The organism is Bacillus silvicola, from assembly GCF_050524305.1.
Taxonomy (GTDB): Bacteria; Bacillota; Bacilli; order Bacillales; family Bacillaceae_G; genus Bacillus_A; species Bacillus_A cereus_AT.
Genome location: NZ_JBNGVC010000012.1, coordinates 1,853,702 through 1,896,347 on the forward strand (window position 1 = coordinate 1,853,702; position 42,646 = coordinate 1,896,347).

The window sequence follows — 42,646 nt, forward strand, 5'->3', positions numbered from 1 at the left end:
AAATATTGTAAAAATTGCAGGCGTACTACCCTTTTTACCGACACGAACATTCGCAGGCATAACGCAAACGGAAAGAACATATATCGATTTGCAATTTATAAATGTCCGAAAGATCATACGTGGAATCAAAAACTTCATATTTATAAATCATTTACTGATCACGTCGAAACTGTCGATATGACTCAGCAAGAACAAACGGAAACAAGTACTACCATTTCCATTACACAATACAAAGAAAGTGGTATAGCCGAAATAACGATCGTATTAGACATAGTTTTCGGTTCCCACCGGGTTGATAAAGTGTTATCCACATATATTTCAGATTGGAGCCGTGCACTCATTGTGGAGAAAATTAAAAATGGGTACATCCAACTAAATGGACAACAAATGAAACCAAACAAAACGCTTTCTGAAGGTGATCACATTTCAATTTGTTTGTAAGGAGGACTCACATGTTAACGGTGAGAAAAGGTACGATTGATTTATTGAATGACTTAGATGTAATGTATACAGCATGCAAAGAAGCACTCTTACAGAACAAAATTTATCAATGGGATGATTCTTACCCGTCGCGGGACCATATTTCCTATCATTTAAAACAAGGTGAACTGTATTGCCTATTTGAGGATGATTCACTCGTTGGTGCTGTCGTGCTAAACGAGTGGCAATCTCCCGAATATGAACGAATTGATTGGTCAGAAACAGACGGACGCTTTCTTATCGTCCATTCTTTCGTCATCCATCCTTTCGCGCAAGGAAAGGGATATAGCAAAGTACTTTTATCCTTTTGGGAAAGCGAAGCAAGACGGATAGGCTACAAAGGAATACGCCTAGATTGCTTTACAGGTAATCCGGTTTCATTAAGCCTTTATGAAAAAAATAATTATATTTGCCGAGGTGCTGTTTATTTCAAAAGTAAACAGCCTCCTCATAATTGGTATAATTGCTATGAAAAAAACCTCTTACAATCGTAAGAGGTTTTTTTATTTCTTCACTTTTCGTAATACGAAGTGTGCACAACCGAAGTTACAGTACTCGTATAAATACTCTGATAAAGTACTAATTTTCGTATCATATGTCGAACGTTGATTACTATCATCAAAGAATCCACGCAATCTAAGTTGCTCATAACCCCAGTCTCCAACGATATAATCATATTTATTTAAAATTTCTGCATAACGCTCTTTAAATGCTTCTTCACTAAAACCGTCACGAAAGTTTTTAATTACTTCGTACTGAACATTATTAACGCTCACCGTAGTATGAATCTCTTGCTTTTGCTCCATTATGAACTTCCTCTCTAAGCATTCTTCTTTTTATCGTATCACAAAGCATAACAACCAACAATTTCAAATACAAAAAATTGAAAATTAGTGCATGCTATGGAGAAGGAGGTGATACATCGTGAAAAAGCAAATTATACTCTCTCTCCTCACTCTTTCCTTATTTACAGGCTGTCAGTCAACTAATAAAGCCGAAATGGAACGTGAAGAAGGAAGTCGTGTTCTTGTTTCCAATAAAAACGACATGTATCATACGGAAAATACAAATACACGGCTCACAAGGGTTGGCTATTCATCTAAACAAAAACATGAAGTATCTAACAAACAAGTAGGAGCCATTAACCGTGAGAAAGTCGCTGAAATGATTACAAGCATGACAGTTAAACTTCCTGACGTTGCAAATGCTGCCACGCTCGTTACTGACGACGAAGTATTCGTTGTATACCGTGCCAACACAACCGATCCGAAACTAGTAGCGGATCAAGTATATAAAACTGCTTTGTCCATCGTTCCTCGCTATTATAAAGCATATGTGTCAACAAACCAAAAGTTGATTTCTCAAATTCAAGGCCTTCAATCCGGTAGCTTAAACGATACAGAATATGAACAAAGTCTTGATATGCTAAAACGTGAAATGAGCAACAATCCTCATTTGAACAATACCGGGGAGCAAACTTTAAATGATATGATTAAAAAATAAAAAGGTGGAAAAAACCTCCACCTTTTTTTACTATTTCTTCCGATCTGCATAAACCTCCATCGCATCACACATAAACTGCGCTAAACCTTCACCAAACTTATCAATATTTTTCGTAAAACGCTCATCAGCAACATACATTTGACCGAGCCCCTTAAAGGCTTCTAATGAATATTCACCAAAGTTTTGCAAGTAATCGTACCAGACTCCAATTGCTTCTTGCGCCTCTTTAGAATCAGGGGCTCCATTTCGAAGTGTTGCTAGCTTTCTGTAAATATTATTAAACTCCTCCTGTTTCTCTGTAGACATACCCTTCGCTGTTTTATTCGCTTTAACTACAGCCTCATCTCCCCATCGTTCACGTGCTTCTTCTTCGTACGGGTTATGACTAAAATCAAATCCTTCAAATTTCTCTTTGTTCGTCATTTCAATCTCTCCTTTTGTATGCTGAATTGTTTTATTAATCGTCGCTATCACCTTATCCAATCTAGCCCGCTTTTCAAGAAGCATTTTCTTATGAAGCTGTAATGCTTCTTCACGGTCGAATGAAGGACTCATGATAATTTCCTTAATCTTCTTTAAAGGGAAGCCAAGCTCTTTAAAAAATAAAATTTGCTGCAATGTTTCTAAATTTTCATTGGAATACAGACGATATCCAGACTCTGTCGTCTCATCTGGGGTTAACAACCCAATTTCATCGTAATGATGCAGTGTGCGCACACTAACTCCAACTAAATTAGCTACTTCTTTTACCCTCATTGTCATGCGTATCTCCCCCTTAGTACATACGATAAAGTATGACGCAACGTTAGAGTCAACAAAAAATTCATTCGTTTTTCGAAAGATTCATCTCTCCACATTCTCCTACATTTCATGCATAATATATATGTACATACATTAGAAAGCGGTGAAAGTATGGTTTCAAATACTGTAATTGCCAGCATCATATTTCAACTCGTTGTTTCGATTCTGGTCCCAATTATTGTACTCGTTTATTTCCGTAAGAAATATAATATTAATTTGAAAATAGTTGGCGTTGGTGTCCTTATCTTTATCGGGTTTACCCAAATTCTCGAAACACCATTCCAATTATTCATGCGTGGTAATCCCACAACAGCTGAGTTTTTAAAGAACCCATTTATCTTTTCGATTTCCGGCGGACTAACTGCTGGTATTTTTGAAGAACTAGGTCGTTTCGTTGCCTTTTACTACTTACTGAAAAAATATCGAGATTATAAAGACGGTCTTGCGTACGGAATTGGGCACGGCGGTATTGAATCGATTTTAGTCGGCGGATTCGCTGGGCTTCAAACTCTTACCTTTGCAACATCTATTAACAATGGTAGCTTCGCTCAAATGGTTGAACAATACCCACAGTTGAGCCATATCAAGGACTTGTTAATAGAGCAACCTGCCTATTTATACTTACTTGGTAGCCTAGAAAGAATTATGGCATTAGTACTGCAAATTGCCTTCACAATGCTTGTCGTATACGCGGTAAAACAAAAGAAATACATTTTCCTCGTATACGCTATACTATTCCATACACTTGTAGACTTTTTCGCAGCACTTTACCAAACAAAAATGATTAACATCTTTGTTGCAGAAGGAATCACTCTTCTCTTCGCGATTGGTGGTTTCATTCTTATTCGTAAAATGAAAGAGAAATTAGTGAGTGTACCAGAGTAAAAAATAACCCACCAGTTGGTGGGTTATTTTTTATAAGGATTGTCGTAATGATGATAACTTTTTCCTCCTTGCAGCTCCCTCTTTGTTTCTGCATCTATAACGATGTACTTATGAAACTCTTCTACCTCATCTTGAGTAAAAGAAGCAAAAAAGTACACTTGGCGATCAGGGTGAACAAACGAATCTTGAATCACCACGCTACTACGACAGCCGACAGCTGTTTTTTGTCGGAAGGTAAATTCTGCATCTTGTACTTCTTTCCATAAAATTTTCTTTCGAACACTATACGCCGCATTTTTGTATTCCTTATAGACCTTCTTATCTAACTGTTCATAAAATAGATTTTCATTCACAAACGATTTGTTTTGATTGCTCGGGTATTCTAATTCTTGATTTGATTGTGCATATGTTGTGGACAGTTGTACGAGAAAACAAATACTGAATACAATGCATATCATTTTTTTCATAATTGTACCTCAATTTTTTATTATCCACATTACTTTTCCACATACTTAGATCACTATGCCCTTTCCAAGAAAAAGGAATTTTTTCCATACTTGTCGAAGTATATATCGTCAACTTGAAAGATGGGGATGAAATATGAAGAAAATTATTATAATACGACATTGTTCAGCAACTGGACAAGAGCGTAATGCCGAATTAACAAACGTAGGAAGAGACCAAGCAAACAACCTTGCTACATTCCTCATAGAAAATAATCTACAAATAGGTCATATTATTTCAAGCCCTTTTGTCCGCGCTATCGATTCTATTCGGCCCTATGCACGCCAAGCTAATTTACCTATTCAAGAAGATGAACGGTTAGCAGAGCGCATATTAAGCAACGTTCCAATGGATGATTGGATGCAAAAACTAGAATCCACTTTTACAAACATAGATATTGCCTTTTCGGGCGGAGAGTCAACAAAACAAGCAACAGACCGTGCCATCTCACTTATTCAGGAAGTTTTAAAACTAGAGCATGACACAACATTACTCGTTACACACGGCAACTTACTCACATTAATTTTAAAGCACTTTGATCATACTATTGGCTTTGATGAATGGAAAACTTTAACTAATCCTGATATTTATGAAATTAAACTTGATGAACAATCTATCATAAAACGATTATGGAAAGCGCCATCCAAGTAATATCCCTTTCCAATACATTCAGTTGACACTGCGAGAAGATATGGTAGGGCTGCAGTAAAACATAGAGAGGGGTATCATGCAATATGTACGAAGACGTACTTTCTTTACTACATAAAACAAATGCTTCTTATGAAAAATTTGAACACGAACCAGTACTCGATTATGAGACAGATCGCATCGTTCGTGAAAGGCTCGGCTTACAAGGTACTCCAAGTAAAAGCCTATTTTTAAAATCAAAATCCGGGGAGTACTACGTATTCTTTACGTTAGAGGGAACTCGTCTCAACCGAGGAGAGATGAAAGAAATAACAGGAGAGAGCTTATCTCTCTGTTCTCCTGACGAGCTAAGAGAAGAGACTGGCTGTACTCCAGGATGTGTAGCTCCTTTCGGTTATTCACAAGATGTAACGATTATTGTGGACAGTTCAATTTATACTTACAATAAAATTTTAATTACACCTGGTGTACCTGAATTTACAATTGAATTATCCACAGAGGAATTAAAAAGAATTTTATCAACGTGTCAAAATACAGTTTTAGAGTATAAGAAAAAAGAGAGCTAATCATTAGCTCTCTTTTTTCACTATTTCGCTTCTGCTGTTTTTTCTTTTGCAGAACGTACTTGCTCGTCCGCATGATAAGAAGAACGTACAAGTGGACCAGCTTCACAGTGGCTAAATCCTTTGCTAAGTGCAATTTCTTTAAGCTCTGCAAATTCTGCTGGTGGATAATATTTAAGAACTGGTAAATGCTTCTTAGATGGTTGTAGATATTGTCCAAGAGTTAAAATATCCACATTGTTTGCACGTAAGTCATCCATTGCTTCAATTAAATCTTCTCTTGTTTCTCCTAAGCCCACCATAATGCTCGATTTAGTTGGAATATCAGGCTGCATTTCTTTTGCTCGACGTAAAAACTCTAATGAACGGTCATATTTTGCTCTAGCGCGAACTCGGTTAGATAATCGACGTACTGTTTCAATGTTATGGTTCAAAATATCTGGTTTTGCATCCATTAACATTTTTAAGTTTTCTTCTACCCCACCCATATCAGATGGTAATACTTCGATAGACGTGAATGGATTTTTACGACGTACAGCGCGTACTGTTTCAGCGAAAACAGCTGCTCCGCCGTCCTTTAAATCATCACGTGCAACCGCTGTTATAACAACGTGTTTTAAGCCCATTTGTACTACAGAATCTGCTACGCGTTCTGGCTCTTGTAAATCAAGCTCAGTTGGCAAGCCTGTTTTAACCGCACAAAAACGACAAGCACGTGTACAAACCGCACCTAAAATCATAAATGTTGCTGTTTTCCTTACAGCCCAGCATTCATGAATATTCGGACATTTCGCTTCTTCACAAACGGTATGAAGATTTTTAGAACGCATCATTTTCTTTAAGCCTGTATAGTTTTCATTCGTGTTTAACTTAATTTTCAACCATTCGGGCTTGCGCTTATACTCTGTTTGTTTTGTCATGGTTATCAACTCCGCACAATATGAAATAGTTTACCGTGTTCGCTTCTTTCAATGTAACATATCTATTCTAACGTATGAAAGCGATTTGCTCAAATGAAGATTCTAAGATTTTTTCCAATCGTTCCCTATAATGAAATACTCCGTATATCCCACACTAAAAAGAGTGATGTTGTGAAAGGAGTCTATTTCATGCTTCGAAAAATTTCTCTTTTGCTTTCGATTTGCTTTCTTCTCCACCAAAACATCGCTTACGGTGAAGATAATCAGCAAAGCATATATGAAAAGCGCATGGCACTATATAAAGAAACTGAGCAATCTTCAGGCATTCCGTGGTATTACTTAGCTGCAATGGATCAATACGAAAGAAACATACGGAGCGTAAGAAAGGATATTCCGAAAAAACCAGATGCCATCATTTCCCTTTATTTTAAACCTGAAATATGGGCTGGACCTGTTAATAGTAACGATACTCTCCCCCATACGATTTCTCTATTTGGCGGAATGGGTTTAGATGGTGACAAAGATGGATTTGCAAATGCAAATAACGACCGTGATCTTCTGCATACCGCAGCAACTATTTTAAAGAAACAGGGAACGTCAGAAGACCATATTAACATTATGCTTTGGGAATATTATAGACGTGCAAAAACAGTTGAATTAATTACAGAATACGCCCGAATTTATAAACATTATGGACGTATTAATTTAGAAGGAAATGCTTTCCCTCTCCCAATCCACAGTGACAATAGCTACCGTAGTACTTTTGGAGCTGGAAGAAGTTTTGGTGGAAGACGAATTCATGAAGGAACCGATATCTTTGCCAGATATGGCGTACCCGTAAGATCCACTTGCTATGGCGTCATTGAAACAAAAGGATGGAATCGTCTTGGCGGATGGCGCATTGGTATTCGTGACCTTCATAATAATTATCACTATTACGCTCATTTAGGCGGGTTCTCTAAAGAAATACAGCTCGGACAAATTGTCGAGCCAGGAAAAGTAATCGGATTTGTCGGTAGCACTGGTTACGGTCCTCCTGGCACAGCTGGAAAATTCCCGCCCCACCTACATTTCGGCATGTATAAAGACAACGGTTATACAGAATGGGCTTTCGATCCATACATGCATTTAAGTCTTTGGGAGCGAAAAGAACGCGCGAATACAAAACGATAACCGTAGCACATTGCTACGGTTATTTTTTATCCCGCTATTTGTGGGCAGTAAGACCCCTACCTCAAAATCCAGCGAAAGCAAAGAAGTTCGCTAGGGCTCGGGCTGCCCGTAAAAGCCCGATTGGTGAGGGCTAATAATCAGTGGGGGACGAAGCCCCCCACTGATTAAAATTTCACTTTATATTCGCTAACTATCCGTTTTCTTTTTATCTGGTACAACAACACTTCCGCTTCCGTAATAAGTAGGCACCTCACCTTGAACAATGCGCGTCGCAATCGGAATGTTTTGCTTCACCGTAATTTCCTTCGTGCGTAACGGAATCATAACTTGTAACGTCACTTCCACCTCCATAATAATTTTGATCGCTGTGTTATTAATTCCTTGCGGCTCAACTAACTGTTTAATATCCGTATTCACATGGCCAATTGGCGTAAAATTAATCGGAATATTTGGTCCTATATTACCAAGAAGCGCATTATCGGTTATGCGTCCAAAAGGAACTGACATAGATACCCCATTCTCTTCAAAAACACCAAGTGCTTTCGTATCCCCTTTTTCTACTTGTTGTAAATATTTCTCTATGTATTCAGTCGTCGATGTTAATATTTCATTTACTTGTTTTGTATTTAAATCAATTGTAGATACTTTCCCGTTCCTATCCGTTTGTACTTTCATTAATGAATCTACATCAAACCCTTCATTAATTCGGTCTTTTACCGCTTTCGTCATAACTGCTGTCGCCATTTTATGCGTCTCTGTTTCCCCATACTTAATTAACGTTGGTTGAATACTTTTATTTACAATCCATAATCCTTGAACTACCATTACGATAAAAATGATAAACGAAATAAGCAGTATATACCGAAAGGAAATCGGTCCCCTTCGAAACCGCGAATTTTTCGAACGAAATATGCTCATAAGAAAACCCTCCTTCTTATATTATTTCTATGCAAGAAAGAGGGACGATATATGCTTATCTCATTTTTAATAGTGCATCTTTTCCGATTGTGCCGGCCGTAATGCCTAAAGCTTCGGCTTCAATCGTTACTGATTCCAGCGGTGCTTCAAGAAGTTGTTCAATCGTTCTTACACCAACCGCACGGCCAGCAATAATTCCTCGATCTCCTAACTTCTCATTTAAAAGACCTACATCTAATGCACCGCACATAATATATCCTTTATCGCTCATTACAGCTAGCAAATTTGTCTTTGGAAGTTTGACGCTAACGGCAATAAACGTATAGTTATCGATTATAATAGGCTCTACATTAACCATAGTTCACACTCCTCTCTTTCTTATCTGTATGACAAGAGAAAAATGAGTGTTACACGTTAACTAGCCTATAGTTTGACGGAAAATGTATGAGTTATCAACATGTCTGTTAACACATCTCTAAGTAGTTCTGGCATATAATATTGCTTATGAGAAAGTGTGGATAGCTCTGGGTATAAGTATCCAAACGTAAACATATCAATCGTTCCTACCGTATATATACGATCTAACTCCAGTGATTTCCCGTTAATCAATACATCTTCCAGTAAAATTTTATTCCCAGGAATCGTATCTGGAATCACTTCTAAACCATCGTAAATCATTTTCCCCATTACTTTTCCGCGAAATCCGAATCCTTTCACCTCAAGATTCTCCATATTCGGACGGCGTGCTTTCAAAATAACTTCTCTTAACGTCTTCCCTGGCACTTTTAATAAACATGGATTAATTGGATGTGGACAAATTCGATGAATATCTCCGCGCGTCACAACGCCTTCATTTAATCCCTCAAGTAGTACACCAGCGTTCACCATTCCAATATCTGCATTACACCACTCTTTAAGCGCACTTGCCAACATATGAGAAAACGTCGTCTCCTTAAACCAATCAACCGGCAATGATTCTTTTAAATGAACGACAGGCTCAGCCATTATCTGTTTACTTTCTTCCTGCAGCATTTCAATTGTGGATAACGGCTCGCTATAAGCACCTAACCGTTCTGTCTTAATCGCTCTACCGTCTTTTTTCAACAGTCTCTTCGTCTCTTTATCCACAGTAAGCTGAACGTGACCAACGTAATGTCCCCACTTTTCACAACAGCAAAGCAAGGTATCATTTACAAGAACGCCACGCTCAAATAAATGATGCGTATGTGCACCTAAAATAACATCTATATCATAATGCTCCGCCATATACTCATCCATACTTTTTCCAAGATGAGAAAGCACAACCGTAATATGAGCTGTATCCTTAACTTCTTCTAAAATAGACTCTAAATGGATGATTGGATCTTCAATATGCCAATCTAACATATGATAAAACTCTGGATAAGCTACCGTTAACCCAATAAAGGCAACCGTAATCCCATCTGTCGTTGTATGTAATTTATAAGGCTGCGCCCACGCCGGACGTACACCTTCTTTTTCAAATAAATTCGCTACAAGCACCTCAAACCCAGCATCATCATATAGACGATTCAAATGCTCTTTCGCTAACGTAATTCCTTCATTATTTCCGATCGTTACATAATCATATAACGCCTCATTTAATAACCTCGTATTCCCAAGTCCATTTGTCGCTTCCGAAATACTATGAAAACGATCCACATGATCGCCAATATCTACAGTTAAAACAGCCTCTCCCGCTGCCTGTCTTCGCTTTTTCTCTCCTTGTACAAACCGAGAAATTTGTGGCCAATTTTCAAAATGACTATGTATATCGTTTGTATGATAAAGGTGGATGATTGTTTCTTTATTTATATTCAGAGAAAAAACCTCCTCTCAGTTCCTTACTGCCATTTACGCTATACGTACGCAATAATCCTGTAAATACTTTTCGTCTTTTCTTGCTATTTTACATTGTACTCGCATTGTGAGAAAAAGCAAAAGATTGTCCTTTTCATATGAGAAACTTTATTTTTTCTAGCTTGTGGATTCTTTGCTGGGTTTGTCAGTATCTTAGCCTCAATTACTTTTTGTTGGTCGCCTTATATATAAGTGCTTCTCTCCCATTTGAATGTTGAGGGGTATATTCCCCTCTCCGCGATGTCGTAATTTGTTGATAAGTCGATATTCCTTGTCGACACGTCGATATATTGGAATAATCGCTGATATATTCCAAGTTGTGGTCGATATATTTGAAAAATCGCCGATATATTTAACTGAACACCCACCTAGGTATCCTTTACCAAGCCAAAACAAATCCGCAAAACAAAAAAGCGCCCTGCTATGGAGTGACCCCTGTCAAGTAGACAGTATTCAAAAAACACAATTAAGCAACCTGAGTTCTATATTTATATGGACTCAGGTTATTTAGTTTCTTTTGGAACCTGTGGTGATTATAAAAGTATATATATTTGCGCACAGCAAACTTAACCTCATCAGCTGTGCGGAAAGAGTATAGGTGAAAACACTCTGACTTAAAGTGACTGAAGAAGCTTTCTATACAAGCATTGTCCCAACAGTTCCCCTTTCTGGACATACTAGCCTTCATCTGATATTTTTTGAGTAGTTGAGTATATTGACGAGATGTGTACTGGAACCCCTGATCACTATGCAGGAGAATCCCTTTCACGTTTCGTTTTTTTCTTGCCTTTTTAAGTGTGTCTAGTACTAGTTTCAGGTCATTTCTACGGCTAATTTCATAGGCAACAATTTCATTGTTGTATAAGTCTTTAATAGCGGATAAGTACAATCTCTGTCCATTGAAAATCAAATAGGTAATATCTGTTACCCATTTTTCGTTTGGTTTGGAAGCTTGAAAATCCCTGTTCAGATGGTTATCTGAAATCACGTAAGCCTCTTTCTTCCCGTAATAAGGTCGTTTTCTCCTAATAATGGCTTTGATACCTAGTTCACCCATCAACCTTTGTATACGTTTGTGATTAAAATGAAGGTTATAAGTAGCTTTCAGCCAAACTTGTACTCTCCTGTATCCATAAATCCCTTTAAGTTTTTTATGACACTCCAATACCTTCTTTTTTATTTCGGTATCCTCCAATTGTTTTTCAGAAGGCATCAACTGTCGCTTTATCCATTTGTAGTACCCACCTCTAGTTACTCCAGCGATATCACATAGAATGGTAACTGCATAACCTTTTTCTGATAGCCCTTTGATGGCTTCAAACTTCTTCGTTTTTGGTACAGATTCCACTCCTCCTTTTACATCCCTAAGAGCTTTTTTAACATTTCATTCTCCGCTTCTAATCGTTTCATTTTAGCTTCTGGATCTTCTGGATTGGTTTTTGGTCTACCTATACCTGGACCTTTCGTTTTACCACGTTTTTCTTCTAGTCCTTTGATACCTTCAGCTTCAAAGTGTTTCACCCAACGTCTTACTACCGAGTGATCAATTCCTAATTCTTTAGCAACCGTTTTGTATCCCATTCCTTCTTTCAAGTATAAATCTACTGCTTTTTTCTTAAATTCTATATCATAAGTTACTCTAATTTTGCCCATAGAAAAATCCCCTCCATAGTAAACAGATTAATGTGCTTTCTTTTTACTGTCTACTATAAGGGGATCATATCACTATGCAGGGCGCTTCCACTTTATCTATTATCCAGTTCCAGCGGCTAGAATGTTCGGTGGCTTCACTTCTTCCTATGAGGCAAAAAGCGCCTCTACGTCAGAAGCTCCATCCCCCTCACATTCTGGACGAGCCGCTTCCACTTTAAATATTGTCCAGCTTCGCCTCCTAGACCCTCATGTCTAAGAACCTTCCATCTCGACTATATATAAAAGAATGAAACGTAGAAAACCGCACCAAATCAACGTTTTAGAAGTTTAATGAAATCTGTTTTTTGATATTTTTTCTTTATTTATTTTACAAAACGGTATCACAAATGGTATCACGAAAAAAAAATAAAAACAAAAGAGCACAGCGTGTATAAGTGGTGCGTCAACACCCTTATACCGTCCGCCTACCATGACTAGGCAAACACCTGCTGTACTCTTACGGACTATTTTACAGTACGTAAGAGCTCCTAGCAACAGTTTGCTTACATTTGGCATTCTGTTGCTTTTTTGTTTCTCAAAAGGAGACAAACCATTATGAAAAAAATGACAGCATACAATAAAGATGTTCAAAAATATATGCAACTAAACAAATTATGTTCTCAAAAGAAAAATGAAATCATTGACGCTATTAGAAACAATGTTAATGATAATAATCAAAGCTTCGAGAGTTTATTTCCTACACATTCTAAACGAAAAGATGTGATGGATCATATTATTTATTTACTTTCAGGAAATGGTATATGCAAAATTTCTGCTGAAACATTAGCAAGTAAAGCTGACTGTTCTGTAAGAACTGTGACTGATACTGTTCGTGCATTAAAACAAACAGGTGAAATCTTGGTCGCTGGATTAGCTGACGGTAAGAATAAATATGTATTTGTATTAAAAACGCATCCTAATTTCACAACAATTATGAAAGAGGTATTTTATGTAGATGCCGACCAAATTGCCGAACTAAATACCAAACAGGTTGCCGAACAGAAAAACGCTGAAGCCGTTGAGGCTGTAAGTCTAGAGAGTGAAAAAACGAGTTCTAACTATAATAACTCTATTAACTCTTTTCATTCTTTAAAACAAGAAAAAAATAATGATAGAGTATCCCTAACGGAATCAATTGAAAATGAATTAGAAGAAGCGCAAAATGATATACAAAAAGAATTTGAAAGAATCCACACTTACTATGTGAATGAATTCCAAGAAATGATGTATTACACAATTAAATCTAGTACTTATCACCATACTTTAAAAACAAATGCATCTATTATCGGTCTACGTGTGGGTAGCAATTGTGATAAAGGTTTGTTTTGCCTTGCATTAAACGCAATAGGGAAAATTGATAGATTCTTAAAAAGCAACGGGACTCTCACAGACACTGTACAAGCTTTATTTACGAAGGTTTATAATGATAATATCAAAGCAACTAAAGCATCTAAAACAGCTATCACAAGCAATTCTGAGGCATCAAAACCACACACTAAAGTGCTTTTTTATAATTGGTTAGAAGAGGACAAGTCAAAAGAACCGTCCACCAATACATATACAAATGCAACAAAATATTCTTTCATTCCTGAAAGTGAACTTAAAATCTCTAAAGAAGAAGCTGACGAAATGGGATTATATTAAATGTGGAAGATTTATAGTTTGCGTATTTCAACGGGATTGTAAATAACTTGATAGACAAGTACTTCTTTGATCGTGAGTTTATGCATGAGGAACAATCGCTTCACATGTAACCAAGGACACTACTGCATGATACTGTGCAATAAGATTATTATCCTATATTTTCAAAAAAGAAACTACCGTATGGCCAATAGCTCTCATTCATTTATCAAGCAAAATACTAGCTCGATAACCACTATATATAGTATAATTTAATTGAGCAAAAATCTATATGTATTATTTAACACTAAAAAAACATAATATCCGAGGAGGTTACACATGAATCAAAACAGTAATAACAATGGCATGGATTCCCAACCGAAGCATCCCTTCACAAACGCACCAGGTTCTGAAGTCCAACAAATGAATTACAAAGATTGGATGCATATGGATACAGCCGGAGCACCAATGGCATTATCTACCGACCCTGTAAATACTGTTAGAGATGGGGTAATTATAACTACAGGTATTTTATGGGCAATCCTTAGCGTCCCATTTCCTGTGGCTTCTTCAGTCGCGGGGATTTTCAACGTACTAGTTCCATACTTGTGGCCAGAGGGCGAAACTCCTGGGACTCCCCAAGCACAATTCACATTGGAACAATTGATGAGTGCTGTAGAAGGGCTCGTAGACGAAAGAATTCTGGCGAGTAAACGATCGGATGCCGTTGCAAGATGGCAAGGTATACAAGTATTAAATGCAGACTATACACAAACAATCGCGGACTTAAAAGCCGATCCAAACAATAAAATAAAGAAAGACAGGGTGAGAGATGCATTCGATGATCTTGAAGATGCTTTAAAGCTCGCGATGCCATTCTTTAAAGCGCAAGGTTTTGAAGTCCCTATGTTAGCCATGTATGCACAAGCTGCTAATATGCATCTACTCTTGTTACGAGATGTTGTCCAGCATGGAGCAAGCTGGGGATTTCAGCAATACGAAATTGAACGATATTATTCCAATACAAGCACTTTAGGAAATCCAGGATTAATACAACTATTATCCCTATACACAGAGCATTGTGTAAGTTGGTACAATACTGGTTTAGAAAATAATAAGGCAACTAACCAATGGCATAAATTTAATGATTTCCGAAGAGACATGACCATTATGGTGCTAGACTTTGTATCTTTATGGCCAACTTATAATCCAAGATTGTATGCAAAACCTACAAAATCACAACTTACACGAACTGTGTATCAAGATCGGATTGGAGCTTCTGATCCAGAATATCCGAAGACCCCTATTGTAGACATAGAAACGAATGGCACTGTCCCTCCACGTCTATTTACATGGTTGCGACAAATAAACGCCTATGTTTGTAAGGTTACTGCATATACTGGGGCGGTAACTGATATGCTTGATGGTTATAAACTAATCCTCCAGACCACTTTAGACAACCAATTATGGGAAACGACACTTAAGGGACCGGGGTGTGGCCGAATCGAAAGTATTACAATTCCACCAGCAACATCTAACGATGATATCTGTAGAATTAACACTAGCCTATTTTATGTTGAGCACCCCTTTTGGGGGCGCATGCTTAACGAGTTGAAATTTTCTTTTACTAAATCCGAAGACCAACAGATAGGAAATCGTCTTTCTGGTGGAATACGAACATTGAACGAGTTGCCACGTCATCGATTTTCATATCTGGGATTGGGAGCTTCTAATGGCATCACCATTGCACTATTAGGAGGGGTTGTCTACGGTTGGACCCACGTAAGCGCAGATCCAGACAATCTGATAGACCCTGAAAAGATTACTCAAATCCCAGCGGTGAAAGCATCTTCACTTTCCGAAAATGCTAGAGTGGTGAAGGGGCCTGGCAGTACAGGCGGAGATCTAGTAGAAATAGATCGTACAGGAAAAATAAATTTAAATCTTACCTTCTCGGATACTACGAAGTCTTATCAAGTTAGATTTCGTTGGGCGACTATCAGTGGATCCCAATCGGCAGATACATTAAGATATAATGATTTTTCTTACGCTGATTTCACTATCCTATCTCCAAGGTCTAATCGAGTTAATTTCCCTATAGAATTAGAGGATTTTGATGGAAAGATAGTTTTTGACAAAATTGAATTCATTCCGATGTAATGATTTTCAGACAAAACCACTAATCTTGTCGAGTCTATATCTGAAAAGATTGGTTCGATAAACATATATAACACCCATGGAAAAAAAACAAATTCCTTACCTTACAGGATTTTGGCTTTATGTAAAGACTTGCTAAACATATGGAGTTTTCAAATGGCACTATCTCTTATTCATATGTTTAGTAATCAGTTGGAAATAAAAACTAAATAATAACCTATTTTTCATGTATCTCGGATGAGTCGAAATTTGCCGATTTTTTCACTTCAAGTTCATATGAACTTCACATAAGAACTTTATTATTGAACTCGTACAGATAATTCTTTATCTTGTATATGAATTACTCATTAATAGTTTTTCTACAACCATTAAGAGGGAGAACGAGGTCCAAACATTATAAAAAAATGATTATGGAGGTATTAACCCGCAATGAAAATTACAAATTATCAAAAAGATGCAACTCATTGTACAACACTACTTAATAAACAGGTTGCTAAATATTTAGATATGGATAGTGAAACCGAACATGCATTAGCCACTAAAAATTTAGTGGCACCATGGGAAGAACGAGTTATTGAAAAGGATGGAAAAGTAATTTGGAGTCAAGAGGATTACCGATTTTTAGAAAAGGATAACTGTCCTCCTACAGTAAACCCAAGTCTATGGTGTAATGGAAAGAACAATCATGTGAGTGGTTTATTTAAAGTAACTGAAGAAATATATCAGGTTAGAGGATTCGATATGGCCAATTTGACAATGGTTTTAACGCCTCAAAAAACATGGATTATGTTAGATACTTTGACAACGACAGAGTCTGCAATAGCTGCTATAGATTTTGCAAATAATTATTTTGAAAAGAATGATTTACCAAAGTTGATAGGTAATATTAGTGCGATAATTTTGAGTCATTCCCACGCGGACCATTTCGGAGGGATTAATGGGATATTTACATACGAAGAACAAAAACCTGATATTCCTATTTATGCCCCTAAAGGCTTTACTGAACACGCTGTTAGTGAAAATATTTATGCAGGAAACGCAATGGTGCGTAGAGCAGCTTATCAATACGGTCCATTTTTAGATGCTAGTGAAAAAGGATCAATTTCTGTGGGGATTGGGCAAACACAATCAAGGGGAACAGTTAGCTTTAGATTACCCACTCATGAAGTTGCAAAGAATGAATCAATTGTTATTGATGATTTAGAACTTACGTTCCAGTTAACCCTTGGAACTGAAGCACCAGCAGAAATGAATACTCATTTTCCACGCTATCGCGCATTATGGTTAGCAGAAAATTGTTCCGGAACCTTGCATAATTTATATACATTACGTGGAGCTCAAGTGCGAGACGGCAATGCATGGGCAAAATATTTACTTGAAGCGATATCGTTATTTGCTGATAAAACGGATGTAACTTTTCAAGCACACAACTGGCCACATTGGAATACAGTCGACTCGCCTAACACAGTGCGTGAATATATAACAGTAACAGCGGCAGCATATAAGTTTATTAATGATCAATCATTACTATATATTAATCAGGGCTATACTAGTACAGAAATTGCAAACAAAATTCAATTACCTAGGGATTTAGCTAAACATTGGTATATTCGCCCATATTATGGGACACCAAAACATAACGCGAAAGCTGTATACCAACGGTATATGGGATGGTATGATGCAAATCCAGCGAATTTGGATCCTTTGCCCACTGTTGAGCGAGCTAAAAAATTAGTGGACTATATGGGCGGAAGTGATGCAGTAATTCAAAAAGCCCTAATTGATTTTAAAAATTGTAATTATCAGTTTGTTGCAGATATTATGAGTACACTAGTATTTGCTGAGCCTAAAAATAAAAAAGCTCGTAGTCTAGCTGCAGATGCTTTAGAACAGTTGGGATATCAATCCGAATCGGGAGCTTGGAGAAATGCCTATTTATCCGGTGCGTATGAGCTAAGGAATGGAACAGTTACTGATCCCGCAAAGTATGCTGCAGAATTTGACATAGCTGAATACATGACAGGAGAAATGATTTTAGATTATTTAGGTATTTTAATTGACGGGGATAAATTTTCACATGTTTCTCTTGAATTTAATCTTATTATTCCTGATGATATTGATTTAACTGAGGAGTCATATGAGCATCGCAAGAAAGAATATATTTTAAAACTTTATCAGGGGACCGTGCTATATTTTAAAGATTCATCATCGTTAGAATTACCTACAATAACTATGACTCGTCAACAATTAGGATCTCTTATAGCAGGTAGTACACCAGAAAAGGCAAAAGAAATTGCTAAAAGTATTTCAGATGATCCAAAAGTGGTAGATGCACTGATAAAATTCATGTCCTATATTATTCAATTATCAGAGTATCGCTATTTTAATATTATTGAACCCTAAGAAAAAAAGGCTATGGTAAAAATATAATTGAATTTGAAGAACGACAGATTTCTAACGGCATTCGGTGTTATGTAGTAAGACTGAAGAGATTATGGATAAGTTATACCTTATTTTGGAGGGGATTCACTCTTGGAAAGTTGGTCCTTTCTTGATAATATATGTATGATTTATATTCCAGAAATTAATTCTTGTATGACATCTTAGAGGCTATATGATTTGTTTTTTCACATATATATCTAACATGTTTAAGAGAAACCAATGAAGAAGAGTACGCCCTGGTCAGGAGGCCACTGAAAAAGTCCCCCTAGTAAGACAAAGGAGTTCATCACCTACTATATACAGATGATGGACTCCTTTGTGTTTTCTATATATTGAAAAAATACACGTTATTTTTTCAAAGCAATCACTTTTTCAGTGCCTTCCCTGGTCAGGCATACTCTTTTTCTGTAACTATTTAGTTTACTAAAAAACGCAAGACAAAGAAAGGAATTTTTTCGTTATGAAATTCCTCTCTAATTAGTTGATACATGTAAAATCCATGCTTCCTTCACGAATGAATTGTTCTAGTGTGTGGAATACAGGTTTTCCTTGTTTTTGTGCGGTTTGAATGAAACTTCTTGTTAAACAAAAGATACGCGCACCTTCTTCGGTACGAAACGTACCAGATACTTTTTGTTTTACTTTTGCCATCCGAATATCTCGCTCCGCTTCATTATTATCAAATGGAATATCAGCATGCGTGAGAAAGCCTAAAATTGCATCTTTATCACGCGCAAAGCGATCCAATAGGTTTTTGGAAGGAGATTGCTTTGAACGCTTTTTGGATGTGCTTTTTTCTATCGAGTGAGGATGACACTGGGCCCCATCCTGCAGGATGGCTTCATACCGGTACTCAATTTCGAGAAGGTCCCACAATGAAAGCTTTCCCTCTTTCTGTTCTTTGACTTGTTTCGCATCAACCAATAGCTCTTTCATGTCTTTTGCCCATTTTTCAGCAGTTTGCTCATAAATACCTTGTAAATCCCGCAAAAGATGAGCGTTACATAAAACATGTTGGCACTGTTCATATCCAGAATAGGCCGCAAGACCATCATGAACCGCGATTCCTGAAAATGTGGGTAGGACACCAATCTCATTCATGGCCTCTCTTCCACGTTTTGCATGTGTTACTTGAAGGTTTATCTCTTTTGTACTCATGGTATGTATCCACTGTAATTTTCGGTTCACACGAACTCCCGTTTCATCAAAATGAACAATGCGGGATTGTAACAAATGCGTTTTCGCTTTTTCTTCAAAAATATTCAAGCGCTTCCCGAATGTACGGTTCATATGAACCAGTGTTCCCTCGCTGATGGTATGGCCAAATTGATCACGGATATAGGCAGCTGTACGGGAATAAGAAAGCATCTGGTAATTGATGAGGTATACCACTAATGCTTGTATACGAGGACCATATTATACGGATTTGGTTACATGAGGTGAAAACTGTCCTTCTTCGAAAGACAGGCAATGGGAACAAACTTTTTCTTCCGCTTCATATTGAGTCACTTCTATTTTGGTAGAAGGTACATCGAAGACTTGTCGTTTTTTTCGACTGACAACTTGTTCATTCTCTAAAGAAGATTGACATTTTGAACAAAGGGAAATGGGATGTATAACAATATGATGTGGGGATTTAGCAGGTACAAGCCTATGGCCCTGGTGACCGATTTGCCCACCAGGTTTACGTTCGGTTTTTCCCCGTAAACTTTTCGTGAGAGGTTTCTTGAACCCATCTGTAGAAGGCGGCTTATGGCTGTTTGAGGAATTCTTTTGGTTAGTTACTTTTAACTTCTGTATTTCCGTTTGTAGCGATGCTACAGTTTCCTTCAATTGTTTATTTTCCGCTTCTAATTGTTGTATGTATACGGTTGATTTGAGATGTTCCTCCATAAAAAGGTTTTTTACCGCTTCCAGACCCATGTGATAAGAATGAGAAATTTGTTCTGTATGCATAAACAGCATGCCTCCTTTCATTTTTATTATTAGTATGAGCGAAGACATTGAATGCTAAACTATGAATTCATAAATATCAATAATACTAACGGACTAAGCAGTTACCTTTTTCTGTTCTTACTTCACATAGGCTTCATTTGCTGTTACATAATATGTTTTCCCTTTCAAATTGTGCACTTCATAATGATTATTAAACTTACATGTTCATCCTCTCAAAATCTTTTTTCTAAGAACCTGTCTAGAATCTTTTTAATAAAATCGCCACACCTGCCAATAAGCAACTCTGCCTACTATTTTCAAGTGTCCGTTCACAGTTCTTCCACAGTCTGCGGTAATTTTCTAACCAAGCAAAGGTTCGTTCCACAATCCAGCGTTTCGGTAACACGACAAACTTGTGAAGTTCAGAGCGTTTAATGATTTCAACCGAACAATCAATCGCCTCTTTTATCGATTGTGCAAATGATGGGCCCGTGTATCCACCATCACAAAGTATATTTGTCACTTTGTCCAATGTTTCGGTATGCCGTTCGCACATTTGGATAGCGCCCTCTCGGTCCGTTATATTTGCAGTTGTTACTTCTATGGCATGAATGAGTCCATTGGTATCTACAGCGATATGTCGTTTGATACCTGAAACTTTTTTTCCGGCAGCGTAGCCATTACACCTAACGGCAATTTTGCTTATGTCACAAATCAGAATGATAATACTGTATCTGCCATTAATACTGCTTCCAATACCGTCACCGTCACCACTACTGTTTCTGTTGGTAATTCTCCAAGTGGAATAGCAATTAAGTAAACTTCATAAATTTAAAATAATTAATCTATTTGGTTCGTATGCATAATTCATAGAGAGCATCTTCCATCCAAGATGCTCTTTTTTCATTTTCACTATTTCACCCACACATACGTGTCGCTTGCCGTAATATAGTATGTTTCGCCCTTACTATTGTGCACCTTATATTGCGGTGAACCATCCACCATAACTTTCTCATCAATGGTAAATCCATATCCTGCATCCACAGTACCCACTACATCTTCACTACTCCAAGAAGGACGATTGCGGAAGTTTAATCCATTTACTTTCGATTCCACTCGTTTGCCTGCCACAGAGGAGAGGTTTGTTTGACCTTCCTTTTCAAAGCGAATATAAGATGAATCATGATAAATCCATTGTTCCCCGCCGAGATTCAACCATCCATCCTTGTGTCCCCACACTTGGTAGGCTTCACCTTTATTTAATTGACGAATCACAGGATATCCTGTACCTGGGCCCTTACGCAGATTTACTTGATTTCCCTCAATATATGCAACACCAGTTTCATTGTTTGAATGAGAAGGTGGAACTGGAGCTGGCGTGACTTGATTACTGCTGCCGTTATATGCCCTTTGCACACGCTCAATAAAACTGTCCCATCGCCCTTCAGCTAACATGCGATGCGGACAATACTTTCCATTCCATGATTGGTGTGTACGCACTTTGCTAATTGGAATATTGTATTGTTGCATTACCTGAACCACAATGATTGCTGCATTCTCTTCTGCTTTGTAATATCTATCCCCACCGTTTAGAGAGTAACAGATTTCCACACTAATAGATTTACGGTTTCCTGGGCCATTTCCATCACCACAAGCCCACGCATTGCGCTCTAAAGGCAGACCTTGTACAGCTTCTTTATCATCTACGGCAATATGAAACGATACTTGGTTATCATTGCGAATCATATAAGATACTTCATTTTCTGCTGTAGCATCGTTGTAAGTATTGTGTACAGTAATGAATTCTGGATTCATTGTATACGGACACTTTGTACCATATTTACTTGGATCAACTAATTTTTTTCTGATTTCCATTATTGAACATCTCCCTTTTTCTCTTCTTGTTTTTGTTTGCCACCTAAAATTTCAACTGCATTTGTTAAAGCTGAAGGCAAAGGTATTCCCATACGCCCTGCATTTTCTAAAAGTGAAAGCAACTCATTCCCAATAAAGAAGAAAATAGTTGCTTCACGAATCGCGCTGTTACTTCCAAGCGCTGAATCTAATTGAGCGGCCGCGCCGACCAAAAGAAAAAGCACCACCTTTTTGGCGATGCCTTTGAAACCAACTTTACTTTTTAACTCCCCGTTATATCCTGCTGCAATCATGCCAGTTAAATAATCAATAACTGCCATCGTTACTAAGATTTTCAATGTTGCATCCCATCCTCCCAAGAAATACCCACAGAATCCACCAAACGTGGCTATACATGCTTTCAGTAATACATCCATACGTTCCATCTTTTCATCTCCTCTTTCCGAAATAAAAAAAGTCCGCTCTATATAGCCGACTGTTCTAATTTATTATCTTCTGTTATTTGCTCTGTTGGAGGATCCTCTGTTGTAGGAGGGGGCGGCTCCGGTGGCATTTGTGATGTAAGTAAATGAATTGCATACACAAGATTATCTAACTCAGGTTGTAAAATTTCAATCCGATGGGTTTCCTCTTTAACCTTCTCTTCTGCCGTCTTACGGACCTCTTCAGCCTCTATATTATAATTTTCAATATTTGTACGATGTACCTTTTGCTGATCACGAATAGCTTGCGCTTGCAACTCTAATTGCTCAATTAATTTATTTGAAAATGCCATCACTTTCACCCCTTAAGTCAAATGTAAGAGAACGAGCTACTTGTACAACTAATATTTCAACTGTTAGTTGTTTGTTTTCTTCGTCGTAAGTCTGTCGCACATCAAGATTCATGCCATCCACATGAAGTTGCTCATGTAACGCTTGATATTCTTCATGAGTTGGATTGTCAGAAATGGAATAGCCTAGCTCACGCATTGTTTTCAATCGTTCGTATTCAATTTGTTTGTCAATATCAGTAAATACCTTATCCAACTCTTTGGAGGCTCTCAACGCTTCTCTTTTTGCTTTCATTTCTGAGATACTCATCCGTTTAAAACTTTCTTTTGCCTTCACAGTCTCACCTCCACTTATGTGTATTTCTTAACTTTACCCACAACCAAATAAGTACCTGCTATGCGAGCTACTAGCACACGTTGGTCAATCGAAAGAGGGTAAGCTGAGTCGAGAATAGGATAGCTAGTAGCTGTTGAGTAACTCGCTGCTCCATCAAACTTCAAGAATACTTTAGCTCCTGCTGGGGTAACATTATTGTTTAGTGCTCCCACAGTTGCCATGAACAACTGAGGAACATCTTTATTCTTTTCAATTGCTCCATAGATAACATCAAGAAATTGCTCACTATTCATTATACAAACACAACCTTTCTAGCTTCATGCTCCATTTCTCCTCCTACCTTGAGTTGCATCTTCCAACCTGTCTCGATGTAACGATCATCAATGTCAAGCTCTGAGTAGCGAACCCTTATACAATCTTGGTACTCATGAAATGGCATTAAGGCTGTATGGAACTGAATTTTTTGATAAGTCATTGTAGTCTCCTGTAAAATACGCTGAGCGTAAGCGTCCACCTCAGCTTGCGTTCCCAGGTTATCTACTTCCCTACAGTCTACTATTCTGCGACCTGTAGAAACTGTAGAGAGAGGACTGAGCGGGTCATTGTTAGCTCGTGCTTGCCACAGAGGTGCTTCCTCAACATTCGACTGTACAACGATAACGTAGTTAGCTGTATTGAATAGGTCTAACTCCTCGTTCATACCGTTGTATGTTACTGAAAGCTCGTCGTCCTGGTAAGTGTACTCAACTGGTCTGTCAGTAGGTAACACGTAAGGCTGCGACCTAAAGACTCCGTTAGCATCAACCCACAGAGGAGTATATCCTGCTGTATCAAGCATTTTATTAATAATATCTATTATTGGAGCACCCATAGGAAAGTTCCACACACTTGACTTTGTAGTCGGTGGAATACTAATAAACTTACGGTTGAATCCAAGAGACTCTAGCAAGTCAGCTACTTCCTCATGTGGATAGCCCCAGAAAGTACGATTCCAAAGAGCCTTATCTTCTTGAAGTATAACAAGTTGATCATAAGCTTCAATATCCCTGTAGACCCCTTTTACTTGGTCGGAACGAGTAGGCGAATTAAGAAGAAATACTCCTAGCGGAAACTCTAACCAGTTGCCGTCTGGCATTTCAATTTCCATGTAGGGCTTGATTCGATCGCTCAAATAGTTAATCACATCACGCTTTGGAATGAGAGTGTCCTCTTCGTAAGTGACTGCTACATTAACATACTTGAGTCGAACATTGTCAGCTGAGTTGTGCCTTCCAGCACTCCATTGTAGTTGCACTCTCAACTTTCGAGCGTCTGAACCAGCTGGTATACCAAGAGAACCATATGGAACAGTTGTGACCCAACTAGACCAAGTAGTCCCACCATTCAGCGAGTAGCGAGTTTTGACTATATTTTCTGGACTCCAAGAGCCTTCTCTGGTAAGTGTGCCAAATACATTGTCATATGACAGCTTAGCTTCTTTAACTCGTGGAATGTCAACTCCCTGGTACGTACTATTGCTCATATCAAGTACAGGGCTTGTAGCAATACCAGAGTAGATCGCTTTAGCTGTTCCACTAAAATAAACATTATCGTAGTTACAAATACCATTGAGAACTCCTGAATCGCAAGCCATTAACAAACCGTAACCAGCACTAGCTCGGCCAGCTGGAACAGTTACTTCTCCCTCCCAGCGATACCAGTTGTTAAATCCCGTGTTGGTCATAGTTACATTTTCATTGAGTCGAATGTTTCCAGCTGAGCTCATAGCGTATACATAGTTAGGGTGAATCTCTCCGTTAAACAAGCGATAAAAGAACGAGACGTATATCTTTTGACCTCCACTAACTACTACCAATCCGTTACCTATTGTTTGCATTCCGACGGGTTGTGTGTTAGCTGTGTCACGTTTGACCTCTTGAGCGTAGCTACCTTGCCAACCGCCTCCTTGTGAAACCGTGTAGTAATTAACTCCGTTAGCCCAAGGCTTGAACTCTCCAGCCATCCACCCGTGAGCTTGCTCTGGATTGTCTGTTACTGTTCGCCAACCATCTTCCAATCTTGAGTTTGTAATTGTTCCACTGTAAGGTTGTAATCTCATCTCGCCATTATCCATAGCTACATTGGTCTTACTCCAAGATTCAAATTTCAAGTTTGCCACATTTGACGCAAGGCCTGTGTAGAAGTTTACTGAGCGTGATCGTCTTTCAATATGAGCTGGCATGTATTCTTCTCTTAATGTAAACTTAGCGGTTCTCTTGATAGCGGAGAAGGCTGAGAAAGCAACCTCTCCGTCAAGAATGTTGTCAAGTGTGCGCTTGAAGTTTAAGTTCTTATCTAATAAGTCATATCTAAACCGAATGTTACGAGCCTTGGTTTTAGCGTGTAATACATCATAAACCTGCTCATCAGAATAACCTTTCTGTGCTAATGGTTGCATTCTCTCTCCTCCTATGTTGTTATATTATCAGTATCATAGTGAGTCTTGGTAAACTCGCAACTCATTACGAAACCACTAATTTGCTTATCTTTCATATTGACTTTATCCGTTGAGACGAACATCTTACGACCCGATCCGTCTCGGTACAAGTAAACTTCTCGCTTGTTCAACAAGTCGCTCACCTGCTTAGCCTCGAACCAAGTGTCAACCTCCCACTCGATACTCAACTCTGTCGTTTCATTCTCACCGTACTCTCTTACTGGGTCTTTACGTCCAACAAATCGTTGTAGCGCTGAGTCGACCTCAGTAGAGCTATCTCGATCAGTTACCATAGTCAGAAAATGCAAGTCAGTTATACTGTCTACATCTTGAACAATAGTTTCATTGAATGTGTGCATAAACTGGCGAGGTGGACTTTCTGACTTGGTGTTATTTACCAAATTCCATGCTACGAGTTTGTACTCATAAAGCGTTTGACTCGCTGGCGTATAGTCAAGGAATCCTCCTCGAATACCGTCTAGTGGCCTTGGCTGGAAAGGCGCACTCTGTGGGAAGTTACCTTTCAACAACATTGGCTGAATAAAGTAGGTGTCATTTGTCGAGTTGTTTGAAGCTACAAACATTAGCCTCTCAGTACCAGTTGGAGTAGTAAATACTTTATACTGAACACCGCCAACCATCTCTGCTCCAGTACTCGCTCCTGTGTTCGTCTGAGGTCGGATATACCAACCAGAGCTTAAACCAATGAGAGTGTATTGTTGACCAGCTTTAACTGGAATGTAGACATAGCTCTCAAGGAATGTTGCTGCAGGTGCTTGAATCCTCATTTTGTAAGGGGTCATTATAGTTGTCTGAGCATGTCTAACCCAACTTGAGTCTGTAAAGCGTGGCACTAAGTTGCCAGTGTCAATTGAGCTAACCACTGGGTTTCCTGCGATTAGTTCCCACTCAGCATTCCCAGTAAGTGTATACTCTCGACGATAGCAATCTATTAAGTTAGTAGCTACTGGAGATGTAATTCTCAACTGAATACCACTCACAGTTACGTTAGCCCCTCCACTCATAGGAGTTCCATACACATTGTCAAATACTACTCTGACTTTTGCTACATTAGCTGGAGCTACTCGACTTGCATAAACTTCTGACTTTGCACCACTGCCAGCAACTTGACCAGCTGGATCTGCCGTGCTTCCTATGTCATTTCCGTTAGCATCATAAAACCAGACAATGCCTCGTAATCCATTGTTATCAGAAAAACCAACTACCTCATAAGTAGCACCTGCAACGATTGGAATCTGAGTAGCATCAAGATAGATAGATACTCCAGCAAAGTTATTACCAGCTGTTAGGTCGCTCACATTCACTTTGTAGCTTGTTGCATCCACCGGGACAATACGAGAAAGCGATACATTGCCTCGACGCTCCCAATCATTTGCAAAAGTAACTCCGTCCTCCGTGATAGGTGGTAAGTTAATGCCAAGCTCACCTTGGTTGTATACTACGTTAGTAACACCAGAGCCAGCTTCCTCAACTCGTTGAATAATTGGAATAGCTGGAGTTGCAAAGTTGACGGAGAAGTCCGTCCTCACAAAACTAGACCAGACACCGCTTGAGTTGACTCGTAGTTGAATGTAGTAAGCCTCGTTCGTTATTAACGTGTAGTTAAGCCTTACACTACGCTCAGTAGTGCCAGTAGTACTCCAAAGAGTGACTCCTCCAGGGTTCTTTAAGAATAGTTCAAACTGTAATTGCTCCACAGAAGTCCATTCGACTACCATAGTAGCCTGTGGATGAACAACTGCGTAAGTTGGATACACCATGTTAGGAGCATTACTAGGATTAGCTGAGATAGCCAACTGCTCTGTCGTCCAGGAGCTTTGCAAGTTAAAATCGTCCGTTGTCTTAACAGACCACTCGAACATTCCAAGCGGCAATGTGCTGGATGGCATATTGTAATGCTGACTCGTAGAGTTGACAAAACTCGTTGAGTTCGGTACGTAGTTCCAGCTTCCTCGGTTACCACCAGAATAAACGGTACGCCAACGGAACTGATAACCCATTTGAATTGCTTTAGGGTCAGCCTTCCAGCTAAACGTGTTAATTGCTGTTCGATCAATCGTAGAGCCAACTACTGGAGTCGTTCCAGTTGGCGCTTTTGGTGCTACATCGTGGAAGATAATAAACCAGTCTGAATAATTCCACTCTGAGTAAAACTCTCCGTCAAACGCTCGAATAGCTACGATTGCTTTTCTTGTCTGACTCATATTGTAGGTATTAATCTTGTAGCTTGTAATACCATTCGTAGTAGCTTTAGGGTAGTTCTTCCAAGTCGTCCCGTTATCATCTGAGATAGCAACATCATAACTTAAACTGTTTGGATTCGTTTCGTTGACTGGTGGTGTCCATCTCACGGTAAGCTCTTGGTTTACTGAGATGCCAAATGTCGGATAGTCCAAACGTGGTCTTTCTGGTGGAACGTTCCAATCTCCCTCCACAACCCAATAAGCTCTATATGGATTGTCAATAACTCCCCAGCATTCACTCGCTGGTGTGCCTTTGTTATTCCATATAGTAACACCTTGATATTTACCACTAACGAGGTCATCTCGAATAATACCTGTAAAGTTATAATCTTGATATTGGTTTACATCTGGAGTGAACTCCCAACCAGTCAGCGCCAAATGATATGGTTTAGTTGACTGAGTAGGACGACTCGAAAGCTGGTGCTTACCAACTAAAAAGTCTCCTCCATAGTAAAAATACAATCGCAAGTACACTTTCGCTGGAGTTTTGGAGGTCACAATTGCCTCACGGACTCCAGCTGGTGTACCTAGAAAGGAAATATAGCCTTCATTACTACCAGCACGAATAGGAGAGTAGCTTCCATTCCACCAGTTGTCACTTAGTCTATATTGTTCCATCCATTCTAAGGGGAACGCTCTTTGTTCTATAGCCATGTTATGACCTCCTTATCGTTTTCTCATTGCTTGTCGTAAATCTTTCAGATACTCTGGTGTATTGTCGTAACCTGCAACCTTATCGTTAACTTGTTGGTTCAACTTCTGCTCGATACTTTGTAGTCCTCGACCGTCCAAGTCAACTGCTCCGTCCACTGTTACAACGTGGTTAACTGTTACGGTTGGTTTGCCTCCAGTGAATGCTCTCAGCGACTCACCTGCAAAGCCATTTTCCATTTGGTCACTTACTGCATTCATAGCTCCACCGATAGCTCTCGTCATTGGTTTCACTTGTGTTAAAGCTGACTCATACCAAGTTGGAAAGAATGACTTACCAGACTTATCAAGATCACTTAAGGGTCCTTTCTTAGCTGGTGAGAACGGTAAGTAACTACGTACTTTAGCCATCCCATCAGATACGGCACTTACAGCGTTTCCAATACCAGACTTCATACCGTCAACGAATGCACTTAGTAGTCCCTTACCAGCGCTTAGGAAATCACCTGTAAAGTTCTTAATAGCACTCCAACAGTTTTTAACTCCCGTTTGTACCGTATTGACTGCTGTAGTGAAACCGTTTCGGAAACCGTCCACAATTCCAGTTACAATTGAGCACACCGCTGAAGTGAACGCACTCACAGAGTTACTAATAATAGACTTCAAAGCGTTAATCCCTGTATTCCATAGATTCTTGGCTTGATTCCAAAGCTCATTAAACTTGTCGACAATACCTTGTTTGATATTGCCAGCGATTGTTTTTGCGTCGTTATACAAGTTCGTAAAGAACTGTTTTATTTGTTGAACTCCAGTGTTCCATACTTGCTTGGCTGAGTTCCATAGTTCGTTGAACGTATTAGTTACATCACTCTTGAGCTGTAGTGCTTTTTGTACTACCTCCATAGCTAAATTGAGGAACAATGCTTTCATTTGAGCGATTCCAGTGTTCCAGATCGTCTTAGCTGTATTCCACAACTCATTGAACTTGTTAGACACATTGGTTTTTATCTCATTCGCTTTAGCTGTAGCATCTGACCATAAGTTAGCGAAGTATTGCTTAGTAGCTTCAACTCCCTCGTTCCAAGCTTGCTTGATGCCTTCCCACATTTCTTTCATCTTGTTCCACAGTTCAATAGCTTTAGCCTTCACAGTGTCCCAGTTCATATAAAGCAACACACCAGCCGCTACTACGAGAGCGATCAAACCAGCTATCCACATGAGGGGGTTAGCTAATAAAGTTGCATTCAGAAGTGTTGTTGCCAATCTCATTGCTGTAGTTGTTGCCTGAGCAAGCACCATCGCTTGTCTGAATCCATTAATAGCTGTTACTACTGTAGTAATAACACTACCTATAGCGAGTGCCGCCTTGAAAGCTACAAACCCAGCAACTACCGCTACCAGGACTTGCTGTACAGTTTGCATATTCTGAGATAGCCAAGTACCTGCTGCCGAGACTAAATCTAATGCTGCTTGTACGAATCCTGAGTTGTTAGCCCACGTTAGGAAATTACTAGCCAGTGTTAATACAGCCAATCCTAGCGGTGCTAATGCGGTAACTAGCTTAACGAGTATACCCCATAGTTGACCTATGATGTTCATTATGATAGGCGTGCTCGTTTGTACAAAGCTTACAAATGACTGGAATGCGGTTGAACTCTGTAGACCTGCTGACCAGGATGCAAACTTAGCTGTCAAATCAACTAATCCATTCCTCATATCCATACCCAAAGGTGTGAAAGCTATCATAATATTGCTCAGTCCTTTTAGTATGTTTCCTACTGATTTCATAGCCATTTCGAACATCAGGACTGCAAAGGTGTTCATATGCTCAAAGAAAGCGTCTGCTTTACCGCCTTCAATTGCTTGGTTCATCTGACCTAGCATACCTGCAAACGAGTTGCCTACTCCCTTCATAGCTGGAAACATTTTGGTCATGACATTGTTAGTCAAGTCCATACCGTTAGCCATCATAGTAAATGTTGTAGGGCTCATCTCATCTTGCATATCTTTCCAGTTAGCTTTAAAGTCCATAGTTGCTGTAACTGCTTTGCGCTCCTCGGCTGTTAAACCGTTTAAGATTACTTGTTGCTCTTGTAGCGCTTTACTACGCTCCTTAGCATTACTAGCATTGTCAATCTTCTCTTGAGCCTTCTCAAGCTCTCCGGTGGTTTCTATTACTCCAGTGATACTCGTCATAGCCAAAGCTCCAAAACCTGCCACAGCTACCCCAGCTGTACCCATAAGTGCAACCGCACCGCCAAGCCCTGCAAGTAAAGCTGGCATGGAGGCACTAGCTACAGCACCAATAGCAGCTATTTTTGTTCCTGTTGAATTAGCTTTGTCAGCAACATTATCGAGCACTCGGCTAGCATTGTCGTTCGCTTTAACGATGATGTCTATTATTGAAGCCATTACCTAGCACCTCCTCCTAGTTTTTGCTTAGCCTGTTGACGTTTCGCTTTTCGTGACTCTTTAGCTTCAAACTCACTGATGGTATTGTGAACAATGAGAAGTTCCTGCATAATCTTGTTCTCTTGTCGATCAATCTCGTCGGGTAACTTTTTGAAGATCTTTCCTATTTCGTAATACAAAAGAGAACGAGGAGGATTGGCAACAGACTTGCCTTCTAACATTCTTTTTGTTGCCTGCTCTATTGCTTTTTTTCTTTTTCTGTTACCCCGTTATCAATTTTCGTGTGTACAGCTTGAATAATTTCCCCTACAAAGTCTGGATCTAATTCGTTATCAAACGTATCTAACATAATTGGTAACTTCTCCCCAACATCGTTAGTTAGCTCCCAATCAGTAATTGAGTGGACTACTTGAAGTGTCATTGCAAGTGATACATCGTTTTTAATTGGACGTCCCATTTTGTCAAAAGTAGTAGCTTGTTCAGCGATTTTACGAGACTCACCATAACTCAACTTTTTATAGTGAATTTTCACTCCATGTAATGTTACAAGTTCTTCTTCTTTCTTACGTAGCCAAGGTTTAGAGTTTGTCATTATAGTTTCCTACTTTCCTATCGTTTTATTTTGAAAGGGGACTAAGACCCTCAGTTTATTAAGCGAATAAGTTGTTAATTACGTCTTTAGCAACTACTGAGATATCAGTGAATACTGCTTCAAGTTCTTGTTCTGTTACGTCCTCAGCGCCAGCACCAATAGCGTTCGTATCATACTTACCACCAGTAAGCGTAATCGTAATTGAGTTCTTTGGCTCGCCAACATCTTGAAGTTTCAACTCAACCGCAATATCCGCACCTCTTTGGAATAAATCCCAGTGTGTTTTATCTAAGTAATCCATTGTCATTGAGAGAGCAAGATCAAGTGAGCCTTCTTGAACCTTCCCAGCTGTGTCTTTACCGTTGACATAAAAGCGACGTTCTAAATTGTTACTAATCTCAAGTTCGAACTCAGAGATATTCGATACAGTGGCGTTGTTCACTTTCACAGTGCCCTCATAGAACATGTAATAGTTATTCAACTCAGCTGTAACTGCTGACGCTGTGCCAGTCGTATCAACGTTTAAGAAAAGCATATCCCCTTCGATCTCAACCGCTTCCTCAGCTGTTGCTGTAAGAGTTAACGTATCAACTTTGCCACCAAGATAGTTGCGCAATAGCGAGCCACTTGCAATATTATGTTGGAAAGTGAAGCTTGGAAGAACTTCTCCTTTGCCTACTGGAGTAAGTGTATGTGTATAACCCGCTGTAGCATCTCCTGTTTTTACTTCTTTACCAAGAGCCATCAAGATTGGCCGAGCGTTTTGTAGTACGCCTCCAAAGCTTGCATCGAACTCTTTAGCTTTTGTACGTAATTTCATTGGAGACCGCTGTCCGAGACCTTTACGTTGATCAACATTAAAATTCTCTTCTGGCTCAAAACTTTCAAGAATCGTAAGCCATGAGAAAGCAGTTACTTTTGTACCTGCTGTAGTTTCCTTACCAACTACAACTGTGTGGTCAAATCCGTGTGCCATTATTCACCAACCTCCTTTACTTCCTCAAATCCGACGGCTTTAAGGTCTTTTATAAGTTGTTTTTCTTTCTTGTCTACCTCAATGGTTTCCCCAGCTTTGACTAGTTGATCAAAAGGTTGAATTATTTTGAGGTCAAAATTGAAAGGATTTTTGAGCTTCATGTTATACCTCCTTTGGTATTGGTTTTGAGCGGATCAAAACTGGAAGTCTTGCACCTTGTAGAAAATTAGCCTCCCCAGTTTCAACTTGTCCAAATTCGGCCTCATCGTCTATGGAAAGATACGCAACAGTACCACCAAGAGTTTTATCACTCTCGATGATTTTCTCTACAACGTTCAAGAGCTCGATACACTCTTCCTCAGCATCCTCAGCATCAAGTATGTTTGAATACACCCAAACCAATATAGTAAACTCCACCTCTGAAACTCCAAGTCCCTTTTTGACTTTTCTGCGTTTCTGTAGCTCAAAAGCAAGAGCTGGAAAGAATGCTATATTTTGATAGTGTACTTTGTGTACGTCTGCTTTGATTGACTGAGTAGTAAGACCAGCAACTAATTGGTCATATAATGCATTTTTGATAGTTAGGTATAGACCCATTAGTCTACCAACTCCTCTATATAATCCTGAAAGATACGCTTAATCATGGATTCATCTTGCGTATCAAAGTATAAAAATTTACGAGCTGGCACATAGCCAAACTTTGTGCGGCCTCCAAAGTTATGAAGTTTCGCTTTTGGTAAAGCTGTTCCAAAATACATTTCCAGTTTATCAATGCGTTTGATAGCTCCACCTGTTACGCTCATTTTTAACTGTCCTGTATCATTCAGTGGTTTTCCACCTGCTCGGTTTGGATGCCATTTGATAGTGTTCTCGCTTAGTGGAACCCAAGGTGCTGCTCTAAAACGATTCCCAACAGAGCGCTCCATATAGGTAGCCGAGCGAGTCATTGGCGTCCTCAAATCTTTTAAACGATTGCCTATATTTCTGAGGCGCAAATCAGTTCCGTTAGGTCTTACAGTTACCCTGTAGTCTACTCCTGGCATAACCTACCACTCCGTATCCAAGTTAAATATAGGATCTCTGTTGTTTGTAGTAGCAAAGCCAGAGTGTTTTCCGTTTAAAAGCGGTACTCCAATGTCCATGTCACCAGCAATAATTTCAGTAATTGTATTCTTAATTTCAACAAACTTGTTAGCAACCTTCTCGTCTAAGTTTGGTTTCTGAGAAGAATACAACCATTTTCCCAAGTAGTAACCAGCTAAATCGGTAGCTAGTTCCTTAATCATTGGTGGTACTGGGTTGAATGGAACAGCATACAAACTTCCTAGTCTAGCATCAAGGTAAATAGTAGCTTTCTCACAAAAGACCTGTATTTCTGAGTCAGTGATATTTGGAGATAAATCCCTTACAGTCGTTCTAATGTTTGTAGGCGTTGTGTATGCCATTCTGTCAACCTCCCTTATTTATCTTCTTTCTTTGGATCTGTACTTTTCTTTGCATTGCTACGAGTTTCTTTTACTTCTTCGGCATAACCATGCTCGATTAAGTGATTACCTACTGCCTCATCAACTTCCAAGGTTTCACCTACTGGTCGCTGATACTCAAGTACATGCTCAACTAACGTTTTGACTTTCATCGTATTGCCTCCATATCAAAAATTAAGGGAGACTCACACAATATGTATGAACCTCCCCTGGTATTGCTGTTCTATTCTTATTTAACAGTTTTAAGTAAGAAGATTGCTTTAGGATCTGTTACGTACGCTTGAGTAAAACGAGTAGCTCGTGCAACAGTTCTCATATTTTTCTCCTCGTTATACGTACCAGTTCGTAACCCTTCAGCGTCAGCAATATCACCGATGATTTTCTTCTGAAGGACTACAACATCTCCATCCTTGAAGTTGTCATCTTGAATAATGGAAAGACCCATAAAGTCGCCAATATATCCACGCAATAAAGCTACGTCAGTGTTGTTTACACGTAATGCATCACGAATACCTTTATTTTTCAATAATGTAGCTCCAACTTTTGGATGAACAACAGCTGTGTCAGCCGAATAACCAAAGTCAGCAATTGCTGTTTTTGCATCAACAAGCTCGTTAATCACATTGGTTTCGTTTGCTGCCCAGCCCCCTGAAGTCGAACCTTGAATACCATTTCCGATAGTATACTTGTTAGTTGCTACATCGTAACCCATTGTATCAACCATTTTCTTGACATTAAGAGCTAATTTGCGAATAGCACGTTCAAAAACACCATCAGAACCCCATTTTTGCATTTCGTAAGTTAATACAGCTTCAAGACCATATTTTTTAATCATTGCTGTCTTTTCCTCTTCGTTCAATCCAATACGTTGGAAAGTAGAGCCTTCCCCTACTTCTGGTACTCCGTCATAAGCTTGACGATCTTTTGAGTCCTTATCGGCATCCTGTAAATATTTAATTGCTAAAGCATCCACTGTGGAAGCTGTAAACAATTGATCAGCTACAAATTGATGTCCAATAAGTCCCCTAACACGTTTATCAATAAATTCTTTCTTTAAAAGTGGATGTTGTCCTAACATAATATCAGCCATTTATATGACCCCCTTGGTTATAAAATTATTAGCCTAACGCTACAATAAATTTGTTTCCGGAAGTAGCCCCTGTAAGTGCTGTGCCAACTACTTGTTTTTCCTCATCCGCAACATAAGTAGCTGTAGCTACTTGCTTTACTGCTGCACCATTTGCACCAGCTTTAACTTTGTCACCTGCTACAATAGTTCCACCTGCTATTACGTAAAGTAACCCCTTGAAAGCAATTGAAACGGAATCTCCTTTGTCACCTTGGTATCCTACATTGACACCATCAATTGCAACAGTTCCAGAGTATACTACTCCAAAAACTTTCTTCGAATCAGCGCTGGCACGTTGCACCTCAAAATCCCCTGTAATCTCAACTAACTCGCCAACCTTAACAGTTTGACCAGCTTTTACTTTGAAAGTGAAAATACCATCTTCAGGAATATTTAATTCAACTCTATTTCTCATAGTTTCGGACCTCCCTTTTTATAGTTTTATAAATCTTTGCCGAATTTAGCTTCGTGTTCTTCATAGAATTTATCAAATTCTTTTTGCTCTTGAGTTCGTTTATCTTGATCTCCTTCTCCAGCAACTGCCCCTTGTTCTTGGAAGTCGATTTGTGTAGCATTTTTCATAAACTCATCAAACATTTGAGTTTGTTCTTCAGAAAATGAAGATAATAAATTTTTTAATGAAACAGCTTGAGCTGGTACAATTTTGCTCTCTTCTTGGAATTTCTCTATTTTTGAATCCATTTTCCCTTCTGAGAATGATTGATTTTGAGCTTGTAATTGTTTCATTTGTTCTTCTAACTGTTTATATTGTTCTTGCAACTGTTTGAAATTTTGCGGTTGCTGATTGTTTTGTCCTGGCATTGTTTCAGCCTCCTTAGTCTCATCAATTTCCGAAATATAACCATTTTCACTGAATAAACGAGCTGACTTTACTTGAGGAAACGCAACTAAAGAGACCTCTCTTAATTTATGAGGCCTAATCGTGTCATCCTCTTCGTTGTACTGAATGTAAAATGAGATAGAAAGTTTTTTCATTAATCCTTTTTCGATACGTTCTTTTGTGGATTCGTCAATAATACGAACTTTACCTAATAATTTATCGCCTTCCACACTTACTTCTTCAAGATATCCAACAGTGTCACGGACACTATTAGAGTGATCAAGTTGAATTGGGATTTCTTCGGTAACATCAAAGTTATTAGCTAGTGTATTTAAGTCTTCCACAGTGTACGCAGTTCCTCGATGAATACCAGTAGAGAACAATTCAGCTTCTTTGATGAGATCTTCTCCTTCGCCACCTTCTGAAAATGACTTTGTAAGTTTCCCTTCATAAAACAAATTTTTAACTTTACTCATCTTTCTCACCTCCTAATGTATTTTTGAGGAGCAAAGAGGTACTGGAACCATCTAATTAAATACGCCCCAGGTATAATGACCTCATCGACGCAGTGGAGATAATCACAATTGGAGCGTATTATCAGGCAACACAAATAACCCACTCTCATATTGAGGTGAGCTTTATTCTGGTCTTGGCCTAACAAGTGGTTCCCGATTTATACCATTTAGTAACCTCGGTAATGGGGCTGTAAAATCGAAACCTTTTTCTGGCTTCATAGAGATATCAAAGTTATCTTCCCACTCCTCAAATTTTGATACAGGTAGCCAAGTAGCACGACACTTAAAATGATTAGGTGGCGTATACTCGGCAATTACTGAAGCGTTCCCGATTGAAATAATCATTCCGTCAAGGTGTCTACAGATTTTAGTTGTTCGACCATCCACAATAGAATCATATTGTAAGGCAACTACGAACCCTTTATTTTCCGGTGACATATAACGCGCAAGTCTTCCTGCGTTGTACATCTTACCGTTTTCCGTCCTGGCTATTGTTTCAGCGTGATGTTGGCTTAGCCATCTCTCAGAACATTCCCTAATGAGCTGAATAAGCTCTTTTAGTGCTGTTCCGGAAGTTAACCCTTGCATGAATACTTCTCGGATAGCATTGAGCACTGTAGCTTCAGTAATAGCTGTGATTTCAAGTGAATAATTTTCCAAAAACACTTGAGCTTCTGGAGGAAATACAACCTCATAAGCGTAATGGCCTGTTATTTGTTCGAAAATATCTTCTGAAAAGGAATATAACTTCTGTATTTTCTCCAATTCAGAATGTGCTCGTAAAACTCCAGCTTCCACAGATGATTTTATTAATTTAGTCATTAACTTTTTGTATTCCTTATGAGATGGCATCTGTAGAGTTGCTAAAAGACCTTCAACCTCATTGAAATCACCTTGTTGATGAGCCTTTTGAAGCTCTGGAATCAACTTTTTAGTCCGCTCCATAAGTTGCTCGTGACGTTTTTTGTTTAGCTTCTGAGATTCAGTAAGGAAGGCTGATTCAATTTCTTCCATATCTTTGAGAATTAACTTTGTGTTAAGCCTTTTTCGTCTCTCGCCATATGTTACATGCTTCCTTGGAAACATCTCAGAAGCTTTTACTTTCCCTCTGTATCTTTTGCTCCTGGATCTTCTTTTTTCTTATCCTCTTTTGCTTTATGTAACGCACTTTGTAAAGTTTTATTTTCTTGAATCTCTCTTTTCGCTTCTTCACTTATTGCTGGCATCCCAAGTTCTTCACGAATCCAGTCCTCAGATGGTGCAACTACTTCTTTGTCAATCATCATTTGGAACACACGAGCCATTTTCTCGGTATCCTTATCAGCCAATGGTCTGAATTGAAAAGAAGGATATCGTTTTACGTTAGGAAAATTCAAATCTATCAACGGTCTTATAATCTCTTCTTCAATTAATGACTTTACATCCCTCTGAAGTGACTCCAGACGAATCATAAAGATATCAAATTGGTTACCCGATAAAGCATAGCTGCCAGATTGTCCACGAGAAAGCCCCAATAACATTGGTGGAATTAACATAGACTCCATAATTTTACGATCATGATGCTCGATATAACCGATAAAATCGGCATTGCTCATCTGTACAGCCTTGATAGAGTCGCCTCCAGAGATAGCTAGACCAGTCATTCCATTAATACTTCTCAGTATTTTTTCCATTTTCCCTACGTCTTTTGCATCTTGTACATTACCAACCAACAGAGGTGTACCATAACGCTCGTAAGCTATGTTTGCAAAGCGATATAACTTGTCCTTGATGAGCCAATGTTTATAAGCTGTTCTCAACATGGAGTTTCCATACAAGTTGCCAAACTTTTTATCGTAAGCATACCAACATACCTTGTTTGCTGGTATTTTAATTTCTTTTGTACCAATGGATTGCTTAATGTATTCGATATCCCCGAAGCCATTTGTTTTCATACTAACCTTGTAAGGGTCTAATGTTTTTAACTTTTTTAGTCTAATCTGACCGTTTTGATACGCAAATACCTTTTCAGTACAACTATATCCATAATCAATAGCTGAGAGTATTTCCCTGATATAATCTTCCATATTACCTTGTATAGATTCAAAGTTTTCAAGTATAAACTCAGCATACTTACGAGTTTCTTCATCATCTCCAGTAACAGTAAATCCTTTTGCTGTACTAGAAAGTTTAATCATTTCAGATCCAGCTTTAACTTGCCCATCTGTCAACATTCTGTCGTAAACCTCAAGCCCAAAATCAGAAGGATTAAAGTCGGTTTGATTATCTCTTTCATACGTATCATCTTTATAAAGACCAATCTCTCGTGCTAACTCTAAAAGTTCCTTTTCTTGCTTCTTTTGAGCATAATTCCAAGGCATTTTGTCGCGTAGACCTGTAAAAAGTCCCATTTTCCCACCCCCTTACTACAGAAATAATTACCATTGTGGTAAGTCGTCATTGTCTCCAAAGAGATGATCTAATGTATCCTCTCTTTCTACTACAGCCCACTCAAAACGGTTCGAAAGCTCATATATTGCTTCGCGAACATAATTCAAGCTGTGGAAGGCATCGTCTGGTGTTCTGTGGTCGTAGCGTTTCGTCCCCGTTGAAGTAGTGGACTCAGTGAATATCTTTTCAATGGCTGTATAATGATCAAAAAAGAACTCGACTTTATCCGGTTCTTTGTAAGGAATAACTATTTGTTGTTTATGAAACATGTCAATAAGCTTATCCATTGAAAAAGTACGATCCACTTGTAATGTAGAATCATTAAATCCTTTGTATTCGCGTTTTCGTGGGTCGTTAGCATACGTTACGTAGCGACAGCTGATAGCATTTCGCCCATAGATACCATATAGTTTCTGAGACTCATAGCTACCATAACCAATGTCACCCACGATTTTTTCAACATTGAAGCGCCCTTGTAGCTTACACAAATGTTCAATAAGTTGATCATGGTGATTACGCTTATCGTTTTTATCCGGAAGCCAACTTTCTAAATAAACAATATAAATTTTCCCGTTATAACTGTGACCAATCGTTATGATTGTTTTGGATTTCTCTCCACTACCATAGTCAATACCCATTACTGTTTGGAATTCAGATTGCTTCTTCAAAGTTAGCGTTTTATCCGTACAAGCAAGTACATCCTCGAGTGTAATTGGTTGTTCCTCACCAGAATAAAACTCACCAAGTACCTCATTGTGGAATGTCATAGAATCCATCGTAAGGAAGTCACGCCAAATTTGATTAGCGCTAATCCAGGTCATGTTGAGCTGATTAAACAAATAGCCGCTATACATTTTGTTAGCTGGTTTAGTTGCAACCCAATGGCCATTTTCTCGGTCTAACTCTTCTTTACATTTCAAACAACCGAAATACCTACGCTCTGTTTCTTCTCCCTCATCTTGAACCATGATATTTTTCATCGTCATGAATTGATTATGTCCACAGTTGCAGCAGACGACGTTCCATTTCTTTTGGTCCGACTGTCCCCAAAGTGTTCTGTCATAATAAGAACCTTTTTGTTTAGGTGTGCCAGTATAGAAGCACTTCCCATTTAATTCTGTCTTAGGGTCCTTCATTTCCGAGTGAGAAACGGATTTTTCAATTGATTCGATGGCCGTCTGCGTAATATCCTGGACCTCATCAAAAAATACCATATCTCCTGGGATACCACGTAATGCATCACCATCAGCCCATGCACTACCAAAATAGTAAACTGTAGAGTTAAGCAATCGTATACGAGTTTTGGCATCTCCTTTTGGGTCCACCATTCCCTCAAGTATTCCTTGATTGCTCGCTTTAATAGAAGCCCTAAATCGGTCATTCACAAAACGTGTCGTTTGTTCTTGCCGTGGGGCTGTGTAAGTGATTGTTGTATAGGCTCGCTGATATCCTGAGTATTTCATCACGCGGTCAACTGTCTCCGATTTCTCTACTTGGCGACCCGCAACGATAACAATACGAGGGTGCTTATCCCGATACACATCATGTAAATGTCCTCTATGAGCAAAACGAAACGGCTTACCTTTTACAGTTCCAGTTGTTTCAGTAAATCCTATAGGGTCTTTCATTACATTCCGCATATGTTTTAATTGTTTGGCTGTGAGGTCATTCATCTGAACCACCTCATTTCTAAAAATTCACAGCAAATTTTATTGACCTTTTAATTCTTCATCATGTACTGTTAAATCAACACATCCATTTAAGGAGTTAAAAACATGCTATCTTCACTGAAAAACTGGATAAGAAAAGAATCCGATAGGTATCAGGCTATAAAAGAAGCAAACCAAAAAAGATTCCAGAATAAACTAGATAAAAAAGCTGGATTTTCTAATGCCATGCTTAACCCTTTATACAACGGAACAGAGATTATTATGAAAAATGGTTCAATTCTACAAATGGAAGCAATCGAAATTGTATTCATCGATACGAATACAATCAAAGTTACAAAGGGCCGCAAACATAAGACACTTTTAGGGACTAAAAAATATTCTTCAACTACCAAGCGTAAAACATTTAGGAAGAATGGACAGGATCACTTTGTAGATCAAATTGCATCCATTAGAAAATATTCTCCAAAAGAGCAACCAAAGTATATCGTGAATCCTAGCCTTCTCTAACATGTAGAAGCTTCCGAATTTTCTAAAGGAAAAATTTTTTTTAGTAAATTTATAGTTTCGAAAAATGTCACCATGCGAGCGGAAAAGCCCCCCTACCCTCATAATATTAGCGATAAATGTAGTAATGACGGGGCTTCGAGAGGTAAGAACACCACGATGTATAGGATTTGTATACAGTAACTAAAATGACTTCCGATAACTCTCGTTATGTAAACTATCAATCTCCCTCAAGCACTGATATATCAACGTTCTTAATACATACACAAAAAGTAGGTAGTGTATAAGTATACATCGTTGATATAACAACATTCTTGAAATCTCCTCGAAAGCCTATTTACTAACGTTTCCCATCATTTATACATGTTTTTATGCATTTGTTTTATGACTCATCACCCATATCGAATAACATGTTAAGGTTGATTCCTTTATCATTATCTTTGTGCTCTTTACTTACATTAAACTTACGATCAAATCCAAGTGCCTGCATGTATCGTAAAAACTTCGTGTCATAGTCATTGTAGCTGTTGCTTTCGTCTACTTGTTCACCAGCTTCAGCTATCTCCTTACGTTGATTGAGTATGAAGTTACGCAATGCTCGGTCTAATAACATAAGGTTTGCCAGGTCTAGTTCATAGTTAGCTTCATAGCTTTCCATCATAGAACCATAAAACACCCTCTCTTCGTCAGTCATAACAAAGCGCGCATATAAACCGTATATCATATTGGCCTGTGGAGATAAGTTAGCTAACGCCCTCTCCTTACCCTCTACCGTAACAGGTCCAGTACACAGTCCTCCATGTCCAGCGCATCTAGCCGAGCCTTCTACAGGAGGTTTCGTACATATCTTTCCGGTTGATTTGTTTATAGCGCCGCATATAACCTTCACATCTTGGAGTTGCTTTCTTAGAAACTCAGCTTTCTTTTTACGGGCCGTATCATAAGACATGTCGTTAATCTCATTAGCAACCGCAAGAGCATCGTTCTTTAGTTTTTGAATAAGCATTTTCTCGTGTTTTTTCATGAGAATCACCTCCTCAAATTTCATTTCTGTATTTCCTTATTAGATGGTCAAGCGCATCGATGGGAGGGTAAATTAATCCCTTCCACACTCGCATATCCACCCCTTCGCTCTATAGCAAGCATGAGCGCATTTCCAGTGAAATGTATGGTTTCGTATCAGACTGGATTTTATCGGCTGTTACATGTAAAATTCCAACTGTTTAGTTGTTATCAAATACAACCGAAACAACATACTTTGCATTTAACATCGCCATAATTTCCCCGTTATCATCTTTGATATCTATAACGATATCTGTAGTGAATAATTTATTGCCAAGTTGTCTATATAAAGCTAATAAAGATGGGCCCTTCATAACATGAACATCACCATTAACAGTTTTTAATACAGCTCTCTTCATACTTTCACCCCTAATCCTTATTAATCAAAATAATCGCAGGACCACTAACGACAAATCCACCGACTTCAATTTTTTTCGTAAGGCTCAACAGAAATGGTTGAAATACCTTCACGTTTCTCCAGTTCATCACTTAGATCTTTGGTTGATATGTCTTTTAGATTCACTTGTAAACCTCCTA

The 42,646-nt window shown here is 38.7% G+C and carries 47 protein-coding genes and 2 pseudogenes (1 of these 49 only partly in view); 12 read left to right on the forward strand and 37 right to left on the reverse strand.

The features are described from left to right. Positions 1–441: the 3' portion of a cytoplasmic protein gene (locus ACP6L7_RS21770; protein WP_097832198.1), read on the forward strand. 57 nt of this gene lie to the left of the window's left edge; the window shows 441 of its 498 coding nt (coding positions 58–498); its start codon lies off the left edge, out of view; it ends in the stop codon at positions 439–441. An 11-nt stretch (positions 442–452) separates the two neighbouring features. Next, positions 453–974, forward strand: coding sequence for a GNAT family N-acetyltransferase (locus tag ACP6L7_RS21775; protein WP_097832197.1), 522 nt, complete (start codon positions 453–455; stop codon positions 972–974). A gap of 9 nt (positions 975–983) precedes the next feature. Here ACP6L7_RS21775 and ACP6L7_RS21780 read toward each other — a convergent pair whose 3' ends face one another. After that, positions 984–1,286, reverse strand: a complete 303-nt coding sequence (locus ACP6L7_RS21780; RefSeq protein WP_000435944.1) for a YutD family protein — start codon at positions 1,284–1,286, stop codon at positions 984–986. 118 nt (positions 1,287–1,404) lie between these two features. Between ACP6L7_RS21780 and ACP6L7_RS21785 the strand changes: the two genes are divergently transcribed. Next, entirely contained in the window at positions 1,405–1,983 is a 579-nt protein-coding gene (locus tag ACP6L7_RS21785; RefSeq protein ID WP_097832196.1) for a YhcN/YlaJ family sporulation lipoprotein, read from the forward strand. Between the two features lie 30 nt (positions 1,984–2,013). Here ACP6L7_RS21785 and ACP6L7_RS21790 read toward each other — a convergent pair whose 3' ends face one another. After that, entirely contained in the window at positions 2,014–2,745 is a 732-nt protein-coding gene (locus tag ACP6L7_RS21790) for a MerR family transcriptional regulator (protein ID WP_097832195.1), read from the reverse strand. A 108-nt stretch (positions 2,746–2,853) separates the two neighbouring features. Here ACP6L7_RS21790 and ACP6L7_RS21795 point away from each other — a divergent pair, with 108 nt between their 5' ends. Next, the gene (locus tag ACP6L7_RS21795) at positions 2,854–3,669 is read left to right on the forward strand and encodes a YhfC family intramembrane metalloprotease (protein WP_141533515.1); all 816 of its coding nucleotides are present in this window, start codon (positions 2,854–2,856) and stop codon (positions 3,667–3,669) included. Between the two features lie 23 nt (positions 3,670–3,692). Here the strand turns inward: ACP6L7_RS21795 and ACP6L7_RS21800 are convergent, their stop codons facing one another. Next, complete coding sequence (locus tag ACP6L7_RS21800) at positions 3,693–4,136, reverse strand: hypothetical protein (protein ID WP_097832193.1); 444 nt, start codon at positions 4,134–4,136, stop codon at positions 3,693–3,695. 133 nt (positions 4,137–4,269) lie between these two features. On the opposite strand from ACP6L7_RS21800, the gene ACP6L7_RS21805 reads away from it, so the two are divergent. After that, the gene (locus tag ACP6L7_RS21805; RefSeq protein WP_097832192.1) at positions 4,270–4,824 is read left to right on the forward strand and encodes a histidine phosphatase family protein; all 555 of its coding nucleotides are present in this window, start codon (positions 4,270–4,272) and stop codon (positions 4,822–4,824) included. 83 nt (positions 4,825–4,907) lie between these two features. Then, positions 4,908–5,387: a YbaK/EbsC family protein gene (locus ACP6L7_RS21810; protein WP_097832191.1), complete on the forward strand. Its 480-nt coding sequence runs from the start codon at positions 4,908–4,910 to the stop codon at positions 5,385–5,387. 20 nt (positions 5,388–5,407) lie between these two features. On the opposite strand, the gene lipA is transcribed toward ACP6L7_RS21810, so the two are convergent. Further along, a complete protein-coding gene (lipA, locus tag ACP6L7_RS21815; RefSeq protein ID WP_000166375.1) occupies positions 5,408–6,304 on the reverse strand; it encodes a lipoyl synthase in 897 nt (298 codons plus the stop codon). Positions 6,305–6,493: 189 nt separating this feature from the next. On the opposite strand from lipA, the gene ACP6L7_RS21820 reads away from it, so the two are divergent. Beyond that, positions 6,494–7,477: a M23 family metallopeptidase gene (locus ACP6L7_RS21820; RefSeq protein ID WP_097832190.1), complete on the forward strand. Its 984-nt coding sequence runs from the start codon at positions 6,494–6,496 to the stop codon at positions 7,475–7,477. Positions 7,478–7,663: 186 nt separating this feature from the next. Here ACP6L7_RS21820 and yunB read toward each other — a convergent pair whose 3' ends face one another. The 5 genes from yunB to ACP6L7_RS21845 form a co-directional block, all read right to left on the reverse strand. Continuing rightward, positions 7,664–8,395, reverse strand: coding sequence for a sporulation protein YunB (yunB, locus tag ACP6L7_RS21825; protein ID WP_097832189.1), 732 nt, complete (start codon positions 8,393–8,395; stop codon positions 7,664–7,666). A gap of 55 nt (positions 8,396–8,450) precedes the next feature. Then, positions 8,451–8,753, reverse strand: coding sequence for a YunC family protein (locus ACP6L7_RS21830; RefSeq protein WP_090813878.1), 303 nt, complete (start codon positions 8,751–8,753; stop codon positions 8,451–8,453). 65 nt (positions 8,754–8,818) lie between these two features. Then, the gene (locus ACP6L7_RS21835; protein ID WP_306475230.1) at positions 8,819–10,234 is read right to left on the reverse strand and encodes a bifunctional metallophosphatase/5'-nucleotidase; all 1,416 of its coding nucleotides are present in this window, start codon (positions 10,232–10,234) and stop codon (positions 8,819–8,821) included. Between the two features lie 505 nt (positions 10,235–10,739). Beyond that, complete coding sequence (locus ACP6L7_RS21840; RefSeq protein ID WP_430528867.1) at positions 10,740–11,621, reverse strand: IS3 family transposase; 882 nt, start codon at positions 11,619–11,621, stop codon at positions 10,740–10,742. Positions 11,622–11,629: 8 nt separating this feature from the next. Beyond that, complete coding sequence (locus tag ACP6L7_RS21845) at positions 11,630–11,926, reverse strand: transposase (RefSeq protein ID WP_000516528.1); 297 nt, start codon at positions 11,924–11,926, stop codon at positions 11,630–11,632. Positions 11,927–12,520: 594 nt separating this feature from the next. On the opposite strand from ACP6L7_RS21845, the gene ACP6L7_RS21850 reads away from it, so the two are divergent. From ACP6L7_RS21850 to ACP6L7_RS21860, 3 genes are all read left to right on the forward strand, one after another. Further along, positions 12,521–13,609, forward strand: a complete 1,089-nt coding sequence (locus tag ACP6L7_RS21850; RefSeq protein WP_430529383.1) for a cytosolic protein — start codon at positions 12,521–12,523, stop codon at positions 13,607–13,609. A gap of 342 nt (positions 13,610–13,951) precedes the next feature. Further along, positions 13,952–15,745, forward strand: a complete 1,794-nt coding sequence (locus tag ACP6L7_RS21855) for an insecticidal delta-endotoxin Cry8Ea1 family protein (protein ID WP_430529384.1) — start codon at positions 13,952–13,954, stop codon at positions 15,743–15,745. Between the two features lie 426 nt (positions 15,746–16,171). Then, positions 16,172–18,145: an alkyl/aryl-sulfatase gene (locus ACP6L7_RS21860; RefSeq protein ID WP_430529385.1), complete on the forward strand. Its 1,974-nt coding sequence runs from the start codon at positions 16,172–16,174 to the stop codon at positions 18,143–18,145. Between the two features lie 516 nt (positions 18,146–18,661). Here ACP6L7_RS21860 and tnpC read toward each other — a convergent pair. From tnpC to ACP6L7_RS21875, 3 genes and pseudogenes are all read right to left on the reverse strand, one after another. After that, positions 18,662–19,588: an IS66 family transposase gene (tnpC, locus tag ACP6L7_RS21865; RefSeq protein WP_430529423.1), complete on the reverse strand. Its 927-nt coding sequence runs from the start codon at positions 19,586–19,588 to the stop codon at positions 18,662–18,664. 12 nt (positions 19,589–19,600) lie between these two features. Further along, entirely contained in the window at positions 19,601–20,140 is a 540-nt protein-coding gene (locus tag ACP6L7_RS21870; RefSeq protein WP_430529386.1) for a DUF6444 domain-containing protein, read from the reverse strand. A 238-nt stretch (positions 20,141–20,378) separates the two neighbouring features. Further along, positions 20,379–20,798, reverse strand: a pseudogene (locus tag ACP6L7_RS21875) (IS5 family transposase); the annotation flags it as partial. On the opposite strand from ACP6L7_RS21875, the gene ACP6L7_RS21880 reads away from it, so the two are divergent. Then, positions 20,799–20,939 carry a hypothetical protein gene (locus ACP6L7_RS21880; RefSeq protein WP_430529424.1) on the forward strand — a complete coding sequence of 47 codons (141 nt, stop codon included), beginning with the start codon at positions 20,799–20,801 and terminating at the stop codon, positions 20,937–20,939. It abuts the pseudogene before it with no gap. A 92-nt stretch (positions 20,940–21,031) separates the two neighbouring features. Here the strand turns inward: ACP6L7_RS21880 and ACP6L7_RS21885 are convergent, their stop codons facing one another. The 22 genes from ACP6L7_RS21885 to ACP6L7_RS21990 all read right to left on the reverse strand — a co-directional run bounded on the left by ACP6L7_RS21885 (position 21,032) and on the right by ACP6L7_RS21990 (position 40,546). Beyond that, positions 21,032–21,994 carry an N-acetylmuramoyl-L-alanine amidase gene (locus ACP6L7_RS21885; RefSeq protein WP_430529387.1) on the reverse strand — a complete coding sequence of 321 codons (963 nt, stop codon included), beginning with the start codon at positions 21,992–21,994 and terminating at the stop codon, positions 21,032–21,034. Beyond that, positions 21,994–22,419, reverse strand: coding sequence for a phage holin family protein (locus tag ACP6L7_RS21890; protein ID WP_430529388.1), 426 nt, complete (start codon positions 22,417–22,419; stop codon positions 21,994–21,996). Before ACP6L7_RS21890 ends, ACP6L7_RS21885 begins: the two co-directional genes overlap by 1 nt. 38 nt (positions 22,420–22,457) lie before the next feature. After that, a complete protein-coding gene (locus ACP6L7_RS21895; protein ID WP_430529389.1) occupies positions 22,458–22,769 on the reverse strand; it encodes a hypothetical protein in 312 nt (103 codons plus the stop codon). Beyond that, the gene (locus ACP6L7_RS21900; RefSeq protein ID WP_430529390.1) at positions 22,753–23,103 is read right to left on the reverse strand and encodes a hypothetical protein; all 351 of its coding nucleotides are present in this window, start codon (positions 23,101–23,103) and stop codon (positions 22,753–22,755) included. The genes ACP6L7_RS21895 and ACP6L7_RS21900 overlap by 17 nt, the downstream gene beginning before the upstream one ends. Before the next feature lie 14 nt (positions 23,104–23,117). After that, positions 23,118–23,396, reverse strand: a complete 279-nt coding sequence (locus ACP6L7_RS21905) for a hypothetical protein (protein WP_430529391.1) — start codon at positions 23,394–23,396, stop codon at positions 23,118–23,120. Beyond that, positions 23,396–25,201 (reverse strand): hypothetical protein, encoded by a 1,806-nt coding sequence (locus ACP6L7_RS21910; RefSeq protein WP_430529392.1) that lies wholly within the window; start codon positions 25,199–25,201, stop codon positions 23,396–23,398. The genes ACP6L7_RS21905 and ACP6L7_RS21910 overlap by 1 nt, the downstream gene beginning before the upstream one ends. Positions 25,202–25,551: 350 nt before the next feature. After that, positions 25,552–28,497, reverse strand: coding sequence for a phage tail protein (locus ACP6L7_RS21915; protein ID WP_430529393.1), 2,946 nt, complete (start codon positions 28,495–28,497; stop codon positions 25,552–25,554). A 12-nt stretch (positions 28,498–28,509) separates the two neighbouring features. Further along, positions 28,510–30,906 (reverse strand): phage tail protein, encoded by a 2,397-nt coding sequence (locus ACP6L7_RS21920; protein WP_430529394.1) that lies wholly within the window; start codon positions 30,904–30,906, stop codon positions 28,510–28,512. Continuing rightward, positions 30,906–31,127, reverse strand: coding sequence for a hypothetical protein (locus ACP6L7_RS21925; RefSeq protein ID WP_430529395.1), 222 nt, complete (start codon positions 31,125–31,127; stop codon positions 30,906–30,908). The genes ACP6L7_RS21920 and ACP6L7_RS21925 overlap by 1 nt, the downstream gene beginning before the upstream one ends. A gap of 17 nt (positions 31,128–31,144) precedes the next feature. After that, positions 31,145–31,498 (reverse strand): hypothetical protein, encoded by a 354-nt coding sequence (locus tag ACP6L7_RS21930; protein ID WP_430529396.1) that lies wholly within the window; start codon positions 31,496–31,498, stop codon positions 31,145–31,147. Between the two features lie 58 nt (positions 31,499–31,556). Then, positions 31,557–32,474 (reverse strand): phage tail tube protein, encoded by a 918-nt coding sequence (locus ACP6L7_RS21935; RefSeq protein ID WP_430529397.1) that lies wholly within the window; start codon positions 32,472–32,474, stop codon positions 31,557–31,559. Then, positions 32,474–32,635, reverse strand: a complete 162-nt coding sequence (locus ACP6L7_RS21940; RefSeq protein ID WP_430529398.1) for a hypothetical protein — start codon at positions 32,633–32,635, stop codon at positions 32,474–32,476. The genes ACP6L7_RS21935 and ACP6L7_RS21940 overlap by 1 nt, the downstream gene beginning before the upstream one ends. Before the next feature lies 1 nt (position 32,636). Next, positions 32,637–33,071, reverse strand: coding sequence for a hypothetical protein (locus ACP6L7_RS21945; protein ID WP_430529399.1), 435 nt, complete (start codon positions 33,069–33,071; stop codon positions 32,637–32,639). Then, positions 33,071–33,517 carry a phage virion morphogenesis family protein gene (locus ACP6L7_RS21950; protein WP_430529400.1) on the reverse strand — a complete coding sequence of 149 codons (447 nt, stop codon included), beginning with the start codon at positions 33,515–33,517 and terminating at the stop codon, positions 33,071–33,073. Before ACP6L7_RS21950 ends, ACP6L7_RS21945 begins: the two co-directional genes overlap by 1 nt. A gap of 3 nt (positions 33,518–33,520) precedes the next feature. Further along, positions 33,521–33,919: a phage protein Gp36 family protein gene (locus ACP6L7_RS21955; protein WP_430529401.1), complete on the reverse strand. Its 399-nt coding sequence runs from the start codon at positions 33,917–33,919 to the stop codon at positions 33,521–33,523. A 14-nt stretch (positions 33,920–33,933) separates the two neighbouring features. After that, positions 33,934–34,110 carry a hypothetical protein gene (locus ACP6L7_RS21960; protein WP_430529402.1) on the reverse strand — a complete coding sequence of 59 codons (177 nt, stop codon included), beginning with the start codon at positions 34,108–34,110 and terminating at the stop codon, positions 33,934–33,936. Between the two features lie 77 nt (positions 34,111–34,187). Next, a complete protein-coding gene (locus ACP6L7_RS21965; protein WP_430529403.1) occupies positions 34,188–35,048 on the reverse strand; it encodes a phage major capsid protein in 861 nt (286 codons plus the stop codon). Between the two features lie 28 nt (positions 35,049–35,076). After that, positions 35,077–35,502, reverse strand: a complete 426-nt coding sequence (locus tag ACP6L7_RS21970; protein ID WP_430529404.1) for a hypothetical protein — start codon at positions 35,500–35,502, stop codon at positions 35,077–35,079. Positions 35,503–35,528: 26 nt separating this feature from the next. Next, positions 35,529–36,404 (reverse strand): HK97 family phage prohead protease, encoded by an 876-nt coding sequence (locus ACP6L7_RS21975; protein ID WP_430529405.1) that lies wholly within the window; start codon positions 36,402–36,404, stop codon positions 35,529–35,531. A 162-nt stretch (positions 36,405–36,566) separates the two neighbouring features. Continuing rightward, positions 36,567–37,529, reverse strand: a complete 963-nt coding sequence (locus tag ACP6L7_RS21980; protein ID WP_430529406.1) for a phage head morphogenesis protein — start codon at positions 37,527–37,529, stop codon at positions 36,567–36,569. Positions 37,530–37,540: 11 nt separating this feature from the next. Then, positions 37,541–38,833, reverse strand: coding sequence for a phage portal protein family protein (locus tag ACP6L7_RS21985; RefSeq protein ID WP_430529407.1), 1,293 nt, complete (start codon positions 38,831–38,833; stop codon positions 37,541–37,543). Positions 38,834–38,860: 27 nt separating this feature from the next. Next, entirely contained in the window at positions 38,861–40,546 is a 1,686-nt protein-coding gene (locus ACP6L7_RS21990; protein WP_430529408.1) for a phage terminase large subunit family protein, read from the reverse strand. A 102-nt stretch (positions 40,547–40,648) separates the two neighbouring features. On the opposite strand from ACP6L7_RS21990, the gene ACP6L7_RS21995 reads away from it, so the two are divergent. Then, a complete protein-coding gene (locus ACP6L7_RS21995; protein WP_430529409.1) occupies positions 40,649–41,050 on the forward strand; it encodes a hypothetical protein in 402 nt (133 codons plus the stop codon). A gap of 379 nt (positions 41,051–41,429) precedes the next feature. Here ACP6L7_RS21995 and ACP6L7_RS22000 read toward each other — a convergent pair whose 3' ends face one another. From ACP6L7_RS22000 to ACP6L7_RS22010, 3 genes and pseudogenes are all read right to left on the reverse strand, one after another. Then, the gene (locus ACP6L7_RS22000; RefSeq protein ID WP_430529410.1) at positions 41,430–42,071 is read right to left on the reverse strand and encodes an HGGxSTG domain-containing protein; all 642 of its coding nucleotides are present in this window, start codon (positions 42,069–42,071) and stop codon (positions 41,430–41,432) included. Positions 42,072–42,270: 199 nt separating this feature from the next. Continuing rightward, positions 42,271–42,468 carry a hypothetical protein gene (locus tag ACP6L7_RS22005; RefSeq protein WP_430529411.1) on the reverse strand — a complete coding sequence of 66 codons (198 nt, stop codon included), beginning with the start codon at positions 42,466–42,468 and terminating at the stop codon, positions 42,271–42,273. A 10-nt stretch (positions 42,469–42,478) separates the two neighbouring features. Further along, positions 42,479–42,632, reverse strand: a pseudogene (locus tag ACP6L7_RS22010) (BC1881 family protein). Positions 42,633–42,646 lie beyond the last annotated feature (14 nt).

Excerpts from the sequence above, each read along its gene's own strand:
- ACP6L7_RS21995 (WP_430529409.1), top strand. The coding sequence starts at position 40,649 with ATGCTATCTTCACTGAAAAACTGGATAAGAAAAGAATCCGATAGGTAT.
- ACP6L7_RS21910 (WP_430529392.1), bottom strand. The coding sequence starts at position 25,201 with ATGAGATTACAACCTTACAGTGGAACAATTACAAACTCAAGATTGGAA.
- ACP6L7_RS21795 (WP_141533515.1), top strand. The coding sequence starts at position 2,854 with ATGCATAATATATATGTACATACATTAGAAAGCGGTGAAAGTATGGTT.
- ACP6L7_RS21895 (WP_430529389.1), bottom strand. The coding sequence starts at position 22,769 with ATGGCATTTTCAAATAAATTAATTGAGCAATTAGAGTTGCAAGCGCAA.
- ACP6L7_RS21820 (WP_097832190.1), top strand. The coding sequence starts at position 6,494 with ATGCTTCGAAAAATTTCTCTTTTGCTTTCGATTTGCTTTCTTCTCCAC.
- ACP6L7_RS21800 (WP_097832193.1), bottom strand. The coding sequence starts at position 4,136 with ATGAAAAAAATGATATGCATTGTATTCAGTATTTGTTTTCTCGTACAA.
- ACP6L7_RS21980 (WP_430529406.1), bottom strand. The coding sequence starts at position 37,529 with ATGTTTCCAAGGAAGCATGTAACATATGGCGAGAGACGAAAAAGGCTT.
- ACP6L7_RS21830 (WP_090813878.1), bottom strand. The coding sequence starts at position 8,753 with ATGGTTAATGTAGAGCCTATTATAATCGATAACTATACGTTTATTGCC.
- ACP6L7_RS21940 (WP_430529398.1), bottom strand. The coding sequence starts at position 32,635 with ATGAAGCTCAAAAATCCTTTCAATTTTGACCTCAAAATAATTCAACCT.
- ACP6L7_RS21905 (WP_430529391.1), bottom strand. The coding sequence starts at position 23,396 with ATGAATAGTGAGCAATTTCTTGATGTTATCTATGGAGCAATTGAAAAG.
- ACP6L7_RS21845 (WP_000516528.1), bottom strand. The coding sequence starts at position 11,926 with ATGGGCAAAATTAGAGTAACTTATGATATAGAATTTAAGAAAAAAGCA.
- lipA (WP_000166375.1), bottom strand. The coding sequence starts at position 6,304 with ATGACAAAACAAACAGAGTATAAGCGCAAGCCCGAATGGTTGAAAATT.
- ACP6L7_RS21975 (WP_430529405.1), bottom strand. The coding sequence starts at position 36,404 with ATGAGTAAAGTTAAAAATTTGTTTTATGAAGGGAAACTTACAAAGTCA.
- ACP6L7_RS22000 (WP_430529410.1), bottom strand. The coding sequence starts at position 42,071 with ATGAAAAAACACGAGAAAATGCTTATTCAAAAACTAAAGAACGATGCT.
- ACP6L7_RS21890 (WP_430529388.1), bottom strand. The coding sequence starts at position 22,419 with ATGGAACGTATGGATGTATTACTGAAAGCATGTATAGCCACGTTTGGT.
- ACP6L7_RS21970 (WP_430529404.1), bottom strand. The coding sequence starts at position 35,502 with ATGAGAAATAGAGTTGAATTAAATATTCCTGAAGATGGTATTTTCACT.
- ACP6L7_RS21850 (WP_430529383.1), top strand. The coding sequence starts at position 12,521 with ATGAAAAAAATGACAGCATACAATAAAGATGTTCAAAAATATATGCAA.
- ACP6L7_RS21810 (WP_097832191.1), top strand. The coding sequence starts at position 4,908 with ATGTACGAAGACGTACTTTCTTTACTACATAAAACAAATGCTTCTTAT.
- ACP6L7_RS21885 (WP_430529387.1), bottom strand. The coding sequence starts at position 21,994 with ATGGAAATCAGAAAAAAATTAGTTGATCCAAGTAAATATGGTACAAAG.
- ACP6L7_RS21805 (WP_097832192.1), top strand. The coding sequence starts at position 4,270 with ATGAAGAAAATTATTATAATACGACATTGTTCAGCAACTGGACAAGAG.
- ACP6L7_RS21985 (WP_430529407.1), bottom strand. The coding sequence starts at position 38,833 with ATGGGACTTTTTACAGGTCTACGCGACAAAATGCCTTGGAATTATGCT.
- ACP6L7_RS21775 (WP_097832197.1), top strand. The coding sequence starts at position 453 with ATGTTAACGGTGAGAAAAGGTACGATTGATTTATTGAATGACTTAGAT.
- ACP6L7_RS21870 (WP_430529386.1), bottom strand. The coding sequence starts at position 20,140 with ATGCATACAGAACAAATTTCTCATTCTTATCACATGGGTCTGGAAGCG.
- ACP6L7_RS21945 (WP_430529399.1), bottom strand. The coding sequence starts at position 33,071 with ATGGGTCTATACCTAACTATCAAAAATGCATTATATGACCAATTAGTT.
- ACP6L7_RS21860 (WP_430529385.1), top strand. The coding sequence starts at position 16,172 with ATGAAAATTACAAATTATCAAAAAGATGCAACTCATTGTACAACACTA.
- ACP6L7_RS21915 (WP_430529393.1), bottom strand. The coding sequence starts at position 28,497 with ATGGCTATAGAACAAAGAGCGTTCCCCTTAGAATGGATGGAACAATAT.
- ACP6L7_RS22005 (WP_430529411.1), bottom strand. The coding sequence starts at position 42,468 with ATGAAGAGAGCTGTATTAAAAACTGTTAATGGTGATGTTCATGTTATG.
- ACP6L7_RS21935 (WP_430529397.1), bottom strand. The coding sequence starts at position 32,474 with ATGGCACACGGATTTGACCACACAGTTGTAGTTGGTAAGGAAACTACA.
- ACP6L7_RS21790 (WP_097832195.1), bottom strand. The coding sequence starts at position 2,745 with ATGACAATGAGGGTAAAAGAAGTAGCTAATTTAGTTGGAGTTAGTGTG.
- ACP6L7_RS21925 (WP_430529395.1), bottom strand. The coding sequence starts at position 31,127 with ATGTTAGAAGGCAAGTCTGTTGCCAATCCTCCTCGTTCTCTTTTGTAT.
- ACP6L7_RS21960 (WP_430529402.1), bottom strand. The coding sequence starts at position 34,110 with ATGAAAGTCAAAACGTTAGTTGAGCATGTACTTGAGTATCAGCGACCA.
- ACP6L7_RS21855 (WP_430529384.1), top strand. The coding sequence starts at position 13,952 with ATGGATTCCCAACCGAAGCATCCCTTCACAAACGCACCAGGTTCTGAA.
- ACP6L7_RS21920 (WP_430529394.1), bottom strand. The coding sequence starts at position 30,906 with ATGGCTTCAATAATAGACATCATCGTTAAAGCGAACGACAATGCTAGC.
- ACP6L7_RS21780 (WP_000435944.1), bottom strand. The coding sequence starts at position 1,286 with ATGGAGCAAAAGCAAGAGATTCATACTACGGTGAGCGTTAATAATGTT.
- yunB (WP_097832189.1), bottom strand. The coding sequence starts at position 8,395 with ATGAGCATATTTCGTTCGAAAAATTCGCGGTTTCGAAGGGGACCGATT.
- ACP6L7_RS21990 (WP_430529408.1), bottom strand. The coding sequence starts at position 40,546 with ATGAATGACCTCACAGCCAAACAATTAAAACATATGCGGAATGTAATG.
- ACP6L7_RS21965 (WP_430529403.1), bottom strand. The coding sequence starts at position 35,048 with ATGGCTGATATTATGTTAGGACAACATCCACTTTTAAAGAAAGAATTT.
- ACP6L7_RS21930 (WP_430529396.1), bottom strand. The coding sequence starts at position 31,498 with ATGACAAACTCTAAACCTTGGCTACGTAAGAAAGAAGAAGAACTTGTA.
- ACP6L7_RS21955 (WP_430529401.1), bottom strand. The coding sequence starts at position 33,919 with ATGGCATACACAACGCCTACAAACATTAGAACGACTGTAAGGGATTTA.
- ACP6L7_RS21950 (WP_430529400.1), bottom strand. The coding sequence starts at position 33,517 with ATGCCAGGAGTAGACTACAGGGTAACTGTAAGACCTAACGGAACTGAT.